Consider the following 45,081-nt stretch of genomic DNA (forward strand, 5'->3'; position numbering starts at 1 on the left):
GCGGTGTTCGACTTCAGCCTGCAGGAAATCACCAACCATCTCGCCGGCTCCGTCGTCAGTTCCGGCATCGACCGGCTGGAGAACGCCGGCGCCCGCGGCATTCCGCAGATCGCGGCGCCCGGAGCCGTCGACATGGTCGATCTGCCGACCTGGCAGGATTTGCCGGCTAAATTTGCCCGACGCCCCTTCCACGCTCACAACAGGCTGATCGGTTCGGTCACCGTCGATGCCGACGATCGCCGCCAGGTCGCCAGGACCATCGCCGCCAAGATCGGCGCGGCGAAAGGGCGCGCCGCCTTCATCCTGCCCTCCGGCGGCATCCAGGAATGGGACATGCCGGGCGAGCCGCTCTACGAACCGGAGGCCCTCGCCGCCTTCGCCGACGAAATGCGCAAGGCCATGCCTGTTGGCGTAGAGTTCCACGAGATCGACGCCCACATCAACAGCGACGACTTTGTCGGCAAGGCGCTCGAGATCTTCGACCGATGGGTCGAGGAAGGCATTGTTCCGCGCGGTGCGCCAGCCAAGGGAGAAGCCGCTTGAGCGTTCCTTTGGCTCAGGCGCTGGTCCTGGATTTCGGCGGTGTCGTCACCCGGACGCTGTTCGAGACCCATGCCTTGACCGAACAGGCGCTCGGGCTAAAGCCAGGCACGCTGCAATGGCGCGGGCCGTTCGATCCGGACAGCGATCCGCTCTGGCGCGCGATGCAGGCCGACGAGATCAGCGAGCGCGATTACTGGCGTAGGCGCACAAGCGAGGTTGGCCGGCTCATAGGCGAGGACTGGCAGGCAATGGAGACCTTCGTCCAGCGTGCGCGCGGGGCGGAGCCGGAAAAGGTGGTGCGGCCGGAGGCCGACAGCGCCATCCGCGCCGTCCATGCCGCGGGGTTTCGCCTGGCGATCCTGTCCAACGAACTCGACCTCTTCTACGGTACCGACTTCCGCCGGCGGCTGCCTCTGCTCGGCCTGTTCGACACCATCGTCGACGCCACCTATACCGGCATCCTCAAGCCCGATCCCCGCGCCTATGCCTTCGTCACCGAGGCGCTCGGCCTGCCTGCCGAGTCTTGCGTCTTCGTCGACGACCAGCAGCGCAATGTCGATGGCGGCCGCACAGCCGGCATGCGCACCGTTCATTTCGACGTTGCGCGGCCGGCACTTTCCTATGCCGAAGCCCTCGGCCATTTCTACCTCGTCCTAGCCGTCTGAGACCATTTGCGGAGCCTGCCATGCGCGACATCAATTTCCTCACCGAAAAGAACGCCAAGCCGATCTGGCATCCGATGGCGCATCCGGCTGAGATGCGGGCCAATCCGCCGAAGATCATCATGAAGGGCGAGGGGGTCACCGTCACCGACATCGATGGCAGAAGCGTGCTCGACGCCGTCGGCGGCCTGTGGAACGTCAATCTCGGCTACAGCTGCGACCCGATCAAAAAGGCAATCGCCGACCAGCTCACTGCGCTGCCTTACTATTCCGGCTTTCGCGGCACCTCGACCGGACCGTCGATCGAACTCGCCTACGAGCTCGGCGAATGGTTCGAGCCGGAAGGCATGGTGCGGACCTTCTTCACCTCGGGCGGCTCCGATTCGGTCGAAACCGCGCTGCGACTGGCCCGGCAATACTGGAAGATCCGTGGCCAGGGCGACCGCACCAAGTTCCTCGCCCTGAAGAAGGGCTACCACGGCACCCATTTCGGCGGCGCGTCGGTCAACGGCAACGCCAATTTCCGCCGCAACTACGAGCCGCTGCTGCCCGGTGTCTTCCACATCCCGGCGCCGTGGACCTTCCGCAACCCGTTCGACGAGACCGACCCGGCGCGGCTGGCGAGACTTTGCGCCAAGGCGCTGGAGGACGAGATCGCCTTCCAGGGCGGCGACACCATCGCCGCTTTCATCATGGAGCCGGTTCTGGGTGCCGGCGGTGTCATCGTCCCGCATGAGAGCTTCATGCCGTTGGTGCGCGACATCTGCGACCGCCACGAGATCCTTTTGGTCGCCGACGAGGTGGTGACAGGCTTCGGCCGCTCGGGCGCATGGTCGGGTTCGCGGCTGTCGGGCGTGAAGCCGGATTTCATGACCATCGCCAAGGCGATCACCTCCGGCTATTTCCCGCTCGGTGCCACTCTGATTGGTGCAAAGGTGGCCGACGTCTTCGAAGCTGACAAGACCAGCTTCGGCTCGATCGGCCACGGCTATACCTATTCCGGCCACCCGGTCGGCTGCGCCGCGGGGCTGGCGGCACTTGCCGAGACCAAACGGCTTCGCCTGGACGAGAACGCGGCGGCGCGCGGCATCGAACTGGCAGCGGTGCTGGAAGGGCTGAAGGCTAGGCACGCGATCGTCGGCGATGTCAGGTACAAGGGCCTGATGGCGGCACTCGAACTGGTCTCAGATCGCACCACCAAGAAGCCGACCGACAAGAAGACCATGGCCGTGGTTTCGGAGGCGGCTTACGAAGCCGGCGTCATGCTGCGCGTCTCCGGCAACAACATCATCCTGTCGCCGCCGCTGATCATCAGCGCCGCCGACGTTGTAAAAATCGGCGAAGCGCTGGACGCAGGCCTGTCTAAGGTCTGACGCGGCTACAACGGAGTTTCGGTACGCAAATGGCTTATTCGCAGGAAAAACTGGCCGAGGAGGCGCTGGTTAGCCGGCGTTCCCGCCTGCTCGGCGCGAAATCGCAATTGTTCTACGATGAGCCCGTGCATGTGGTGCGCGGCGAAGGCGTCTGGCTCTATGATGCCGACGGCCGCAGATATCTCGATGCCTACAACAACGTCGCCCATGTCGGCCACTGCCATCCGCGTGTGGTCGAGGCCCTGTGCCGGCAGGCAAGCCTGCTCAACACCCACACGCGCTATTTGCACACGGCCATTCTCGACTATGTCGAGCGGCTGACCGCGACCTTCGATGCCAGCCTGTCCACCGCCATCCTGACCTGCACTGGCAGCGAAGCCAACGACATCGCGCTGCGCATGGCGCAGGCCGCCACCGGCTGCATGGGCATCATCGCCACCGACGCCACCTATCACGGCAACACTTCCGCCGTTTCGCAGCTCAGCACGCGTATGCCGCCGATCGGCGGCCGTGCCCGCCATGTCAGGCTGGCGCCGGCCCCCGACAGCTATCGCCATCCGGAGGCGATGGCCAACGGCAAGGCCTTTGGCGACGCGGTGCGCGAAGCCATCGCCTCGCTGGAGCAGGACGGCATCGGCCTGTCCGGCATCATCCTGTGTCCGCTGCTGGCTAATGAGGGTTTCCCTGCGCTGCCGTCTGGATTCTTCGACGACGCGCTGCGTGTGGTGCGCGAAGCCGGCGGCCTGATCATCGCCGACGAGGTGCAGCCCGGATTCGGCCGCACCGGCAGCCATTTCTGGGGCCACCAGCGCGCCGGCTTCGTTCCCGACATCGTCACCATGGGCAAGCCGATGGGCAACGGCCATCCGGTCGCCGCCGTGGTCACCACCGGGGACATCCTGGCGACCTTCCGCAACGCGTTCCGCTACTTCAACACCTTTGGTGGCAACCCGGTTTCCTGCGTGGTGGCGAATGCCGTTCTCGATGTTCTGGAGCAGGAAGATCTCGTCGCCAATGCACGCGACGTCGGTGCCTATGCGCAGGGCCTGCTGCGCCCGCTGGCCGATCGCCACGAATGCATCGGCGAGGTCAGGGGCGCTGGGCTGTTTTTCGGCGCCGAGCTGGTTCACGACCGCAAGACGCGCGAGCCGGCATCAGACATTGCCGAGCAAGTCGCCAACCGGATGCGCCATCGGGGTGTGCTGATGGGCAAGACCGGCATCCACGGCAATGTGCTGAAGATCCGCCCGCCCATGCCGTTTTCCCGCGACGATGCCGCCTTCCTGATAGGCACGCTCGACGAGGTGCTTGATGAAGTCGGTGGAGTGCCGGCGTGAACGCTGTTTCCGTGCCGTCCGAACCGGAAGATGCCGTCACTGAACTGGCGCGGCGCGCGCTCGCCTATTGGGGCATCCGCGACGGCGCGCCGGAGCTGCTCAAATACCGCGAGAATGCGGTGTTTCGGGTCCGCCTGCCCGATGGGCAACCGGCGGCCATGCGCATCCACCGGCTTGGCTATCACTCGGATGCCGCGCTGCGCTCGGAACTGCAATGGATGTCCTTCCTGCAGTCGGCCGGTGTCGCGACGCCGTCTCCGGTCGCGACGCTGAACGGCGACCTGTTCGTGCCGGTCGATGCCGGCACATCGGGGCCGCGTCGCCAGGTCGATTGCCTCAGCTGGCTGGAGGGCCGCGCCGTCGGGGCGCGAGGCGTGCCGCTGGACTACACGCCCGAGCAGGCAAGGCAGGTTTTTACGGCGATAGGGCGAACCATCGCCCATATGCACAATGTCACCGCCGCCTGGACGCCGCCCCCCGGCTTTACCCGCCATGCCTGGGATTTCGACGGCTTCTTCGGCCCGTCCCCAACCTGGGGCCGCTTCGAGACCTCGCCCTTCCTCGACGGCTCCCGCCGCGAGCTGGTTGTCCAGGCGCGGGACAAGGCTGTGAAGGCGCTGTCGGAGCACAAACGCAGCGCCCGCAATTTCGGCATCATCCATGCCGATCTCGTGCGCGAGAACGTGCTCGTCCATGACGGCGCGATCCGCATCATCGATTTCGACGATTGCGGCTATGGCTGGCACATGTACGATCTTGCCGTCGCCCTCTACCAGAACCGCGAGGAGGCGATCTATCCGCTGATCGAGGCCGCCCTGCTCGACGGCTATCGGCAGCGGCGGGAACTGACGGCGCAGGACATCGCAGCACTGCCGCTGTTTTCAGCGTTGCGCGCCTTCGCCTTCCTCGGCTGGGTGCAGAGCCGCGTCGAAGGCGACATCACCAGGGATGTCGGCATGCGTATGTCGGCCATCGCAGCCGATGTGGTGATCGCCTATCTGCATGGCGGCTGATCGGGGTTGCCGACCGTCAGGCGAAGTGAATGCTGACCGTGCCAGAACTGCCGAAATCGGCGACGATAGTGTCGCCGGACCGCGCCTCGACCGGCCGCACGAAGGATCCCGACAGCACCACCTCGCCAGCCGAAATCGACATGCCGTAGCGGGCGAGCCTGTCCGCCAGCCAGGCAATGCCCATCGCTGGATGGTTGAGCACGCCGGCGCCAAGCCCGGTCTCCTCGACCTCGGCATTGCGCGAGACGATGGCGCCGATCCAACGCATGTCGGCTTCATCGGGTCGTTGCGGCAGCCCGCCGATGACGATGCCGGCATTGGCGGCATTGTCGGAAATCGTGTCGAAGAAGGTGCGCACCTTTTTCGTCTCCGCATTGACGCGCTCGATGCGCGTGTCGAGGATTTCGAGCGCGGGCGTGATGTAGTCGGTGGCGTTGAGCACGTCGAAGAGGGTCACGCCGGGACCCTTCAACGGTGCCTTCATGACAAAGGCGATCTCGGCCTCGATGCGCGGCTGGATGAAGCGGCCGGCGGGGACCGTCGCGCCATCGCTGAAGAACATGTCGTCGAACAGCACGCCGGAATCCGGCCTGTCGATGGCCAGCGCATATTGCATCGCCTTGGAGGTCAGCCCGATCTTCCAGCCCTTCGGCTTCAGCCCGGCATCGATCTTGAGAGTCACCAGTGCGGCCTGCACGCGATAGGCGTCCTCCATCGTCGCCTCGGGAAAGTCGAGGCTGAGCAAACGGACCTGGCGGCGCGACCGCTCGGCTTCGAACAGCCGCGTGGCGGCGTCTTCCACTTGCTCGGGGGTCATGATGCTGCCTCGTCGACGACGCCGTTCTTGAGCACGCCGATGCCTTCGGCCTCGACTTCGATCACATCGCCCGGCTTCAGCCAGATCGGCGGCTCGAAGCGGGCGCCGGCACCCGTCGGCGTGCCGGTGACGATGATATCGCCGGGCACCAGCGTGGTGAAGGTGGAGATATAGGCGATGATCTTGCGGAACGAGAAGATCATCCTGCTGGTGCGGTCCTGCTGGCGCAGTTCGCCATAGACGCGGGTAGTCAGCGCGATATCGGCGATCTGTGCCTCATCCGTGAACGGCACCAGCCAGGGACCGATCGAGCCGCTGCGGTCGAAATTCTTGCCTTGCGTGACGTTGAACTTGGCATGGCGCACCCAGTCGCGGATGGTGCCCTCATTGCACAGTGAGAGTGCTGCGATGTGATCGAGCGCGTCGACTTGCGCGATCCGCCGGCCGGCCTTGCCGACGACGATGACGACCTCGCCCTCATAGTCGAGCTGCGGTGATTCCGGCGGCCGCACCAGCGGCGCGCCATGGCCGACGAACGAGCGCGGGAAGCGGATGAACAGCGACGGATTCGCAGGTGCTGCCTGGCCGTCCTTGTACTCCTCGTTGCGGTCGGGATAGTTGACGCCGACGCAGATGATCTTTTCCGGTGCCGGGATCGGGATATCGTAGGCGATGGCGTCAAGCGGGAAATCGGCGGCGAAGGCGTCGGCCTCTTCCGCCAGGCGCAGCAAGGCGCCGGCCTCGATCACCTCGCGCAGCGTCGGCCACTGGCCGTGGCGGGCCGACAGGTCGACGACGCCCTTGCCGGTGATCGCGCCATACCGTGCCTTGCCGCCGACAGTGAAGGTAGCGAGCCGCCCATATCCAGTCATCCGGGTCTCCTCATTGGGCCTGCGTCCGCCATCATGGCGCGATGATCGGCGAAGCCGTCAGATCCGGCTGGCGCGCCGCAACCCCGGCAAATGCACTGCCTTCCTCGAACCAGCTCTTCGGCGCCGGCGCGCCCCACAGCGTCTGCCGCTGCGGGTCCTTGAGGTCCCATTTGATCGGCTCGAGGTCCGGGTCGACCGTCTGGTAGTCCGAGCAGTAGATCTCGATGCGATGGTTGTCGGGATCTCTGATATAGAGGAAGAAGGCATTGGAAATGCCGTGCCGGCCGGGGCCGCGTTCGATGTTCGACAGGTAGCCGGTCGTCGCCATCAGATCGAGCAGGTCGATGATGTTGAGCGGCGTCGGCACCCAGAAGGCGACATGGTGAAGGCGCGGCCCGATGCCGTTGGTGAAGGCGATGTCGTGGACGCCGCCCTTGCGGTGCGTCCACGCCGCCCACAGCTTTCCGGTTGCAGCATCCTCGGTGTATTCGGTGACGCGGAAGCCGAGCTCGTTGTAGAAGGCGACGGACTCGTCGACATTGGGCGAGAAACAGTTGAAGTGATCGATGCGCAGCGGCTTGACGCCGTGATAGAGCGCATATTTCTGATGGATCGGCGGCAGTCGCTCCATCTGAGCGTAGAATTCGAGCGGGATGCCGTGCGGATCGCGGGTGCGGAAGGTGCGCGACTGGTAGGGCCGCTCGACCCATTCCACCGGCAGGCTTTTTCCCCCAAAGAAATGCTCGGCCTTGTCGAGGTCTTCCTCGGAGAACAGCTTGAAGCCGAGGTCGCGCGCTTCGGCCGTAGTGGCCTTCTTCAGCACGATGCAATGATGCCCGCGCTCCTCCAATGCCCTGAGGTAGATCGTGTCTGATGTCTCGTCGGTGACCTGCAGGCCGAGCGTGTCGACATAGAAGGCGCGCGACCTGGCGAGGTCGGTGACGGCCAGCTCGACATGGCTGAGGCGCACGATGTTGAAGGAAGGGTAGAGATTGGGCTTGGGCAAGGGCATTTGATTTCCTCCGGTCAGCCGCCGAGTTTCTGGATCGCGTGCGCGGTCGTGGCGAAGGCTATGTTCTTCGTCTCCATGTAGAAGTCGAAGGAATGGTCGCCACCGTCACGGCCGATGCCGGAATTCTTGACGCCGCCGAACGGCGTCGGCAAATGGCGCACATTCTCGGAATTGACCCAGATCATGCCGGCATCCAGCGCATCGGTGAAGCGAAAGGCGCGGGTGACGTCCGACGTCCAGAGATAGCCGGTCAGGCCGTATTGCGTGTCGTTGGCCAGCGCCAGCGCTTCCGCCTCGTCCTTGAAGGAAATGGCAGTCAGCACCGGCCCGAAGATCTCTTCCTGGGCAATGCGCATCCTGTTGGTGGCGCCGATGAACAGCGTCGGGCTGACATAGCAGCCGCCACCCGGACCGGCGAATTTGCCGCCGCCGGCGGCGACCACCGCGCCTTCCGATTTGCCGATCTCGATATAGGAGAGCACCTTTTCCTCGTGCACCGGATGGATCAGCGGGCCGACCACCGTTGCGGGATCCAGGGGATGGCCGATTGTAATGCGCTTTGCCTTCTCCGCCACCAGATCGGTGAATTCGTCGTAGACCGAGGCTTCGACCAGCAGCCGTGACGAGGAGGTGCAGCGTTCACCATTCAGCGAATAGATCATGAACACGGCGGCGTCAGCGGCGCGCTCCAGGTCGGCGTCGGCGAAGACGATCACCGGATTCTTGCCGCCAAGCTCGAAATGCACGCGCTTCAGCGTGTCGGCGCCCTGCTTCATGATCATTGATCCGGTGCGGCTTTCGCCGACGAAGCCGATCGCCTTGATGTCGGGATGCTCGGTCAGCGCCTTGCCGGCGTGCTCGCCGAGCCCATTGACAAGGTTCCACACACCTTTCGGCAAGCCGGCCTCTTCGGCGATCTCGACCAGCAGGCGTGCGGTCAGCGGCGAAAATTCAGCCGGCTTATGAACCGCGGTGCAGCCGGCGGCCAATGCCGGCGCGATCTTCCAGGTCGACAGCATGAACGGCGTGTTCCACGGCGTGATAATGCCAACCGGGCCTATCGGCACCCGTGTGGTCATATTGACCTGGCCGGTGGTCCGCAGCGTCTCGCCGTCGCGCGCTTCGGGCGCACGGTCGGCGAAGAAGCGGAAATTCTCGGCACCCCGCAACGCCGCCTTGGCCATGAACTTCAGCGCCTGGCCGGTGTCCATGCATTCGACGAAGGCGATCTCCTCGGCGCGCGCTTCGATCGCGTCGGCTATTTTGTGCAGCAGCTTCTTGCGCGCTTCGCCCGGCATCGCGGCCCAGGCCGGAAACGCCACCTTCGCCGCCTTGGCGGCGCGGTCGATGTCGGCGGCGCCACCGCGCGCGACTTTGGCCAGCGGCTTGAGGTCGACCGGCGACAGCGTTTCGAACGTCGTGCCGTCGAGCGCCGGCGCCGCTTCGCCGCCGATCTGGTTCAGCACGCCATCGCGCTTGAAACGGGCCAGATAGGCCTCGGCCTTCTTCAGATTGCCTTGCAGGTCGGACATCTCAACTTCCGTCACTTGCCGCGCAGTCGCGGGTGGATTGCATTCTTCTTCCAGCTCAGCACCGGGTCGATTTCCCGGATCTCGAGCGACAGGGCGAAATGCGGCGTTGCGAACAGCGCGGCAAGGTGTTCGCTCACCGCCGCGAAGACGGCTTCGCCGGTCCGCTTCTTCTCCTCCGCGCTGCGCCCGATTCCGATGCGAAACGACATGTCGAGGAAGGCGTTTTCCGGCAGCCTGTCGGCCACTGCGTAGGCTTCGGCGCGAAACGCCCGCACCCGCACGGCGCCGGTTTCGAACAGCCCGGTGTCCAGCACGGTGCGCAACACTAGCGCGCACAACTCGCCCATATCGACCTTGGCATCGAGATTGGCCGAATACTCGATGGAGAAGTGCGGCACGGCGTTTCGCTCCCCAATCACTTGCCTTGTTGTAGTTAACGCGTTAATTACATGGGATACCCGTGAAGTCAAGTCTTGCATCGGGCTTGGCGCAACGATACGGGGATGGCTGGAACGGGCTTTCGGTGGGCGGATTCGGCTGAAGAAGGCCTGTTTTCGATCGCAAGCCAGCGTGGGAGGCTCTTTTTCTTGCTGCCTGAAAACACCCGTCGTTCCCTGCCAATGGCGCTTCTGCACGCCCGCGAAGTGGTGATGGCCCGGTTTCGTCCGATGCTCGCGGCCCACGATGTGACCGAACAGCAATGGCGCGTGCTGCGCGTGCTGAGCGAAGCCGGTCCGGTAGAGGCGACGGAGCTTGCCGATCGCGCATCGGTGTTGCCGCCCAGCCTGACGCGCATCATCAAGGCACTCGAGGGGCGCAGGTTCATCACCCGCAACAAGGCGGAAGGCGACGGCCGCCGCGTCGTGCTGGCAATCGCCCCGGCCGGTTCCGCCCTGATCGATGCCCTCTCGCCCGAGCGACGCGTCATCTATGACGACATCGAACAGCGCTTCGGCCACGACAGGTTGGAGCAGTTGCTCGATCTCCTGGAAAACCTCATCGACGGCGAGAGCTGACCTCCAGTCCGGGCGGTTTCGCGCCGAGTCAGCCACCAAAGCTGCCAAGCCGGGTCGGCTGCGTATAATTGCGGTCGACATAGAGCAGCGCCGAGCCACCGCTGCCATGCCGGACATCGATGACGCGGCCGATCATGACGTTATGCGTGCCGACGACATGCACATCCTCGATCTCGCAATCGAAATTGACGATCGCATCCGACAGCGCCGGCGTGCCTGAAGTCAGCGTCTGCCAACGTGCCGCCGAATAGCGGGCTTCCATGTCCCTGGTCGCGCCGGCGAACTTTCCGGCCAGATGCATGTGGTCATGGGTCAGCACGTTGACGCAGAAGCGCCGGTTGGACAGGAACATGGCGGCCTGCGTCGAGCGGCCGTTCATGCACACCAGCAGCGTCGGCGGCTCGTCGGAGACGCTGCACATGGCGGTGGCGGTGAAGCCGCCGCGTCCTGCCGGGCCGTCGGTGGTGACGATGTTGACGGGCGCGCAGACCCTCGCCATGGCGTCGCGGAAATCGGCTTTCGAAATCTGCGTGGCCATCTGGGTTCACTCGCCCGACGAAGCAAGCGGATTGAACCAGGTATCTCCCGTCCAGCCGTTCTCGTCATAGTCGGCCATGCAGGTGTCGACCAGCTCTTCCATCGCCTTCAGCCGCCCGCCGCGTTCGGCGCCCTTCAGCACCTGCAGCCGCACCTCTTCCGGCGCCCCGGCATAGTTGAGCTCGTAGAGTGCGTGGCGGCCGCCGAACTCGGTGCCGGTCGCGTCCCACAGCAGCTTCATGATCTTGATGCGCTCGATATGGCCCATGTCGTTGGAGCCGCGCACGTACTGCGCCAGATATTTGTCGATCTCGGGATTGTTGAAGTCGCGCACCGACGACGGCAGGTAGATCAGCCCCGAGGCAATCACCCGACGCACGGTGTCGATGACGCGCGGATAGGCTTCCGACATGAAGGTCCGGTATGCGAGAGCCGCTTCCAGATTGGGCAGCACCGCCCCGTTCGCCCACGGGATCGGGTTGTAGGCCATGGCGTTGGAAAAGCTCCAGAACATGTGCCGCAGCGCGATGACCTCGCCCAGCGCTGCCTGGTTGCCGCGGAAGGCATCGCCGCCTGTGGCGCGCAGCGCCTTTGCCAGCAGGCCGGCGAGGAAGTCGAGCTTGACGGCGAAACGCGTGCAGCCCTGGAAGCAATAGCCGTGCATGAAGCCGGAAGCCGGATGGAAGGACAGGATTTTCTGCGCGTCGCGCAGCACCAGCACGTCCTCCCAGGGGATGAAGACGTTGTCGAGTACCAGGATCGCGTCGTTCTCGTCGAAGCGCGACGACAGCGGATAGTCGAAAGGTGCTGCAACGGTATTGGCCGCCTGCTCGTAGGAGACGCGGCAGAACATCTTTATCCCCGGCGCATTCATCGGCACGATGAACATCACTGACAACGACGGATCCTCGGTGACCGTCGCCGAACCCTGCGCAAGGAAATTGTAGTGGGTCAGCGCCGAGGACGTCGCCACCACCTTGGCGCCGGACACGGTGATGCCGGCGTCGGTTTCCCCGGTGATGTGGACGAAGACGTCCTTCACCTGTTCGGCCGGCTTGTGGCGGTCGATCGGCGGATTGACGATAGCGTGGTTCATGAACAGCGCCGCTTCCTGCGCACGTCTATGCCAGGACAGGGCGTTGTCCTTGAACGGCCCATACCAGTCGGCATTGGCGCCAAGCGTGTTCATCAGCGCCGCCTTGTAGTCGGGCGTGCGCCCCATCCAGCCATAGGACATGCGTGACCATTGGGCGATAGCTGCTTGCTGGGCGACAAGCTCGGCGGAGGATTTGGCAACGCGGAAATATTTGTGGGTGTAGCCGCCCGAACCGGTGTCGGTCGGCGAGGTCAGCGCGTCGTGCTGCTTGGCGTCATGCAGGGCATCATAAAGGCGCGCCAGCGACCGCGCCGAATTGCGCATCGCCGGATGCGTGGTGACGTCGGCAATGCGTTCGCCGTTGATATAGACCTCGCGGCCGTCGCGCAGGCTCTCCAGGTATTCGGCCCCGGTGAACGGACGCCCCTTGTCGGCACGGAAGTCTTCTGAGCGCATGATGTTCCTCCACTTGCGGTGACGACTGTAGCGCCTGGGCCGGGGATCGGTTATGGACGGAACCACAAAACCGATTGGACTTTTTCCGGCGCCATGAGCCAGAGCTCCATCCCCGACTTCTTCGTCTATGGCGAGCCGGTGCGGCCGCTCGATGTCGGCTTCCTGCATGTCGAGACAGTGCTTGCCCGCAGCAACATCCATCGTGGCGAGGTCGCCGCGCACAAGCATCCGCAGATGGGCCAGATCACCTACTGGACCAGTGGCTCAGGTACCTACCGCATTGAAGACCGCTCCTGGGACTTTTCGGCGCCCGCCGCCAGCTTCGTTCCGAGCAATGTCGTGCATGGCTTCTCGATCCGCCCCGGCACCGACGCCATCGTCGTCTCGGTCGCTGATGACGCGCTCGCCGCCATTGCCGGCCAGAGCTTGCTGCCGCTGGACAGGCCGGTGTTTGCCGACGGCCTGCCGCACCATGCTGCCTGGAAAAGGTTGGCGGCGGTGCTGGAGATGATCGCGGCCGAATACGCCGAGGCGCAAACCGGCAACGACAAGATGCTGCCGGCGCTGATCGCCGTCGCACTCTCCCACATCGCCCGTCTCAGTCCTGACGGGACCGCCGCCACAACCTCTTCTGAGGCTTCGCTGGCGCTAGGCCTGCGCCGGCTCGTCGATCTGCATTTCCGGGACAACTGGCCGGTCGACCGCTATGTCGAGGCGCTAGCCACGACACCGCATCTACTCGACAAGGCCGCCCGCGCGGTGCTCGGCACTGGCGTCAAGCGGGTGGTCAGCGAGCGGCGATTGCTGGAGGCCAAGCGGCTGCTGCTGTTCACCGTGCGCACGGTCGAGGACATCGCCTACGAGATCGGCTTTGACGACCCCGCCTATTTCTCAAGGGTCTTCCGCGAACGGATCGGCGAAGCGCCGGCCGCCTGGCGCCGCAAGCAGTTGCGGGAGCCTTGACCGGGTGATCTGGATGCGGGCCTTGCGGCCCGCACTCGGCAGCTCGGAGATATCCGTCACGCCCGGGAGGAAGCCGACATCAATCGCCTTGAGGTCCTCGCCCACAGCGGGCATCGACTTCGCGCCGGCGCGTCAGTCCGGAAGACCGGCCTTGCGGAAGCCATCGACGAAGTGCTCAAGCGTCGCTGCGTCGCGGAAGGGCTCTGTCGTGGCCCAGTGGCGGATCGTGAAATGCGGGTTGCCGACGAGGAACAGTTCGACCTCCGCGCGCGCCTCGTCGAGCCGGCCGAGTTGCGCGAGGCTTGCCGCCAGGAAACGGCGTGAGCTTGTCCGATAGGTCTCGTCCCGGCGCAATGTCTCGACAGCGGCTTCGTAGTCACGAGCCGCATATTGCGCCGCGCCGAGCGTCAGATAGTACCAGCTTGCCGGAAACGGGTTCAGGCGGAACGCCTTGCGAATATGCTCGAGGGCTTCCTCGACCCGCCCGGCCAGCGCCGCGATGTCGGACAGAGCCGCCCAGGCGTCGGCCTCGTTCGGGTCGAGCTCGAACGCCTTGGCAAACTCGGCATCCGCCTCGGTGAAGCGGCGCTCATAGGCAAGCAGGTAAGCCAGGACCCAGCGGCAGCCGGCATCGTTGGGATCGATCGCCACGGCCTTGTGCGCCAGTTCCAGAGCAACGCTGCGGGAAGATTCACTTGGTCCGCCGGAATGCACCGATCCCATCCAATGGTTCATGGCAAGCCAGCGATACGCCTCTGCATATTCCGGATCGAGCGCCACCGCGCGCGTCAGCATCAGATGCGCTTCCTGCGCCATCTGCGGCGAATCATCCATCAGCTTGCGCGCCCGCACGCAGAGATCGTAGGCCTCGATATTTCTGGGCCGGTTGCGCGGCGGCGGCGCGCGCAGCCGACCGAGCAGCGCCTCCACGATCTTGGCCGTCACCTCGTCCTGGACGGCAAAGATATCTTCCAGGCTACGATCGAAGCGTTCCGCCCATAGATGATCGCCACTCACGGCGTCGACCAGCTGTGCGTTGATGCGCACGCGCCCCGTGGCGCGTCGGGCGCTGCCCTCCAGCAGATAGTGCACGCCAAGATCGCCAGCGATCTCGCGTACGTCCATCGCCTTTCCCTTGTAGGCAAAGACCGAGTTGCGGGCGATAACGAACAGGCCGGATATCCTCGACAGGTCTGTGATCAGGTCTTCCGTCAACCCATCCGCGAACGAGTCCTGCTCGGGATCGTTGCTGACATTGACGAAGGGCAGCACGGCTATCGATGGTTTGCCGGGTAGCGGCAAAGGCTTTCGCCTCGCGTCACCGAGCTGTTCGACGGCTCCCGTGAAGCGATAGCCGACGCGGGGAACCGTCGCGATCCATTCGCCGCCATCCCCAACCGGGCCCAGCAGCTTGCGCAGCTGCGCGATCTGAACGGTGAGGTTGCCTTCCTCGACCGCAGTGCCCGGCCATGCGGCGTCCATCAATTCGGCTTTGCTCAGTATGTCGCCGGGCCGTCCGACGAGCGCCGCGAGCAACTTGAGCCCGCGGTAGCCGACGGCAACGGGCACATCGTTCCGAAGCAGCGTTCCCGCACCGGAATCAAGCACGAACGGACCAAAGGCGAAGCGTGATCCCTGCATAGGGCGCATCTATAGAGCAATTTCAGGAACTGTGTGAAACGGTTTTCCCTTGAAGAGCGCGTAGCGCTTTTCCTCAGGGAATTGCGTCAAAACAAAGAGTTAGGGCAGGTTGCCGGTTCCGTGAACCGGTGAACGGCTCTACCCATTTGGAACTTTTGAGAACTATTTGGGAAGGCTTAATTACGGCGCTGTCCGTAACCTGCAGAATTCGGCCTCTTTCAGGTCGAGGGCCTCCGGACCCTCAAACCATATGGAGGTTGTTATGACCAACATTCTTGAATTTGCCCCGCACAAGACAGCGCGGTCGGGAACGCCCGTGGCGCCAATGGCGCGTCGGCATCTGACGACCCTGCAGAGCATTATTGCGAGCTGGCACGATCGGTCCTGGCGCGAGCGAATCCGCTTTCGCTGGGAGCTTGCGCAAATGGCGAGGGACAATCCCTATCTGATCGACGATATCGGTCTGACGGACCGGCAGGTCGAGGCAGAGCTCGCCAAGCCGTTCTGGCAACGATAGCGCGAAGAGTGCAAGGGGACCGGATCGCGGCCATGCCATTCGTCATGCTGGCGGCATTGGCTGGGCTGGCAAGCAGTTGTCGGGCGGCGCGGCATGGTGGCGAACTTTGTGTGCGGTTTCTGAAGCCGGCAGCGAATGATTGGCCGGCAGCGAAGGACTGACCGCATTGATCCGGGCGGTTCAGGAATAGCAACCGCGCTCGATGGCCAGCCGCCGCACCAGCGCCAGCACGGCATCAATGGTGGGTGTCGGCTTGTCCGTTAGCCGGCCAAGTTCCTGCACCGCGCTGACCAGCGCGTCGATCTCCATCGGCCGGCCGCGTTCCAGGTCCTGCAGCATCGAGGTCTTGTGCTCGCCGACATCGCCGGCGCCCTTGATGCGCCGGTCGACCGCGATCGGAAAACGCACGCCGAGGCTTTCGCCGATCGCCTGTGCCTCCAGCATCATGGTGCGGGCAAGCGTTCGGGTTGCCTCGTCGGCAACGATCGCCGCCAGCGTGCTGCCGGTCAGCGCCGAGATCGGGTTGAAGGAGAGATTGCCCCACAGCTTGACCCAGATCTCGCTGCGGATGTCGTCGCGGACTGGAACCTGCAGGCCGGCCTTGACCATCTCGTCGGCCAGAAGCGTGGCCCGTTCGCTGCGCTCGCCGGAGGGTTCGCCAAGCGAGAAGCGTTTGCCCTCGACATGGCGGATCAGGCCGGGCGCGTCGACCTCGACGGCGGGATAGACGACCGAGCCGATGACGCGCTGCGGCCCGATCCGCTCCCAGATCTTGCCGCCGGGGTCCACCGCGTTCAACCGCGTGCCTTCCAGCGGCCCGACGTCATGGAAATACCACCACGGCACGCCGTTCTGCATCGTGACGACGGCGGTGTCTTGCCCAAGCAGCGGCGCGATCTGGTCGAGCGCAGGGGTGAGGGAATGGGCCTTCAACGCCAGTACCACATAATCCTGGGCGCCGAGCTCCTCGGCCCTGGCAGCGGCCTGGACGGGGACCGACGTTTCCTGGCCGTCTTCGATCAGGCGCAACCCATTTGCCTTGATCGCGTCGAGATGCGCGCCGCGCGCGACGATCGAGAGCTCGGTCTGGCCGGCCATGGCGAGCTTGGCGGCGAGGTAGCCGCCGATCGCGCCGGCGCCGAAGATGGTGATCTTCATCGTCAAAGTCCGAGTTTGACGGCAAGCCCGATGCGCTGCAGCTTGCCGGTGGCGCCCTTGGGGATTTCGTCGAGGATCAGGATCTTGCGCGGCACCTTGAAGTCGGCGAGCCGCGTCGCCGCATAGCCGCGGATATCGCTCTCGTTGGCGGCCATGCCTTCGCGCAGCACCACCGCCGCCGCCACCTCCTCGCCGAGCTTGTCATGCGGCATGGCGAAGGTGACGACCTGCGCCACCGCCGGATGGTCCATCAGCACGTCGTCGACCTCGAGCGGCGAGATCTTCTCGCCGCCGCGGTTGATGATCTCCTTCAGCCGACCGGTGACGCGCAGATAGAAATCCTCGTCCAGCACGCCTTGGTCGCCGGTGTGGAACCAGCCATGCGCGAAGGCTGTTGCGTTGGCGTCGGGGTTCTTCTCGTAGCCCGCCGTGACATTGGGTCCACGAATGACGATCTCGCCGGTTTCGCCGGCTTTGAGCAGCCGCCCGTCTGGCGCCATCACCGCCACCTCCGGTCCGGCGGAGGCGCCGACGCTACCTGGCTTGCGGAGGCCTGGCGGCAGCCGGTTCGATGCCATCTGGTGCGCCGCCTCGGTCATCCCGTAGGATTCGATCACCGGGCAGCCGAAGGTCGCCTCCAGTTCGGCCATCACTTGCGCCGGCAGCGACGCCGAGGACGAGCGGATGAAGCGCAGACGGGCCGCCGCCAGCGCCTCGGCATTGCGTGCCGCCCGCGGCAGGATCGCCTGGTGCATGGTCGGCACCGCCGTGTACCAGCTCGGCCGTGCATCGCTTAGCCACTGGAAGAAGCGCAGCGCGTTGAAGCCCGGGGTGCAGTAGATGCTGCCGCCGGCAGCCAGAGAGGAGAGCACCGCCGCGATCAGGCCGTGAATGTGGAACAGCGGCATGATGTTGAGACAGCGGTCATTGGCCGTCAGGCCGAGCGTCGCACCGATATGGGCGGCCGAGGCCGCGATGTTGGCATGGCTGAGCGGCACCAGCTTGGGTCGCGACGTGGTGCCGGAGGTGTGCAGCAAAAGCGCGATGTCGCCATCCTGCGCCATCTCAGGCGCGGCTTGCGGCCCGATCGCAGGGCCCTCGATGGTAAAGCTTCCGGCCGGCGCGTCGGGCAAGGCGATAAGCCTGAGCACGCCAATACCGAGCCGTTCGGCCACGGTCACCGCCGGCCCGCTCTCGTCCTGCGCAACGAGGATCGCCTTGGCGCCAATGTCGGTCAGGTAGAAATCGAGTTCGTCCGCGCGGTAGGCCGGATTGAGCGGCGCCGTCGAAGCGGTTGCCGCCACCGCGACAAAGGCTGTGGCCATCTCCGGCCCGTTCGGCAGCACGATGGCCACCCTGTCGCCGCGGCCGATACCGCGCGCATGCAGCGCGGCAGCCGTGTCGGCGATCAATTCGCGCAGTGCGCCATGCGTCAGCGTGGTTCTTTCAGGCGCCGAAATCGCCGGCGCATCATCGGCGCCGGCGGCAAGCGGGCGCGAAAGCCCAGGAGAATTTCCGATACTGGTCATGATTACCGACTATCTCTCCAATCCGACAAAATCCAGCCGCGACACGCCATTGTGACGGCAAACCTGGGACCATCAATACCCCAGCGCCAACCCATCCTTGCGCGGATCGGAGGCGCCGGTCAGCGTTCCCTTCTCCCAGTCGATCAGCACCACTTGCCCGCCGCCCAGCGGGTGATGCGGCTCGGCCACGCGATGGCCGCGCCGGCGCAGGCCCTCGATTGCTTCGGCGGGCACGTTGCGTTCGGCCTCCACGGTATCATCATTGTAGAACACACGTGGCGCATCCAGCGCTTGCTGCGGGTCCATGCCGAAATCGAGCATGTTGGTCAGCAGGTGGACATGTCCGAACGGCTGGTAGCCGCCGCCCATGACGCCGAACGGCATCACCACGCGGCCATTCCTGGTTGCCATGCCGGGCATGATCGTATGCATCGGCCGCTTGCCGGGTGCGATGGCATTCGGGTGCGCTGGGTCGAGGCGGAAGCTTGAGCCGCGGTTCTGCAGCACGACTCCGGTCTTCGGCCCGACAACGCCGCTGCCGAACGAATAATAGGTCGAGTTGATGAAGGAGACGGCGTTGCGGTCGCGGTCGACGATGGAGATGTAAACCGTGTCGCTGCCTGGCAGGTCGAGGCGCGGCAGATGCGTCATGGCACGCTCGCGGTCGATCTCCGCGCGCAGCCGGTCGGCATAGGCGGTGGACAGAAGCTGCTTCACCGGCACCGGGACATGGTCCTGGTCGCCGACGAAGCGGTCGCGGTCGCGGTAGGCCAGCCGCCCCGCTTCGATCTCCAGATGCAGGCGCTCGGCGCCGTTGGGGTCGAGCCCGCCGAGCTTGAAACCCGACAGCACGTTCAACATCAAAAGCGCCGTCAGCCCCTGATTGTTCGGCGGCATCTGGTGAATGTCGTGGCCGCCGTAGGAGGTGCTGACCGGCGCCACATAGTCGCCCCTGGTCGCTGCGAAATCCTCGGTCGAATGCAGTCCGCCCAATTCATTGAGCCGGCGCACCATATCGTCGGCAACAGCGCCTTCGTAGAATCCGGCGCGGCCTTGTTTGGCGATTATCCGCAAGGTGGCGGCGAGCTCCGGTTGCCGGTGGACATCGCCGGCCTTCGGCGCCTTGCCGCCCGGCAGGAAGATGCGCGCGGCATGCTCGTCGGCCGACAGGTCGGTCTCCGGTTCGGCCCAGTCGAAGGCGACGCGGTCATGCACGACATAGCCGTTCTCGGCATAGTGGATGGCCGGCGCCAGCGCCTCGGCAAGGCCCTTGCGGCCATGGTCATCCAGCAACCGGACCCAGGCGTCGACGGCACCCGGCACGGTGACCGCGTGCGGTCCCTGCAGTGGGATGCAGTTGAAGCCTTTTTCCAGATACCAGTCGACCGTCGCCTTGGCCGGGGCGCGGCCGGAGCCATTGAAGGCCAGCACGTCGCCTTGTCCCGCCGGGCAGTACAGCACGAAACAATCACCACCGATGCCGGTCGACTGCGGCTCGACGACCGCCTGCACGGCGGCGGCGCAGACGGCGGCATCCATGGCATTGCCGCCGGAGCGCAGCATCTCGATTGCGGCAAGCGTCGAAAGCGGGTGCGACGTCGCGGCAACCGCTTCCGTGGCACGAACCGGCGAGCGGCCGGGAAACTGGAAATCACGCATTCTGTCTGGACATCCCATGCTCACTTGAAATCAATTCCTGCGCCCGAATATCTGAGCGACAGACAACAGGACGACCGACAGCACGATCAGGCAGGTCGAGATGGCGGCGATCGTCGGGTCGATCTGGTCGCGCAGCGCGTTGAACATGCGGCGCGTCAATGTCGTCGTATCGCCGCCCGATATGAACAGCGAAACCACCACTTCGTCGAAGGAGGTGATGAAGGCGAACAGCGCGCCCGAGACGATCGAGAAGCGGATCTGCGGCATGGTCACCTGCCAGAACGCGGCGACGCGGCCGGCGCCTAGGCTGCGCGCCACGCGCTCCTGGTTCATGTCATAGGAGCGCAAGCCCGACAGCACCGTCAGCACCACCAGCGGCAAGGCCTGCACGGTGTGCGCGATGACCAGGCCGGTCAGCGTGTTGTTGAGCCCGATCCGCGCATAGAGGAAGAAGGTGCCGATACCGATCAGGATCACCGGAACGATCAGCGACGCTGTCAGCAGCGCGTTGATGGTGCCGTTGAGGCGCAGCGTGCCCCGGTTGATCGCATAGGCGGCGGCGGTGCCGAGCGGCGTCGCCACCAATGTCGTCATGATCGCCACCTTGACCGAGACGATCGTCGCGTCGCGCCACTCCAGCGACTGGAAATAGGTCTGGTACCAGCGCAGCGACCATTGCTGCGGCGGGAATTGCAGCAGCGTCGAATCCGAAAACGACATGATGACGATGATGATCGACGGCGCGATCAGGAACAACAGCACGAGGCCGCCGAGGGCGTAGAGCCACAGACGTTGCCGGTGCGAGATCGGCAGGCCGATATCCTCGCTCATCGCGAACTCCATACGCCGGTGGCACGCGCGCCGAGCAGCCATTGGAACAGGCCAAGAAGCGCCAGCGTGACCACCAGCAGCACCACGCCGAGAGCCGCTCCGGCTCCCCAGTTGGAATAGAGGCTGGTGGTCTGCTCCATGCGCATCGCCCACATGATCACCTTGCCGCCGCCCATCAGCGCCGGGGTGACGAAGAACCCCAGGCAAAGCACGAAGACGATGACAACGCCCGAGGCAAGGCCGGGTAGAGACAGCGGAAAGAAGATCTGCCGGAAGGTCGCGACCGGGCCGGCGCCAAGGTTCATCCCGGCGCGCAGGCAATCGCCGTCGATGGTCTTCATCGAGGCGTAGAGCGGCAGCACCAGGAATGGCAGCAAGATGTGCGTCATGCCGATGACAACGCCCGACAGATTGTTGGCGAGCGACAGCGGTTGGCTGATCACGCCGAGGTCGATTAGCCAACTGTTGATCAGGCCCTTGCGCTGCAGGATCACCAGCCAGGCATAGGTGCGCACCAGGACCGAGGTCCAGAACGGCAGGATGACGAAGATCAGGCAGATCGAGGCTGCCCGGCGCGGCAGTTGCGACAGCATGTAGGCCAGCGGATAGCCGAGCAGGACGCAGGCGCCGGTGACGATGAAGGCGACCTTGAAGGTGGTGACGAAGGTCTTGATGTAGGAGGCCTGCTCGAAGAACCGCGCATAATTGGCGACGCTGAGGACGCCGGCCTCGTCGAACAGCGACAACCAGAACAACCAGCCGATCGGCACGACGATGATGGCAAAGACCAGGAACAGGCTTGGCGACAGCAGCGCCAGCAACCGCAGCGACTCGCGCCGCGCGTCGGCGCGCAGCGACTGCGCATTCAGATCGCTGGCAGATGCATGGAAGGCGGATTGCGCGCTCATCAGTCTGATGCCACCAGGACCGTGTCCTGTGCGTCGAGGCCGAGGCTGATCGGCTGGCCGGGAGCCGGCATTCTGCCCAGCACGTCGCTGCGGCAATAGTCGCGCAGCGTCAGCTGGCGGCCGTCGCGCAGCGCCGCGTAGCAGACGAAGCTGTCGCCCTGGTAGATGATGTCACCGACCGTTGCATTGAGCACGTTGACGCCGCTTTGCGGTTCGGCATTTGCCAGCAGCCGCAGCTTTTCCGGCCGCACCACCATCAGGTGCTGGCCCGATGCCGGCGCCGGCGCTGCGGTATGGATTCTCCTGTCCTCGTACCAGACCGAACCATTGCGGCATTCGACGGGAATGAAGTTCGATTCGCCGATGAAGCCGGCTACAAACCGCGTCTGCGGCGTGGCGTAGAGGGTTTCCGGTCTGTCGAGCTGTTCGATGCGCCCGCCATTCATCACCGCGATGCGGTCCGACATGGTGATGGCTTCGCGCTGGTCATGCGTGACATAGACGGTGGTCATGCCAAGCCGGCGATGGAGGCTGCGCAGCTCGATCTGCATATGTTCGCGCAGGCCCTTGTCGAGCGCCGACAAGGGTTCGTCCATCAGCACGATGCGCGGCTCGAAGACGATGGCGCGCGCCAGCGCCACGCGCTGGCGCTGGCCGCCGGAGAGCTGGTTGACGCGGCGCTCGCCGAGGCCCTGCAGCTTGACCAGATCCAGCGCCTTCTCGACGCGCTCGGCCGTCTCGGTGCTGGCGACGCCGCGCTGCTTCAGCGGAAAGGCGATGTTGTGGAAGACGTTCATATGCGGAAACAGCGCGTAGTTCTGGAACACCATGCCGATGTTGCGCTTGTGCGGCGGCGTGGTGATGATCTCCTCGTCGCCGACCTTGATGCTGCCGGCATTGGCTCGGACAAAGCCGGCCAGGATCATCAGCAGCGTCGTCTTGCCGGATCCGGAAGGGCCTAACAGCGTCAGGAACTCGCCGGCTTCGACATCGAGGTTGAGGTCGCGCAGCACCGCTACGTTGCCAAATCGTTTCTCGATCCGGCGCATGCTGATCGGCAGCGCGGATGGCGCAATGGACAAGATCATCGTCTCCTGAACTGAGGCGGCAGAGGCAGGGCGAGCGGTTGCGCCGCCCTGCCGTGGTTTGGGTTCTGGCCAGAGCCTATTGCTGGACCAGATTGTTGAACTTTTCCGTCGCCTCGACCAGCGTGTCGCGCCAGAATTCGGCGTCCTGCAATACCTGCTTCTTGACGTTTTCGGGCGCCGAATTGATGTCCTTGATCCTCTCCGGCGGGATCTTGCCCGTCTCGAAGGCCTTTTCGTTCACCGGCCCGTTGTCGACATAGAGCGGCAGATTGGCCTGCAATTGCGGGCTGACGAACATCGCCAGCGCCTTCATGGCTGCGTCCTTGTTCTTGGCGCCCTTCGGGATGACCATGCAGTCGGCGGTCAGGACACCCTGGTCGAACGAGAAGCTGACCGGCGCGCCTTCCTTCTTCAAGGTCCCGGCGCGGCCGTTCCAGATGCTCGCCATGTCGACTTCGCCGTCCTTGACCAACTGCATGGCCTGGGCACCGGAGGTCCACCAGGCATCGACATGACCACGGATCTTGTCGACGGATTTCAGCGCGCCGTCGATATCGACCGGATAGACCTTGTCGATCGGAATGCCCTCGGCCAGTGCCGCGACGCTCAGCGTCTCCGTCGCCTGGCTGCCGCTCAGCGCGCGCCGTCCCGGAAACTTCTCGACATTCCAGAAGTCGGCCCAGGTCTTCGGGCCCTTGTCGCCGAAGACATCGGTCCGGTAGATGAGCACGACCGAGGTGTAGGAAATGCCGACCCAGTCGTCATGGACCAGCTTCGGGTTGATGCCGCTTTTGTCGATGATGCCGTAGTCGAGTTTTTCGAACAGGCCTTCCTTCGAGCCGCGTGCGCATTCGTCGGCGCCAAGCTCGGTGATGTCCCATTTGACGGCATTGCCGGACACCTGCAGCCGCACGTCGTCGAGGCCGTTGGTGGTGTCTTCCTTGATGGTGATGCCGAGCGCATCGGCGGTCGGCTTGAAGAACGCCTTGGTCTGCGCCTCCTGGTAGGTGCCGCCCCATGAGGCGACGGTGATGGTATCGCCCGCCACGGCGGGGGCTGCGAGCGACGCCATGAGGGCGGCAACCGCGACAACGCTAACATTTCTGGTCATGTTCATTTTCGGCTCTCCAACCGGTGTTCCCATTGTTTTTGATTTCGCATGCTATCTTGTATACAATTTTGAGTGTAGCTTAGCGATCGGTGATGTCAACACCGTCCGGCGCGATCGAATTCTGGCGTGTCGAGCAGGGCAAAGATGGAAAGAGACGGCCTCGCTGGGGCGTGGCAAATTACGCCGACTGCGACTACAGCTGTGCGTGTCCCGGCTGAAAGACCGGAGAACTGGGGACGAAACCTTGGCCAAGGAAACCAAAAATACGCTGCGCGACTCGGTCTATTCCTCGCTCAAGGCGATGATCGTGACCGGCCAGATTCCACCGGGCTCGCGCGTCACCGAAAGCGACATCGCCGCAAAGCTGAATGTCAGCCGCACGCCGGTGCGCGAGGCCTTCAACCGCCTTGAGCGCGATGGCCTAGTCACCGGCAGGCCGCGCCAGGGCTATGTCGTCACCGAGTTCGACATCAGCATGTTCCGCGAGGCCTTCGAGATCCGCGAATTGCTCGACGGACATGCGACCGAGCTGGCCGCGGCCGTGGCGACGGAGCAGGACAAGGCGCGGTTGCGCGCCATTCTGACTGAGTGCGAGCGGCTGGCCGCCATACCGGATCGCACCACCAGGGAGAAATTCCAGGAGCTCGAGGCCGGCATCGACCTGCATCGCGTCATCGCGCAGATCAGCGGCAATGTCATGCTGCACGGCATGCTGTGCGGCATCCTCGACAAGTGCCAGCACTATGTCTGGACGGAGCTCTTGTGGCTGGACGAATGGAAGATCGCCCGCGACGAGCATGCCGAAATCGTCGACGCCATCTGCGCCGGCGATGCCAGCCGCGCCGGCACGCTGGCGCGCGCCCATGTGCGGGGATCCCGCGACAATGTGCTGCGCCTGCTGCAGGCCAAATCGGACTACCAGAGTTTCCTCGCCAAGGCGTCTTGAACACGCCGGCTAACGGGATGAAGCGCCTGGCAGGCCTTCATTGGCACGCCCGAAGAAGTTCGAACGCCTTAGCAGCCAGCGCCTATCATGGGCTGAGTTCTATGCGCTGCGGCCGAACCTGCGGCCGGCCAACGATAACGGGCGGAGGGGTACAGCCGGCGAGGCCGGCTGCATTCGGCCGCTGGAATGCCATGACAGCCAGTCGCGTCCTGGTTTTCCAAATAGGCACGAGATGCCAGTGGCTCCTGCTTAGCGACGAATATGGATCCGGCTGGCGTCCCCGCCGATCGAAGTGGACCGCCAGGCCTTCGTTGACTGCTGCCAATACAGCGCACCGCTCAAGCTGATCGTCCGACAGCTCGCAATCACGGACTTTATCTCGCACTGTCTGAACTGCCGAAAAGGTCGAGATGATGCGTCCGGGAGCAGAGGAGTCGATATATCCGGCGATAGCGTCAGTGACGTCATCGGGAACAAGAAAGTTGAATTGGCGCGACGTGGTGGAAGCTACGATCCGATTTAGCATTTCGCCTGCTGAAAGCCCCAACGGATATTATCCGCTGCGGACGGTATATCAGCAAGAACTAATGGGCATCGATCGGTGTTATGCACCGAATTCTAACCTGTCGGAAGGACATGCTGCCTCGTTCCGTCCCGGCGAAGCGCCTTCAGCCCTTGCGCTCTTGAAGGCTGTTGCCGCCATCGACCACCAGCAGCGCGCCGTTGACGTAGCTGGCGCCTTCCGATGCCAGGAACACGACCGCTGCGGCCACTTCATCCGGCCGGCCGGCCCGCGCCGGCGGCGTATGCAGGGCCGCGGTCCGCTCCATCTCGCTCGACGATCCCGTTTCGATCCAACCGGGGGCCACGGCGTTGGCGGTGATGCCGCTTTTCGCCACTTCGAGCGCCAGCGTGCGCGTCAGGCCGACCATGCCGGCCTTGGCGGCGGAATAGGCGGCGGTGCCTTCGAAGGACACCAGCGGCCCGGTGACCGACGCCACATTGACGATGCGCCCATAGCCCGCTTCGACCATCGCCGGCAGAAATGCACGGGTGACCAGAAACGCTGTCTTCAGGCTGACGTCGATCCCTTGGTCCCAGTCGGCCTCGGTCATGGAAAGGAACGCCTTGTCGACCGAGGGCGATGCCAGCGAGCCCATGCCGGCATTGTTGACCAGTATATCGATGGTGCCGGCGCTTGCCCGCAGCCGCTCGACATCGGCGGCGACAGTGAGATCGGCGACCACGGCAGTGGCATCGATGCCGTCGGCACGAAGCTCGGCGGCGCGATCGAGCACACGCGCGCTGGCGCCAGTGAGGACAACGGCATGGCCGGCATGGCTGAGCTGCCGGGCAATGGCAAAGCCGATGCCGTCGGACGCACCGGCCCCGGTGATCAGCGCACGCTTGATGCTGGCAGGGGACTTGGTCAAATCAGGCTCCGATGGTCGAAATCAAAGCACCATAGTCGATGAATTGATTTGGCGCGCCGGAGGAGATGAAACTGGTACTGCTGTGTTATTTGGCGCCTATCAGTTCTAATAGGCTCGGCCATTGCACAGAATGTTGGCGCACCAGTCGCCGGCCGCTACGCGAACGGCAGATTCGAACCGGAGGCTCAAATGTCAGTTGTCGAGGAAGAAGCTTCGCCCGCGGTCCCCTCACATCCCGAGGAAATCAAGTCGGTTTTCGACCTGCGCTTGGGCAAGCATGTTACTTTGCAGGGCAGTGCCAGGATAACGCCGGCAGGCGTGATCAGCGCGGGCATCGCGGTCGCCGTGATGACGCTGGCGATGGGTTATCTTGCCTCGTCGACCAGGCGTCGCAGGCAATAGGCGAGACCCAGCTGACGCGCCGGCCGAAAGGAAATTGGGCGCCGTTATATCATTGCTGCGCCTGTTGGTTTCTGAGATCGCCGCTCGGAGTGTTGGGTCCGCTTGGCGCCTTGAGCCGACGCTTGGCACCGAGGCGATGGACATCTCAATGGGGGTCGGAAGCGACTGTCAGCTTTCAGGCTGGGCAAAACAGCAGCCCCTTGCGTCCAGCGTAGTGCGGACCGCTTTGCGCCGATTCTGTTGAAAGAGTCCGACGCACCGCAAAGTCGGCGCCGCGGGGCGGGCCTCTCGTCAGGACGCAGCATTAGGTGTACCATTTTGGCCCTGTTGCGTCCGGGGCCGGATGATGATCGTCCCTCCATTGAACCGGAAACTGCTGGCGATCCTGGCAGCGGACATGGTCGGCTATTCAAAGGCGATCGAGATCGACGAAGCTGGCACCATCGGACGCCTGAGGGCTATCCGGGCCGATCTGACCGATAAGGCGATCGCTCTGCACCAGGGTCGAATTGTCAAGCTGTTAGGAGATGGCGCACTTGTCGTCTTCGACAGCGTGGTCGATGCGGTGATCTGCGCAGCCGAAATTCAGAAAGCAGTGGCCGTTCGCAATGGTGGATTGCCGGAGCATGAGCGGATTGTGTTCCGCATCGGGATAAATCTTGGCGATGTGGCACTGGTGGATGGCGATGTGTATGGCGACGGCGTCAATATCGCCGCTCGCCTAGAGCAGCTTGCCGAGCCGGGCGGAGTAATGGTGTCAGGTACGGCCTACGACCATTTGCAGGGCAAGCTTGATTGGCCACTCGATTTCGTTGGCGAGCAACAGGTCAAGAACATCAATCGCCCCGTGCGGATGTACCGGGTGAGGCTCGATGGCAAGCGGGTGCGTTGGACCTTACGCAAGGCGATGCCGCGCTGGACCAGGACGGCTGCGGCGGCCGTCGTGGTGCTGGCTCTGGCGGGTGGAGCGACCTGGTGGTTCTTTTACCCCGCGCCACTGGGGGCCAAGCCTTCGGTCGCGGTGCTGCCCTTCAATAATTATGGCGACGACGAGATCACCGGTCGTTTGGCGGATGGGTTGACTGAGGATATCATCACCGACCTCGCACGGTTTCCCGAACTTGAGGTCGTGGCCCGGAATTCGACGGAAGTTTACAAAGACAAGCCGGTGGATGCCCGGCAGGTCGCAAGTGCGCTCCATGTCGGCTTCGTGCTGGAAGGCTCTATCCAGCGGCAAAATGGGCGGGTGCGGGTTACCGCGCAGTTGATCGATGCACAAACCGGCAACCATCTTTGGTCGGATCGTTGGGACCGGCCCGCTGAGGACGTGTTCGCCGTCCAGACCGAGATTGCAGAGCAAGTCACCAACCGTCTCGGCAACGGCGTGGGGCTGATTCAGGGAGCGGGGCGGGCTGCAGCGAAGCGTAAACGGCCGGACAACTTGACTGTCTATGATTACTATCTGCTCGGAACCGAAAGGATTGAAAAGATTACCGTAGCGGATGAGGAGGAGGCTATCAGGCTGCTCAACCTCGCTGTCGCGCTGGACCCCGGGTTCGCCCGCGCCTGGGTGGAACTTTATCATGCTCATAACATATTGGCTGGCTTCGGTATCAATCCCGAGAGCGAGATCAAGGCGGCTGCCGATGTAGCCGAACGCGCGGTGCGGCTCGATCCGAGCGACGCCGAGGCGCACGCCGTTTTTGGCATGAGCCTCAAAGAAAAGGGCGACAACGCCCGCGCTAAGGTCGAGATGGACACGGCCCTCCGCCTCGCTCCGGGTTCGGCCGAAATCCTGACATTCTATTCCGGCTATGCGGCAGGCTTCGACGAACCCGAACGCGGCGCTCAGTTGGTCGACCAAGTTATACGGCTCGACCCGAATTACCCGATGTGGGCAACTAGTTTCTACTCCACGGCCTATTTTATGGCTGGCCGCTATGAGGACGCCGTGAAGATGCTGGAGCGTAAGACGCCCGATAACCACGGCAAAGGGGATTGGGTGGTGCGCAGCAGCTCCCTCGCGGCACTGGGTCGAACCGATGAGGCGAATACTTCGGTCAGGGAAACCCTCAAACGGTATCCGGACCTGACCGTCGAGGGCCTGGTCAATGAATTCAGCTCAAGCAAGAGGGAACGCGCTCGTTTCATCGAGACAATGCCGCTCGCCGGCTTCCCGCTTTGCGCCAAGCCCGAGGGGCTGGCAAAGCTCGCCAAACCAGTGCGACTACTGGAATGCGAGACGGGGGAGGCGCAGCCTCTCGGGCAGCCATAGAACAGCTCGGCTTGAGCGCTGACCGCCCGGTGAAATGAGCATCTCTACAGTGAAAGCCGGCTCGCCAAGTGAAGTCTGGCCAGTGGCGGCTATGTCCGGAATTGAGCCGCAAGCAGATCGGCAGCTTTCGAGCATCCAGTTAGCAAAAGCAGCCATTCAGCTCACGACCCCAAGCGGACGATTTTCGCCTTTGGTCGAATTCGCGCCTCTGATTTATTCCAGACATTCGTCGGATCCTAGACCGAACATCTAGCTTGGAACTCAAGGAGTACGGCCGAGCCGAAACGACCAGACTAGGAAGCTATTTGACCACAATGCTTGCCTGATTCCTGCCCCAGTTGCCCGCTCCAGAACGGTCACTCGTCGAGCCAGTATTGGCGGGGACAGGCGAACTGGCGCGAGGCGACAGATTGGCGCTTGGCGACAAATGCCAGTGCGAAGAGACTCCGGGGCGAGCGGTTCGCTTTCACACCAGGCAGGATCGTGTAACCCTGATCGACCAGTTGCAATTTCAGCTCGCTGAGATGCCGTTTGAAGCCGTTCTCGATTTGGCTCCGAGGGTAGCGCCATCCGTTCCTGCACGCTCGGATCAGAATGTCGGAATACAATTCGGCACTAACGGCTCTCACAGCATCTTCGGAAATCAGCTTGCCGTCAGATTGCGTGCCTTCGGACAAGCACGGTCCAACCGACAGAGGCAGCACCAGCATTGCGGCAAAGATAGATGACTTTGTCATGGACACCTCCTGCTTCCTGAATGGATCGGGATTCTGCGACCCGACCAAACCCCGTCGACAGGAAAGCCTAGAATTGGTGGCGGTCGGATGGCATCGTGCAAATGCAGTGTTTTCCAGATCGCATCTGTAGTATTTTGCCGTGCCGGGTCGGCCACAACTCGTAGCGGATCGGAGACTTGAAGCGATGCTTCGCGCCGTGAGCAATCCTCTGACCAGTCTGTCGGACCGGGAGCGGGTGGTCGCTGCAAAATTCGCCGAGGGGATGACCTACCGTGAAATCGGCGAGACGCTCTTCATAGCGCCGACTACCGTTCGGACCCATCTGTCGGCCATATACCGGAAACTCGATATTCGCAGCAAAGTAGCGCTTGCAACCTTGCTTGCCGACCAACGCGGGCAAGACACGGGCCAGGCATCATCCGGTGGCCTTTCGGTAGAGGGCTCTGGGCCAACAGTCGTTGCGGTTCTCCCTTTCGACAATCTGAGCGCGGACGAGCGATGGAACCGCTTGGCCGATGGCTTGTCGGCGGACATCATGGTCGACCTCGCTCGCTACCCCGACCTTGCGGTCATCGCCCGCCAGACCATGCTCTCGTACAAGGGACGGCGCGATGACGTGCTATCCATCGGGCGGGAACTGAATGCGGATTATCTACTTGAGGGGACCTTGCAGGCGGCAGCGCAGCAGCTGCGGATCTGCGTCCAACTCGTCGACGCGCGCACTGGAGTCGATTTGTGGACGGCCCGCTATGATCGATCAGCGGAAGACCTGTTTGCGATGCAGGACATGGTCACCGAAAACGTCGTCAACGTCCTTGCTAGCTGCTGCGGCAAGCTCGCAAAACTTCGACGCGATGTTGTCCGCCGAAAACACCCCGCCAGCCTACGTGCCTATGACTACTATCTGCTCGGCGTCGAGCAGCACAATTTGTACACGCACGCTTCGAATGCGGAAGCGGTGCGGCTTCTGACGCGTGCCATCGAGCTCGACCCTGGACTTGCCAGAGCCTGGACAGTACTGGGGCTGGCGCATGCCGTCGCCGCCATCAATGCGTTTACCAACGACCCTTCCGCCGCAAAGGAGCAATGGAAACTGTGCCTCGAACGAGCTTTGGCGCTCGACGCGGGTGATACCCACGCACGCATATGTCTAGCCGAGCTTCGAGCCTTGCAGGGCGATCTCGATGCCACAGCAAGAGAACATGATCTTGCCTTGACGGCCGCCCCGCACGATGCCGATACCCTCGCCTTGCTTGCCGGAGGAAAGGCGTTCGTAACAGGCGACCCGCGGGAAGGATATGAACTGGCGAAGCGTGCGATCCGTCTCAATCCGTATGTTTCCTGGTACTATAGCATGCTTGGCCGATCGAGCTTCGTTGTAGGTCTCCACAGGGAGTGCCTGACCGCGTTCAGCCAAGCACCGCCGGACTCGCCTGCAACGCTGCTGTTCCAGGCCATGGCGCACGCCATGCTCGGTGAAACACCTCAGGCAATAAAGATTGCCAACCGGTTGGCGAGAGAGTTTCCAAACTCTTCGGCCGAAGGGTTTATCGGCTCCTATCCAGTCACCAATCCTCCCGCTATTGCCGCGATCCGGGAGGGTGCCCGCCGCGCGGGGCTGGCAAGCTTCAATTGAGATACCATTGCGGAGACCTCGGCGAGACCAGGCGAATCCTAGCCACAATGTTGATTGCCTATGGTGCCGTAGAGGCTGTCGGCTACGCGCAGGCGCAAAATCCGCTCACAATCATCGCACCAGTCTCCGGTCAGACTGCCGATGGGACGCTCACCTTTTCCGGGACGGCTTTCGTCAACAGCATTACACGGCGCGGAACTATTAGCGGACAGACCAATACCGGGGTCGAATGCCGAGGGACGGCTATCGTCAATCTTACGTTCTCGCATGGAGAAGGGACGATCGTTTGCGGGCAACTCTCATCCCGGTTCGTATTCTCGCTGACCAGCCGACAACCCGTAGCTGGCACAGGAGCGGGAACCCTTTCCGACGGGCGCAAGGTGATGTTGAGAATAGGACAATGACCACAAATCGACCGCCCTTTTGTCAAGAAGTGGCGAGCTGAACATTGATGTAAGTGGGCTGACTATTACTCTTGCCAAGGCCGACGGAATCCGAGCCGATCGATGACCTCGCACGCGGAAACGGAAGCCCCCAAGCCCGGTTGTAGCGGATCACGGGTGGGCAACGCTTTCTCACGGCGCACGTGGCCTTCAGGCGTTCGACCCAGTGGCCGAACAGCGTGGTCGCGTTGACTGCGGACCATCGCACATATGGATTGGAAAGACTGGAACTGAGCCGCAAGCAGACTGTCCACTCCCAAATGGCAACCTCTCGAAAGCAGTCGTCGCGCCTGTGATCGAGCCAAAACTCGACGACAGTTCGAACCTCTCCGGGCGCACCTACGCCATGTGCGACAGGGTATCCGGCGGGTTCCCGGAGCCGCCGATTGTACGCCGCGAACGGCTGGTTTCTGGTCTGGCACCAACTTCTGAAACCGACCCATAGCGGAAGTTGAACATCAACCGCGAATAGCCCTACGTCTTTTCGAGCGGATGGCTTAGGCTCGTCGCATGGGACTATTGACCTTCAGTATAAACGTCACCCTGGACGGCTGCGTCGATCATGAGGAGGGAATCGCTGACGACGAGACGCACGCGTTCTTCACCCGCCTTATGGATGAGGGCGGGGCGATGCTGTGGGGCCGCATCACCTACGAGATGATGGAGAGCTACTGGCCGGCGGTGGCTCGCGGCGACGTGGAGGCGTCGCCGGCGATACGCGAGTGGGCGGTCAAGCTGGACGCCAAACCGAAGTACGTGGTGTCGTCGACGCGAACGGACTTCCCGTGGGCCAACAGCCACCACATCGCCGACGACCTGCGAACAGGTGTACAGAGGCTCAAAGACGCGACTCCGGCCGGCGTGCTCCTCGGTAGCGGCAAACTCGCAACCGAGCTGGACCGGCTGGATCTGATCGACGAATATCAGTTCCTCGTCCATCCCAGGATCGCCGGCCACGGCCCGACCCTGTACCAGGGCGGGCTGCCCGGTGCGCGACGGCTCGAGCTGGTCTCGGCGAAGCCGCTCCGCAACGGCGCGGTCGCTATGCACTATCGGCGCGAGCGCTGACTCGGAGCAGCCTCAACGCGCCCAGCTCGGGGGGCTTGCGTGTCGCAGGAGCGCCGCCGATTAACAGTCGGCTTTGGTCGCCTGGCGTCCGCTTTCCACCCCTAGTAGCCTGGCAAAAAGGTCCGCTGTTGGGCTGGCTACGCGAAGGCGTAATTTAGAGGGGCAATGGCGTAGGCGTAGTGATCCCAGCCTACCGATTCTGCGCGCCATTTGTGAATAAAACTGGACACTCCTGCCGGAGCCGCCCCGCCGCCCTTTGCCAGACCTTCCAGTAGCCAGCTTGGTCGAGGTCAATCGGCGCTTCTGCTTCCAGGACGTCCCCTTGCCTTCGGCCACCGTCAGACCGGCGAGCTGCTCGATAACGGCCAGGCGATAGGCCATGATGTCGATGGAACAGCTTCGAAAACGCAGCCGGGGTCTCGTAGCCGACACGGGTCGCAATCCTTGCAATCCCCTCGTCGCTTGTTTCGAGCAGAAACGCAGCCTCCGACATCCGGCGTGCGATCAGATAACGGTACATGGACTGGCCGACGAGGTTGGTGAAGCGAGCTGAAAACGCCGAGCGACCGAGCCCCACGCGCTGCCCTAGGTCGCCAAGGGTCCATGGTTGATCCGGTCGTTCGTGAATCAACTGAAGCGCCGGTCCTATGTGCGGGTCCGCCATCGCCCCCAGCCACCCGCCTTCTCCGGAATCGAGAGACTTGATCCAGCTTCGCAACACCTCAACGAAGAGCACTTCTGTCAGTCGTGAGAGTGCGACGCCTTGGCCGGGACGCGCGAGCGCCGACTCGCTCACCATGCGTTGCAGAATCGCCTCGAGCCATCCGCCGTCTTCCGTCGGCTTCAGGAGAAGCAGGGGCGGAAGTAATTCCAACACGCTGCCGCGCGAGGGCCGCTCCACAGTGAAATTGCCACAGATCATCGTCGAGAGAGGCTGCCCGTTGCCTCCATGACGAACGACGCCAAGACGTCCGGGCAGTCGACCGAGATCCGGAATCGGTAACGGCTTCGTCCGGCGGTCCGAATAAATCACGTGAGGCTCGCCGCGTGTGACGACGACAAAGTCGCCCGCGGTCATGTGGAGTTCTCGTCCCTCATCAAGCTCGAGGGTAGCTGAGCCACGACTGAGATAATGGAACAGGGCGTAGGGGCGCGCTGGCAATGCCAGATTCCATGGATGGCCGAGCTCGAAGTGGAAGAGCAGAGTCCCACCGAGGCGAATGCGATCCAGCACTTGGGCGAGGATGTCCATCTTCCCAATGTTAATTCGACGGACGGTCAGACACAATATTCGGACGATTGATGCCTAACGTCCGAATGCTCCACGTAGTACCTGATCTCAAGTCGAGCCAACAGGTCGCGCGGCAAACCATTACGCAAACGGCAGATGGGAGAACCGCGACTTTTGCCGACACGCCTGCCCCGGACCCGCGTCGTCCGTCATCTCAACAGGAGCAATCAATGCGAAATCTTCTACTCTCAGTCGCCACGGTCCTCATGGCCGGAGCAACACTTGCTGTCCCCGCCCAATCAGCTCAACTGCCCAAGGGCGCGGCTCACAATATCGTGCTCGTCCATGGCGCTTTCGTCGACCAGACGAGCTGGAAGCCGGTTGCCGATATCCTGACGAAGAAGGGCTACAACGTAACGCTCGTCGAAAACCCGCTCACATCCCTCGCAGCGGACGTCGATGCCACCAAACAGGCGCTCGCGAAACAGAACGGCAAGACCGTTCTCGTTGGCCACTCTTGGGGCGGTGTGGTCATCACCCAAGCAGGTGACGATCCAAACGTCTCGGCGCTCGTCTACGTCTCCGCATTCGCGCCCGACGTGGGGGAATCTCTGGCGAGCTTATCCAAGAGCGGTCCGGCAACCGAAGGCGCCGCGGCGATCCATCCCGACGAAAAGGGCAACCTCTACATCGATCCCAAAGTGTTTCCTTCGGCAGTCGCGGCTGACCTTCCTCCGGAGATCGCCGAATCCTTGGCAAACCATCAGCTCCCGTTGAACCACACGGCGTTCGAGGCTCCCGTCGATAAGGCAGCTTGGCGCGACAAGCCGACGTTCTATGTGATCAGCACGAAGGACAAGGTCATCGCACCCGAGGTCCAGAAGATTTTCGCCAACAGGATGAAGGCCCAGACGACGGAGGTCGCCGGCAGCCATGCCTCCCTCGTCGTTCACGCGAAGGAAGTCGCCGCGGTGATTGAAAAGGCCGCACTCGTGAAGTGACGATACCGCTCCCGGCACTTTCGTGCCGGGAGCACGCGTGCTCGGCGGACTACGGAATGCCTTGGACGGCGAGCGGCTCAAACCTAGCCAAAACCGCACCAGCTACCCCCACTCGATTATCTTATGCCAAGCATCCGGAGGATGACATGACTGAGTTCGACTCTGCGAGCCAGGACGCCGCCACGCTGGAAACGGCGCCCACCCGTTACATCGAAGGCAGCGGAATCCGCTTCGCCTATCGCCACCTCGGCCCATCGACCGGAACGGCGCTGGTTCTCCTGCAGCATTTCTCGGGCAACATCGACGCGTGGGACCCCGCCGTCGTGAATGTCCTGGCCGCCGATCGACCGGTGATCGTTTTCGATAACGCCGGGGTCGGCCGCTCGACAGGCCAAACGCCCGACAATATCGCGGCGATGGCCCGAGACGCTGTCGCTTTTATCAAACTGCTCGGCCTCTCCGAAGTAGACCTTCTGGGCTTTTCCCTCGGCGGCTTCGTCGCCCAGCAGATCGCTGCCGAGCACGGACGGCCGGTCCGCAAGCTGATCCTGGTCGGCACCGCGCCGAAAGGCGGAGAGGAACACCTGTTGGCGGTTCTCCAGGACGCGTTTTCCCAAACCGAGGCGCCGGACGTCCGCCTGCCGCTATTCTTCACGAAGTCGTCCACCAGCCAATCGGCCGGCCTGGCGTTCCTGAAGCGGGCGAAGGTGCGTAGGGAAGATCGGGACACCGATAACGGCGGCGCGGTGACGGATGCGCAGGCCAAGGCGCTTATTACTTGGTGCGCCACACCGGATCCCGAGCACGCCATTCTGCGCGCCATCCGCCAGCCCGTCCTTGTGGTCAGCGGCAGCCACGACACCATGCTGCCGGCGGACAACGCCTACGCAATGTTCAAGGCTCTGAGCAACGCCCAGCTGGTCCTCTATCCCGATTCCGGCCATGGCGCGCTGTTTCAGTACCCCGAATTGTTCGTCAGCCACGTCCGGACCTTCCTGGAAGCGTAATCGGCGGTTGCATAATCCCGGCGCGATCGGTCGCACCTTTATTCTTGAGAGCTGTTGCGGAGAAAGAAATGACAATCGCAAAGGTCGAGGTTGAGCGTTTCAGCCTGACGTGTTCCAAACCATTCGACGCCGTTGCGGCCGCGCTCAAGTCTGCGGTCGGGCAACCTGACATGGTCGAATTTTTCAAGGCGACGAGGGCTGCAAATTCCTTCTCGGATTTGGAGCGCGTTGTGCAAAACGGCCAAGGCCGCACCGGTCTCATGCTCTTCGCGGAATTCGACTTGGGCGCGATTCTGCGCCGCGAAACTGGACGCGACACTCCTAAGAGCATGCGGTTTTTGCTGGGCAATCCACTCATCATGAAAGAAATGGTCAAGCACGTTCCCGATGCTGGATCTTACGCCCCAGTCACAGTCCTTCTTGATCAACGTCCCGATGGCGTGCATGTCTCCTATGACAAAATGGAGAGTTATCTGCTCTCCTATGGTAATTTGGAGGCTCTTGCTGTCGCCCGCGATCTTGATACGAAAATCACAAGCTTGTTACGCGAATGCACGAGCTAAACTCTCCTGATGACGCTTCAGACGGATGGAAGTGAGAGTCCGTCCCGAACACGCATGACCTCTCGCGATGCGGCGGATGGGAACCATGCCGGCGACGGCGTTGAGGAATGCGGTCGCCGAAGCGATGGTGGCTCGGCATCCGTCCGGGTCGTGCGGAGCGGCTCGGTACAGTATCGCTTCGAGAGACCGTGACAGCCGCGCGAGCAAGCGTGTTCCGTCTCGGCCGCACCACTTGCGTCACGACGCGACCTGCGTTTTTCCCTAGAGCAATTCCAGGAAAAGTGTGAAACGGTTTTCCTTCCGGAATTGCCTCGAAACAAAGAGTTCGAGTAGTTCGCCGTTTCCGTGAACAGTGAACTGCTCTAGCTCGCGAGCTCGATCGAACTCACCCGCAGGCGCGGCGGCAGCATTCTTTGGCGCATTGAATGAACGGCTGCTTTTGGGCGCGGTGACCACCACTTCGAACGGCGATATGCGGCGCAAAGCAGTCATGAGCGCCTTCACCTGTCAGAGTCTGCTGAGGGTCGATCGCGGACCCCGAGTGCGCAGTGTGCTCTGGAGTGGTGGTATAATGGCGCGCCCGAAGAGATTCGAACTCCTGACCCCCAGATTCGTAGTCTGGTGCTCTATCCAGCTGAGCTACGGGCGCGCAACAGGCCATGCTTTCCATGACCCCGCTAGCCGATCGTGAACGACCGGCCGCGACGAGACGTGTTCCCTAGCGACTGAATTTCCGAAAAGCAAGCCGATCCGGCAAAAGTTTTGTCGCAAGTATGTCATCCGGCGACGGCGGTCAGGATTCCGCCATGTTCAAAAGGCCCGAAGTCGGGCCCAAACGCGATCCCTGGAAGGAAGAACACCGACCCCGGAGAAAATGGGCACCGGGCTTGCAGGGAATGAGCATCGGGCCAAACAGCGCCCGAACCATCACGCCGGGCGGCGCAGGCCGTTGCGGGCCTGGTCGAGCCGGACCGGCTGGTCGGGGATGGTGACCGCGAATGTGGTCCGCCCGCCAATGCTTTCCACCAGCTCCACCGTGCCGCCGTGCGCCCGGATCAGTTCGTGCGCGATCGCCAGGCCAAGGCCGGTGCCGCCGCTGCGGGCCGAGCCGCGAAAGGCCGCGAACAGGTTTTCCCGTGCCTTGGGTGGCAGGCCGGGGCCGGTGTCGGTGACGACGATGCGGCTGACGCTGCCCAGGCGCACGGCCGACACCGCCAGGCGCCGGACCAGCGCGCTTTCATTGTCTGCGGCCATGGCCTGCACGGAATTGCGGCACAGATTGGTGAGCACGCGGAACAGCTGCTCGGAATCGGCATCCACCTCGAAGGCCGGCTCGATCGCATTGACGAACTCGATGCCCTGCTCGATGTCGAGCAGGCCGTGCACGTCCTCGACCAGCTGGCGCAGCCTGAGCCTGCGGCGCGACGGCGGTGGCTCCTGGGTGCGGCCGTAGTGAAGCACGCCTTCGGAGTAGGAGACGGCACGGTCGAGCGCGCGCAGCAGTTTCGGCGCGAAGGCCTGCACCGTCGGGTCCTTGACCTGGCGCAGGCGGTCCGACATCAGCTGCGCCGAGGCCAGGATGTTGCGCATGTCATGGTTGATCTTCGACACGGCCAGGCCGAGGTCGGCAAGGTGCTTCTGCTCGGAGAGCATCTTCTGCAGCCGCTCCTGCATTTGCGACAGCTCGCGCTCGGCGACGCCGATCTCGTCGGCGCGGGCGGCGGGATGGATGATGCGTCCGGGGTCGTCGGGCGCTTCGGAGAACGACAGCATCGAGCGCGTCATCGTCCGGATCGGCCCGATCATGATCAGGTCGATCGCGGCATAGACCAGCATTGCGGTGAACAGCGAGATCAGCAGCGAGACGAAGGCGACGTTGCGCGAATATCGCAGCATGGCATTGCGCAGACTGTTGTCCGGCATGATCAGCTCGAACTCCTTATCGCTGTCGCCGACCGGGCCGAAGACGCGCAGCATCCGGTGGCCGCCGAAAAACAGCGTGTCGAGCGCGCCGGTCATGCCCTTGATCATGCCGATCGAGGCGATATCGATGTGTTCGTCGACCTGCGGCGGCATCTCGGCCACCACCAGCAGCCGCGACACGCCGCCGTCGCGCACCGCGATCGCCTTGGCGCCGATCGCCATCAGCACGTCGTTTTGGGCCGCACGCGACAGCGAGGTGGATTCACCTTGCACCAGCACGATCGACACCGCCGCAGCCGTGCTCAGCCGCTCCTTCAGCCAGTTCAGCCGGTAGCTGGCGATCCACGGCAGGAAGATCAGCACTTCGGCCAGAAGCACGAAAACGATGGTGAGCAGCAGCAGCTTGGTCGACAGGCCGCGCGACAGCGGCACGGTGCGCCCGGCGGTTGGCGCCGCCGTGTCGATCCGTTCCTCCGCCTGTATGGTTTCGCTCATGCGGCTATGTCTTCACGATCACTTGATCAACGCAGATTAGGCGATTACGGCTTTTTTACCAATTTCATCCTTGGCCGGAAACAAAAACCGGCCTGGACGACGACCGGCTTCGGCCTGGCGACTCCGGATTGACTTCCAAAACCCTTCTTTCTATAAGCCCGCTCACGCTCGGGCCATTCGTCCCGGCGCGGTTTCGATCGCGCCAAAACCGGCCCGGCAAAGCTCCTGTTACACAGTGACAGAATCAAGAAGGGCCGCACCCCGCGGTATTAAAACAAATGAAGCGTACCTACCAACCGTCTAAACTCGTCCGCAAACGTCGGCACGGCTTTCGTGCCCGCATGGCCACCAAGGGTGGTCGCGGCGTCGTCGCAGCTCGCCGCAACCGCGGTCGCAAGCGGCTCAGCGCCTGAACGGAAGACGAGATCGTTGCCCGCATCCGGCAAGCCAGTGGGACCAAATCCCAAGCGGCTTCTGAAGCGCGCCGAATTCCTGGCCGTCCGTCGTGGTGAAAAGCGACGCGGGCGGCTTTTTCTCGTTGAAGTTCTCGACCGCGGCGACGGCCTGTCGCCGCGCGTCGGCTATACCGTCACCAAGAAGGTCGGCAATGCGGTTGTCCGCAATCGCGTTCGGCGACGGCTGCGAGAAGCGGTCCGTACGCATGCCGCAAGTGACATGGCGTCTGGCAATGACTATGTCATCGTCGGGCGCGAAGATGTGCTGACCATTCCGTTCGGCCAGTTGAAGGCCGAACTCTCCCGCCGATTGCGCGGAACACGATAGGCCAAGGGCTTTCGATGGAAAACAACCGGAACTTCTTCATCACCATCGCGCTGTCGGTGCTGATCCTGGCGGTATGGCAATATTTTTATGTCTTGCCGCGCAGCGAAGCCCAGCGCGAGGCGGCCCGCATCGAACAGCAGCGCGTCGAAGAGCAGAAGAAGGCCGCCGACGCCGCCAATCCAGGCGCCGGTACCGCAACGCCCGCCGCACCTGGCGCCATTCCGAACGCACCCGGCGGCAACGCGATTGCGGCGGTCGACCGCAACCAGGCGCTGGCGGCAAGCAAGCGCGTCAAGATCGATACGCCGAGCCTCGAGGGCTCGATCAACCTGACCGGCGCGCGGCTCGACGACCTCAAGCTCAAGCATTACACCGAAACCGTCGACAAGAATTCACCCGAGATCGAGCTGCTCAACCCGCAAGCGCTGGCGACGGGATATTTTGCCGAGATCGGTTTCGTCGGCAACGACAAGACCGGTGCGGTGCCGGGTTCGGACACGGTGTGGAGTGTGGACGGCAATCCAACGCTGAGCCCGTCGACGCCGGTCACGCTCACCTACACCAATGACAAGGGCCTGACCTTCAAGCGCACATTCTCCGTCGATAACGACTATATGTTCACGGTTTCGGACACGGTGCAGAATTCCGGCAGCAGCGCCGTTTCGCTGTTCAACTATGGCCGCGTCACGCGCTATGACAAGCCGGCCGTCGCCAGTACCTACGTGCTGCATGAAGGTTTGATCGGCGTTACTGGCACCGAGGGCTTGGCCGAATACAAATACGCCAAGATCGAATCCGAAAAGCAGGTCACTCCGGGCAAGTCGACCGATGGCTGGCTCGGCATCACCGACAAATACTGGGCCGTCACGCTGGTGCCGACCGAGAAGCAACCGTTCCAGCCGCGCTATGCCTTTTTCGACGATGGTCGTCACCGCTACCAGTCCGACTTCCTCACCGATGCAATCAATGTCGATGCCGGCCAGTCCGCGACAGTCGAGACAGAGATCTTCGCCGGCGCCAAGGAAGTCGCCAAGATCAACGCCTATGAGACTGACCGTCACATTCGCCAGTTCAATTTGGTGATCGACTGGGGGTATTTCTATTTCATCACCAAGCCGATGTTCTGGCTGATCGACACGCTCTACAAATTCTTCGGCAATTTCGGCCTGGCGATCCTCGCCACCACCGTCATCGTCAAGGCCATCTTCTTCCCGCTCGCCAACAAGTCCTACGCGTCGATGGCGAACATGAAGAAGGTACAGCCCAAGATGCTCGAGATCCGCGAGAAATACGCGGACGACAAGATGAAGCAGCAGCAGGCGATGATGGAGCTGTACAAGACCGAGAAGATCAACCCGCTGGCCGGCTGCTGGCCGGTGGCGCTGCAGATCCCGGTCTTCTTCTCGCTCTACAAGGTGCTCTACATCACCATCGAGATGCGGCACGCGCCGTTCTTCGGCTGGATCCAGGATCTGGCGGCACCCGATCCGACCTCGATCTTCAATCTGTTCGGCCTCGTGCCTGTCACTTTGCCGCACATGCTGATGATCGGCGTCTGGCCGCTGATCATGGGCGTCACCATGTTCCTGCAGATGCGCATGAACCCGACGCCGCCGGACCCGACGCAAGCCGCGATCTTCACCTGGATGCCGGTCATCTTCACCTTCATGATGGCGGGTTTCCCGGCCGGTCTCGTCATCTACTGGGCCTGGAACAACACGCTGTCGATCCTGCAGCAGGGCGTGATTATGAAGCGTCAGGGCGCCAAGATCGAACTGTGGGACAATCTCGTGGCATTGTTCCGAAAGAAACCGTCGCCAGCGGAATAGCAGACGTCTCCTTCCATCAAAGCCCCGGCTGGTCCGGGGCTTTTTTATTGGCCACAGGTCGGGTCACGTTCCCGTGATCGGCGAAACTGAAAGCGGTCGCGGGGCGTGACTGCGTGTGCATTTCCAAAGGCTATCAATCCCGATCAGCCCTCACCCGGAGGAAGACCACATGCGCTTGCCGTCATTCAGGACCATTGCCCTTTCCGCACTCGTCGCCGGCGCGACGATCGTCGCTCCAGCCTATGCCAAGAACCCCAATGTTGGTGGCGCGCCCATGTACACCACCAAGACCATCGTCGAGAACGCCGTCAACTCGAAGGACCACACGACGCTGGTCGCTGCCGTCAAGGCCGCCGGCCTCGTCGACACGCTGCAGGGCGCCGGTCCGTTCACCGTCTTTGCGCCGACCAACGAAGCGTTTGCCGCGCTGCCCAAGGGCACCGTCGACACGCTGCTCAAGCCCGAGAACAAGGACCAGCTCACCAAGGTGCTGACCGCGCATGTCGTGGCCGGCAAGATCTCCGGCAAGGACATGATGGCCAAGGCCAAGGCAATGGGCGGCAAGTATGAGATGAAGACCGTTTCAGGCGATACGCTGACCGCCGAGGTCAAGAAGGGCAAGCTCTACATCATGGATGAGTCCGGCGGCGAGGCCAAGGTGACGATCGCCGACGTCAACCAGTCGAACGGCGTCATCCATGTCGTCAACAAGGTGCTGCTGCCGAAGTAACGGCTTCCGGCGCAGGGGATCAAGGCAAGTCCGTCGTGCTTTCTCGGGCCTGCCGCCCCACCTCATGATGAGGTGCCATGTTTCTTGGGAAGCTATATCGGCATCGGCCGGGGTCCCGTAGTCCCCCACAGGGCCCCGGTTTCTTTTTGCATCGGCATATCCACAGGGTAGCCCCTCGCGTCGTCACTCCACGACGGCGCTGTGGTCGACCTTGGCCGGCGTCGCCGGCTTGCGCAGGAGCAGGAGCAGCGGAACGGCGGCAAGCGACAGGATCATCATCAGCTTGAAGTCGTCCATGTAGCTGATGATCGTCGCCTGCAGCGTGACCACACCGTCGAGCACGGCACGGCCGGCGGCACTGTAAGGGTTCATCGCCTGCAAGATCGCCGGATTGCTGAATGCCTGGTTGTAGGGCGTCACATAGGTGGCGATGTTGGCGTGGTTGATCTGCACGTTCTGCGTCAACAGCGCGGTGACCACCGATATGCCGACACTGGAACCGATGTTTCGCGACAGATTGTACAGTCCGGTGCCTTCCGCGCGCCGCTCCGGCGCCAGCGTGGCGAAGGTGATGGTGGTCAGCGGAACGAACAGGAAGCCGAGCCCCGCGCCCTGGATGAAGCCTGTGCTGATGATCGTCCATTGCGAGACATCAGGCGTCCAGCCGGTCATGTCATACATTGCCCAGGCGGTGATGAGCAGACCGGTCAAGAGCAGCCAGCGCGTATCCACCTTGCCGACCAGCCTGCCGACCAGAAACATGCAGGCCATCGTACCAAGTCCACGCGGCCCCATGACGATGCCGGCCGTCACCACCGGATAGCCCATCAGCGTCTGCAGATAGGGCGTCATCAAGGCCAGCGAGGCGAGGTAGGTGATGCCGACGATGAAGATGAAGACCATGCCGACGGTGAAATTCCGGTCGAGGAAGAGCCGTGGGTTCACGAACGAGTTGCGGGCGGTGAAGGTGTGGACGAGGAAGATGTAGAAGGCCGACGCGCAGATCAGCGCCTCGACGATGATCTCGGATGACGAGAACCAGTTGAGCTGCTCGCCGCGATCGAGAAACATCTGCAGCGAAGCGATGGTGAGGCTGAGCATGCCAAATCCCAGCCAGTCCAGCCTTGCCTTGAGGTCGGTCTTGGTTTCCTGGACGAACATCGACACGCCGACGAAAGCCAGCATGCCGATCGGAACGTTGATGTAGAAGACCCAGCGCCAGCTGACATTTTCGGTCAGCCAGCCGCCGATGACCGGCCCGAGCACCGGCCCGACCATGATGGAAACGCCGAACAGCGCCATGGCCGAGCCACGCTCTTCGACGCTGTAGATGTCGAGCAGGATGCTCTGCGAAAGCGGCACCAGGGCGGCACCGAACAGGCCCTGCAGCAGCCGGAAGCCGACGATCTGCGGCAGCGATTGCGCGAAGCCGCAAAGAACCGAAGCGACGACGAAGCCGGTGATGGCGGTCAAAAGGACGCGCTTGCGGCCGAAACGATTGGCAAGGTAGCCCGAGGGCGGCGTCATGACGGCCGCCGCGACGATGTAGGAGGTCAGCACCCAGTTGATCTGGTCGGCGCTCGCCGAAACGCTGCCCTGGATATAGGGAAGCGCCACGTTGGCGATGGTCGTATCCAGCGCCTGCATGATGGTGGCCAGGATCACGCAAGCGGTGATGGCACCGCGATTGGCGATCACCGATGTGCCACCTGTCGCGGACGCGCTGGTCATGACTTCTGCTCGAACCGGTTGACGAGATCCGTGACGAAGTCCGGCAGGCCGCGCGCATGGCCGGTATCGATGCCGACCTCGACGCTCATCCCGCCGCGCAGGGGCGGCTTGCCCTGAGGATCGTCGACCGTCACGCGCATCGGGATGCGCTGCACGACCTTGACCCAGTTGCCGGTGGTGTTCTGCGCCGGAAGCAGCGAGAAGCTCGACGACGAGGCCGGGCTGATGGAGGCGACCGTGCCGTGCCAGACGCTGCCCGGGTAGCTGTCGACGCTGATCGTCGCCGCCTGCCCCGGCCGCACATAGGTCAGTTCGGTTTCCTTCGGCTCGGCCGCGATCCACAAATCGGTCGACGACACCAGGCTGAAGGCCGGCTGCGAGGCGGGCAGGTACTTGCCGACCTGAAGCATATCCACATTGGTGACGACACCGTCGAACGGCGCCTTGACGATGGCGTCGCCGAGGTTGCGCTGGGCGTCGTCCACCGCCGACTGGGCCTGCAGGTAGAAGGGGTTCTTCTCGACCGGCTGGCTGGCGTCGCCACCCAGCTGGGCAAGCATCGCCTGAGCCTGCGCCTTGGCGACGGACACTTTCTGGCGGGCGGCATCGAGGTCGTGCTGGGCGCTGTCAAAGGTGGCCTTCGAAGAGGTGGACGTCTTGAGAAGATCCTGCTGGCGCTTGAAAGCGGCCTCGTAATAGGGAATGTCGGCCTGCGCCTGCTCGATCTGCGCCAGCGACTGCTGGTAACTTGCCTGCAGGGTCAGCACCTGGTTGCGCACCGTCCCGAGTTGGGCCTGGGCCGCGGCAAGGGCCGTTTCGAAGGAGGCCGGCCTCAAGCGAAAAAGCACGTCGCCCTTCTTCACTGCCTCGTTTTCGTGCACGTCGATCTCGGAGACGGTGCCGGAGACGTCGGTGGAAACGCCGAGCGACTGCGCCTGGATGTAGGCATTGTCTGATGTCATGACCTGGCCGCCGACAACGTAGTAATAGCCGCCGACAGCCAGCGCGACCGGAAGCAGGGCGAAAAGGATCGGCCGTGTCAGGCTGCGCCTGGGCTTGACCGGCGCCGCAGGCGCAACCGCCACCATGACTTGCGGCTGCGGCTCTTTGGAGGGAGCCTCAAGTGTCGCGGGCTCGAGGGCAACCGGTGCTTCGTGCTCGTCGTCGGCGATGACGG

At 63.1% G+C, this 45,081-nt stretch carries 43 protein-coding genes and 1 tRNA gene (1 of these 44 cut by a window edge); 21 read left to right on the forward strand and 23 right to left on the reverse strand.

The features are described 5' to 3' along the window. The 5 genes in view from AC0ZT5_RS26150 to AC0ZT5_RS26170 are tightly spaced (at most 29 nt apart) and all read left to right on the forward strand, a layout consistent with a single transcriptional unit that may run on beyond the window. On the forward strand, window positions 1–543 hold the end of the coding sequence (locus AC0ZT5_RS26150; RefSeq protein ID WP_488498787.1) for a Tm-1-like ATP-binding domain-containing protein. It extends 744 nt beyond the left edge of the window; 543 of the gene's 1,287 nt are visible here — the last part of the coding sequence; its start codon lies beyond the left edge, outside the window; its stop codon occupies window positions 541–543. A gap of 8 nt (window positions 544–551) precedes the next feature. Continuing rightward, window positions 552–1,208 (forward strand): HAD family hydrolase, encoded by a 657-nt coding sequence (locus AC0ZT5_RS26155; protein ID WP_488498819.1) that lies wholly within the window; start codon window positions 552–554, stop codon window positions 1,206–1,208. A gap of 20 nt (window positions 1,209–1,228) precedes the next feature. Continuing rightward, entirely contained in the window at window positions 1,229–2,578 is a 1,350-nt protein-coding gene (locus tag AC0ZT5_RS26160) for an aminotransferase class III-fold pyridoxal phosphate-dependent enzyme (RefSeq protein WP_488498788.1), read from the forward strand. A gap of 29 nt (window positions 2,579–2,607) precedes the next feature. Beyond that, on the forward strand, window positions 2,608–3,915 hold the full coding sequence (locus AC0ZT5_RS26165; protein WP_488498789.1) for an aminotransferase class III-fold pyridoxal phosphate-dependent enzyme: 1,308 nt from the start codon (window positions 2,608–2,610) through the stop codon (window positions 3,913–3,915). Continuing rightward, window positions 3,912–4,928: a phosphotransferase enzyme family protein gene (locus tag AC0ZT5_RS26170; RefSeq protein ID WP_488498790.1), complete on the forward strand. Its 1,017-nt coding sequence runs from the start codon at window positions 3,912–3,914 to the stop codon at window positions 4,926–4,928. The genes AC0ZT5_RS26165 and AC0ZT5_RS26170 overlap by 4 nt, the downstream gene beginning before the upstream one ends. Window positions 4,929–4,944: 16 nt before the next feature. Here AC0ZT5_RS26170 and hpaH read toward each other — a convergent pair whose 3' ends face one another. The 5 genes from hpaH to AC0ZT5_RS26195 are packed head-to-tail and all read right to left on the reverse strand — an operon-like array spanning window position 4,945 to window position 9,559. After that, a complete protein-coding gene (gene hpaH, locus AC0ZT5_RS26175) occupies window positions 4,945–5,748 on the reverse strand; it encodes a 2-oxo-hept-4-ene-1,7-dioate hydratase (protein ID WP_488498820.1) in 804 nt (267 codons plus the stop codon). Continuing rightward, on the reverse strand, window positions 5,742–6,617 hold the full coding sequence (locus tag AC0ZT5_RS26180; RefSeq protein WP_488498791.1) for a fumarylacetoacetate hydrolase family protein: 876 nt from the start codon (window positions 6,615–6,617) through the stop codon (window positions 5,742–5,744). The genes hpaH and AC0ZT5_RS26180 overlap by 7 nt, the downstream gene beginning before the upstream one ends. A gap of 31 nt (window positions 6,618–6,648) precedes the next feature. Then, entirely contained in the window at window positions 6,649–7,629 is a 981-nt protein-coding gene (gene hpaD, locus AC0ZT5_RS26185; RefSeq protein WP_488498792.1) for a 3,4-dihydroxyphenylacetate 2,3-dioxygenase, read from the reverse strand. Window positions 7,630–7,643: 14 nt separating this feature from the next. Then, window positions 7,644–9,161 (reverse strand): 5-carboxymethyl-2-hydroxymuconate semialdehyde dehydrogenase, encoded by a 1,518-nt coding sequence (gene hpaE / locus AC0ZT5_RS26190; RefSeq protein ID WP_488498793.1) that lies wholly within the window; start codon window positions 9,159–9,161, stop codon window positions 7,644–7,646. An 11-nt stretch (window positions 9,162–9,172) separates the two neighbouring features. After that, on the reverse strand, window positions 9,173–9,559 hold the full coding sequence (locus tag AC0ZT5_RS26195; RefSeq protein WP_477280968.1) for a 5-carboxymethyl-2-hydroxymuconate Delta-isomerase: 387 nt from the start codon (window positions 9,557–9,559) through the stop codon (window positions 9,173–9,175). A gap of 222 nt (window positions 9,560–9,781) precedes the next feature. Between AC0ZT5_RS26195 and hpaR the strand changes: the two genes are divergently transcribed. After that, window positions 9,782–10,177, forward strand: coding sequence for a homoprotocatechuate degradation operon regulator HpaR (gene hpaR, locus AC0ZT5_RS26200; RefSeq protein ID WP_245445969.1), 396 nt, complete (start codon window positions 9,782–9,784; stop codon window positions 10,175–10,177). 28 nt (window positions 10,178–10,205) lie between these two features. Here the strand turns inward: hpaR and AC0ZT5_RS26205 are convergent, their stop codons facing one another. Both AC0ZT5_RS26205 and AC0ZT5_RS26210 read right to left on the reverse strand, forming a co-directional pair. Continuing rightward, window positions 10,206–10,715, reverse strand: coding sequence for a flavin reductase (locus AC0ZT5_RS26205; protein ID WP_111545276.1), 510 nt, complete (start codon window positions 10,713–10,715; stop codon window positions 10,206–10,208). A gap of 6 nt (window positions 10,716–10,721) precedes the next feature. Continuing rightward, window positions 10,722–12,266 carry a 4-hydroxyphenylacetate 3-hydroxylase N-terminal domain-containing protein gene (locus AC0ZT5_RS26210; protein WP_488498794.1) on the reverse strand — a complete coding sequence of 515 codons (1,545 nt, stop codon included), beginning with the start codon at window positions 12,264–12,266 and terminating at the stop codon, window positions 10,722–10,724. Window positions 12,267–12,359: 93 nt separating this feature from the next. Between AC0ZT5_RS26210 and AC0ZT5_RS26215 the strand changes: the two genes are divergently transcribed. Then, the gene (locus AC0ZT5_RS26215; protein WP_488498795.1) at window positions 12,360–13,229 is read left to right on the forward strand and encodes a helix-turn-helix domain-containing protein; all 870 of its coding nucleotides are present in this window, start codon (window positions 12,360–12,362) and stop codon (window positions 13,227–13,229) included. A 132-nt stretch (window positions 13,230–13,361) separates the two neighbouring features. Here AC0ZT5_RS26215 and AC0ZT5_RS26220 read toward each other — a convergent pair whose 3' ends face one another. Continuing rightward, entirely contained in the window at window positions 13,362–14,879 is a 1,518-nt protein-coding gene (locus AC0ZT5_RS26220; RefSeq protein ID WP_488498796.1) for a winged helix-turn-helix domain-containing tetratricopeptide repeat protein, read from the reverse strand. 253 nt (window positions 14,880–15,132) lie between these two features. Between AC0ZT5_RS26220 and AC0ZT5_RS26225 the strand changes: the two genes are divergently transcribed. Continuing rightward, window positions 15,133–15,387, forward strand: a complete 255-nt coding sequence (locus tag AC0ZT5_RS26225; RefSeq protein ID WP_477280986.1) for a DUF1127 domain-containing protein — start codon at window positions 15,133–15,135, stop codon at window positions 15,385–15,387. A 180-nt stretch (window positions 15,388–15,567) separates the two neighbouring features. On the opposite strand, the gene AC0ZT5_RS26230 is transcribed toward AC0ZT5_RS26225, so the two are convergent. From AC0ZT5_RS26230 to AC0ZT5_RS26260, 7 genes are all read right to left on the reverse strand, one after another. Next, window positions 15,568–16,545: a 2-dehydropantoate 2-reductase gene (locus tag AC0ZT5_RS26230; RefSeq protein WP_488498797.1), complete on the reverse strand. Its 978-nt coding sequence runs from the start codon at window positions 16,543–16,545 to the stop codon at window positions 15,568–15,570. A gap of 2 nt (window positions 16,546–16,547) precedes the next feature. Next, window positions 16,548–18,074: an acyl--CoA ligase gene (locus AC0ZT5_RS26235; protein WP_488498798.1), complete on the reverse strand. Its 1,527-nt coding sequence runs from the start codon at window positions 18,072–18,074 to the stop codon at window positions 16,548–16,550. 72 nt (window positions 18,075–18,146) lie between these two features. Further along, window positions 18,147–19,733 (reverse strand): gamma-glutamyltransferase, encoded by a 1,587-nt coding sequence (ggt, locus tag AC0ZT5_RS26240; protein ID WP_488498799.1) that lies wholly within the window; start codon window positions 19,731–19,733, stop codon window positions 18,147–18,149. A 30-nt stretch (window positions 19,734–19,763) separates the two neighbouring features. Further along, a complete protein-coding gene (locus AC0ZT5_RS26245) occupies window positions 19,764–20,564 on the reverse strand; it encodes an ABC transporter permease (protein ID WP_477280994.1) in 801 nt (266 codons plus the stop codon). After that, window positions 20,561–21,472: an ABC transporter permease gene (locus tag AC0ZT5_RS26250; RefSeq protein WP_488498800.1), complete on the reverse strand. Its 912-nt coding sequence runs from the start codon at window positions 21,470–21,472 to the stop codon at window positions 20,561–20,563. Before AC0ZT5_RS26250 ends, AC0ZT5_RS26245 begins: the two co-directional genes overlap by 4 nt. Beyond that, window positions 21,472–22,554, reverse strand: a complete 1,083-nt coding sequence (locus AC0ZT5_RS26255) for an ABC transporter ATP-binding protein (protein WP_488498821.1) — start codon at window positions 22,552–22,554, stop codon at window positions 21,472–21,474. The genes AC0ZT5_RS26250 and AC0ZT5_RS26255 overlap by 1 nt, the downstream gene beginning before the upstream one ends. A gap of 82 nt (window positions 22,555–22,636) precedes the next feature. After that, window positions 22,637–23,677, reverse strand: a complete 1,041-nt coding sequence (locus AC0ZT5_RS26260; protein WP_477280998.1) for an ABC transporter substrate-binding protein — start codon at window positions 23,675–23,677, stop codon at window positions 22,637–22,639. A 238-nt stretch (window positions 23,678–23,915) separates the two neighbouring features. Here AC0ZT5_RS26260 and AC0ZT5_RS26265 point away from each other — a divergent pair, with 238 nt between their 5' ends. Then, a complete protein-coding gene (locus AC0ZT5_RS26265) occupies window positions 23,916–24,617 on the forward strand; it encodes a GntR family transcriptional regulator (RefSeq protein WP_095083584.1) in 702 nt (233 codons plus the stop codon). A gap of 668 nt (window positions 24,618–25,285) precedes the next feature. Here AC0ZT5_RS26265 and AC0ZT5_RS26270 read toward each other — a convergent pair. Continuing rightward, complete coding sequence (locus AC0ZT5_RS26270) at window positions 25,286–26,050, reverse strand: SDR family NAD(P)-dependent oxidoreductase (RefSeq protein WP_488498801.1); 765 nt, start codon at window positions 26,048–26,050, stop codon at window positions 25,286–25,288. Window positions 26,051–26,239: 189 nt separating this feature from the next. Between AC0ZT5_RS26270 and AC0ZT5_RS26275 the strand changes: the two genes are divergently transcribed. Together AC0ZT5_RS26275 and AC0ZT5_RS26280 are read left to right on the forward strand one after the other, a co-directional pair. Then, on the forward strand, window positions 26,240–26,452 hold the full coding sequence (locus tag AC0ZT5_RS26275) for a hypothetical protein (protein ID WP_095084346.1): 213 nt from the start codon (window positions 26,240–26,242) through the stop codon (window positions 26,450–26,452). A 346-nt stretch (window positions 26,453–26,798) separates the two neighbouring features. Next, window positions 26,799–28,727, forward strand: coding sequence for an adenylate/guanylate cyclase domain-containing protein (locus AC0ZT5_RS26280; RefSeq protein WP_488498822.1), 1,929 nt, complete (start codon window positions 26,799–26,801; stop codon window positions 28,725–28,727). Between the two features lie 356 nt (window positions 28,728–29,083). Here the strand turns inward: AC0ZT5_RS26280 and AC0ZT5_RS26285 are convergent, their stop codons facing one another. Continuing rightward, window positions 29,084–29,470: a hypothetical protein gene (locus tag AC0ZT5_RS26285; RefSeq protein WP_488498802.1), complete on the reverse strand. Its 387-nt coding sequence runs from the start codon at window positions 29,468–29,470 to the stop codon at window positions 29,084–29,086. Between the two features lie 178 nt (window positions 29,471–29,648). Here AC0ZT5_RS26285 and AC0ZT5_RS26290 point away from each other — a divergent pair, with 178 nt between their 5' ends. The 3 genes from AC0ZT5_RS26290 to AC0ZT5_RS26300 all read left to right on the forward strand — a co-directional run bounded on the left by AC0ZT5_RS26290 (window position 29,649) and on the right by AC0ZT5_RS26300 (window position 32,611). Continuing rightward, window positions 29,649–31,100 (forward strand): LuxR C-terminal-related transcriptional regulator, encoded by a 1,452-nt coding sequence (locus AC0ZT5_RS26290; protein WP_488498803.1) that lies wholly within the window; start codon window positions 29,649–29,651, stop codon window positions 31,098–31,100. A 47-nt stretch (window positions 31,101–31,147) separates the two neighbouring features. Continuing rightward, window positions 31,148–31,504: a hypothetical protein gene (locus AC0ZT5_RS26295; protein ID WP_477281009.1), complete on the forward strand. Its 357-nt coding sequence runs from the start codon at window positions 31,148–31,150 to the stop codon at window positions 31,502–31,504. A gap of 549 nt (window positions 31,505–32,053) precedes the next feature. Further along, complete coding sequence (locus tag AC0ZT5_RS26300; RefSeq protein WP_488498804.1) at window positions 32,054–32,611, forward strand: dihydrofolate reductase family protein; 558 nt, start codon at window positions 32,054–32,056, stop codon at window positions 32,609–32,611. 190 nt (window positions 32,612–32,801) lie between these two features. Here the strand turns inward: AC0ZT5_RS26300 and AC0ZT5_RS26305 are convergent, their stop codons facing one another. Then, entirely contained in the window at window positions 32,802–33,863 is a 1,062-nt protein-coding gene (locus AC0ZT5_RS26305; RefSeq protein WP_488498805.1) for a cupin domain-containing protein, read from the reverse strand. A gap of 209 nt (window positions 33,864–34,072) precedes the next feature. Between AC0ZT5_RS26305 and AC0ZT5_RS26310 the strand changes: the two genes are divergently transcribed. From AC0ZT5_RS26310 to AC0ZT5_RS26320, 3 genes are all read left to right on the forward strand, one after another. Continuing rightward, window positions 34,073–34,843 carry an alpha/beta hydrolase gene (locus AC0ZT5_RS26310; protein WP_477281015.1) on the forward strand — a complete coding sequence of 257 codons (771 nt, stop codon included), beginning with the start codon at window positions 34,073–34,075 and terminating at the stop codon, window positions 34,841–34,843. A 146-nt stretch (window positions 34,844–34,989) separates the two neighbouring features. Beyond that, a complete protein-coding gene (locus AC0ZT5_RS26315; protein ID WP_488498806.1) occupies window positions 34,990–35,850 on the forward strand; it encodes an alpha/beta fold hydrolase in 861 nt (286 codons plus the stop codon). Between the two features lie 68 nt (window positions 35,851–35,918). After that, the gene (locus AC0ZT5_RS26320) at window positions 35,919–36,413 is read left to right on the forward strand and encodes a DUF302 domain-containing protein (protein ID WP_488498807.1); all 495 of its coding nucleotides are present in this window, start codon (window positions 35,919–35,921) and stop codon (window positions 36,411–36,413) included. Window positions 36,414–36,674: 261 nt separating this feature from the next. Here AC0ZT5_RS26320 and AC0ZT5_RS26325 read toward each other — a convergent pair whose 3' ends face one another. The 3 genes from AC0ZT5_RS26325 to AC0ZT5_RS26335 form a co-directional block, all read right to left on the reverse strand. After that, complete coding sequence (locus tag AC0ZT5_RS26325) at window positions 36,675–36,905, reverse strand: hypothetical protein (protein ID WP_488498808.1); 231 nt, start codon at window positions 36,903–36,905, stop codon at window positions 36,675–36,677. 80 nt (window positions 36,906–36,985) lie between these two features. Continuing rightward, window positions 36,986–37,062: transfer RNA gene (locus AC0ZT5_RS26330), tRNA-Arg, on the reverse strand. A gap of 278 nt (window positions 37,063–37,340) precedes the next feature. Next, window positions 37,341–38,831, reverse strand: a complete 1,491-nt coding sequence (locus tag AC0ZT5_RS26335; RefSeq protein ID WP_095083532.1) for a sensor histidine kinase — start codon at window positions 38,829–38,831, stop codon at window positions 37,341–37,343. Between the two features lie 278 nt (window positions 38,832–39,109). On the opposite strand from AC0ZT5_RS26335, the gene rpmH reads away from it, so the two are divergent. From rpmH to AC0ZT5_RS26355, 4 genes are all read left to right on the forward strand, one after another. Further along, window positions 39,110–39,244, forward strand: a complete 135-nt coding sequence (gene rpmH, locus AC0ZT5_RS26340; protein ID WP_008833937.1) for a 50S ribosomal protein L34 — start codon at window positions 39,110–39,112, stop codon at window positions 39,242–39,244. Window positions 39,245–39,260: 16 nt separating this feature from the next. After that, window positions 39,261–39,614 (forward strand): ribonuclease P protein component, encoded by a 354-nt coding sequence (gene rnpA, locus AC0ZT5_RS26345; RefSeq protein WP_488498809.1) that lies wholly within the window; start codon window positions 39,261–39,263, stop codon window positions 39,612–39,614. Between the two features lie 14 nt (window positions 39,615–39,628). After that, entirely contained in the window at window positions 39,629–41,443 is a 1,815-nt protein-coding gene (gene yidC / locus AC0ZT5_RS26350) for a membrane protein insertase YidC (RefSeq protein ID WP_488498810.1), read from the forward strand. A 169-nt stretch (window positions 41,444–41,612) separates the two neighbouring features. Next, a complete protein-coding gene (locus tag AC0ZT5_RS26355; protein WP_457151957.1) occupies window positions 41,613–42,173 on the forward strand; it encodes a fasciclin domain-containing protein in 561 nt (186 codons plus the stop codon). A 183-nt stretch (window positions 42,174–42,356) separates the two neighbouring features. Here AC0ZT5_RS26355 and AC0ZT5_RS26360 read toward each other — a convergent pair whose 3' ends face one another. Both AC0ZT5_RS26360 and AC0ZT5_RS26365 read right to left on the reverse strand, forming a co-directional pair. Further along, the gene (locus AC0ZT5_RS26360; protein ID WP_488498811.1) at window positions 42,357–43,904 is read right to left on the reverse strand and encodes a DHA2 family efflux MFS transporter permease subunit; all 1,548 of its coding nucleotides are present in this window, start codon (window positions 43,902–43,904) and stop codon (window positions 42,357–42,359) included. After that, window positions 43,901–45,081, reverse strand: a 1,181-nt coding sequence (locus tag AC0ZT5_RS26365) for an HlyD family secretion protein (RefSeq protein WP_488498812.1), incomplete at its 5' end; no start/stop codon positions are given. The genes AC0ZT5_RS26365 and AC0ZT5_RS26360, both read right to left, overlap by 4 nt.

It is taken from the genome of Mesorhizobium sp. CNPSo 4670 (assembly GCF_057784235.1).

Coding starts and splice junctions, on each gene's coding strand:
- AC0ZT5_RS26160 (WP_488498788.1), top strand. CDS start 1,229: ATGCGCGACATCAATTTCCTCACCGAAAAGAACGCCAAGCCGATCTGG.
- AC0ZT5_RS26165 (WP_488498789.1), top strand. CDS start 2,608: ATGGCTTATTCGCAGGAAAAACTGGCCGAGGAGGCGCTGGTTAGCCGG.
- AC0ZT5_RS26180 (WP_488498791.1), bottom strand. CDS start 6,617: ATGACTGGATATGGGCGGCTCGCTACCTTCACTGTCGGCGGCAAGGCA.
- hpaD (WP_488498792.1), bottom strand. CDS start 7,629: ATGCCCTTGCCCAAGCCCAATCTCTACCCTTCCTTCAACATCGTGCGC.
- hpaE (WP_488498793.1), bottom strand. CDS start 9,161: ATGTCCGACCTGCAAGGCAATCTGAAGAAGGCCGAGGCCTATCTGGCC.
- hpaR (WP_245445969.1), top strand. CDS start 9,782: ATGGCGCTTCTGCACGCCCGCGAAGTGGTGATGGCCCGGTTTCGTCCG.
- AC0ZT5_RS26205 (WP_111545276.1), bottom strand. CDS start 10,715: ATGGCCACGCAGATTTCGAAAGCCGATTTCCGCGACGCCATGGCGAGG.
- AC0ZT5_RS26210 (WP_488498794.1), bottom strand. CDS start 12,266: ATGCGCTCAGAAGACTTCCGTGCCGACAAGGGGCGTCCGTTCACCGGG.
- AC0ZT5_RS26215 (WP_488498795.1), top strand. CDS start 12,360: ATGAGCCAGAGCTCCATCCCCGACTTCTTCGTCTATGGCGAGCCGGTG.
- AC0ZT5_RS26220 (WP_488498796.1), bottom strand. CDS start 14,879: ATGCGCCCTATGCAGGGATCACGCTTCGCCTTTGGTCCGTTCGTGCTT.
- AC0ZT5_RS26225 (WP_477280986.1), top strand. CDS start 15,133: ATGACCAACATTCTTGAATTTGCCCCGCACAAGACAGCGCGGTCGGGA.
- AC0ZT5_RS26230 (WP_488498797.1), bottom strand. CDS start 16,545: ATGAAGATCACCATCTTCGGCGCCGGCGCGATCGGCGGCTACCTCGCC.
- AC0ZT5_RS26235 (WP_488498798.1), bottom strand. CDS start 18,074: ATGACCAGTATCGGAAATTCTCCTGGGCTTTCGCGCCCGCTTGCCGCC.
- ggt (WP_488498799.1), bottom strand. CDS start 19,733: ATGCGTGATTTCCAGTTTCCCGGCCGCTCGCCGGTTCGTGCCACGGAA.
- AC0ZT5_RS26245 (WP_477280994.1), bottom strand. CDS start 20,564: ATGAGCGAGGATATCGGCCTGCCGATCTCGCACCGGCAACGTCTGTGG.
- AC0ZT5_RS26250 (WP_488498800.1), bottom strand. CDS start 21,472: ATGAGCGCGCAATCCGCCTTCCATGCATCTGCCAGCGATCTGAATGCG.
- AC0ZT5_RS26260 (WP_477280998.1), bottom strand. CDS start 23,677: ATGAACATGACCAGAAATGTTAGCGTTGTCGCGGTTGCCGCCCTCATG.
- AC0ZT5_RS26275 (WP_095084346.1), top strand. CDS start 26,240: ATGTCAGTTGTCGAGGAAGAAGCTTCGCCCGCGGTCCCCTCACATCCC.
- AC0ZT5_RS26280 (WP_488498822.1), top strand. CDS start 26,799: ATGATCGTCCCTCCATTGAACCGGAAACTGCTGGCGATCCTGGCAGCG.
- AC0ZT5_RS26290 (WP_488498803.1), top strand. CDS start 29,649: ATGCTTCGCGCCGTGAGCAATCCTCTGACCAGTCTGTCGGACCGGGAG.
- AC0ZT5_RS26295 (WP_477281009.1), top strand. CDS start 31,148: ATGTTGATTGCCTATGGTGCCGTAGAGGCTGTCGGCTACGCGCAGGCG.
- AC0ZT5_RS26300 (WP_488498804.1), top strand. CDS start 32,054: ATGGGACTATTGACCTTCAGTATAAACGTCACCCTGGACGGCTGCGTC.
- AC0ZT5_RS26305 (WP_488498805.1), bottom strand. CDS start 33,863: ATGGACATCCTCGCCCAAGTGCTGGATCGCATTCGCCTCGGTGGGACT.
- AC0ZT5_RS26310 (WP_477281015.1), top strand. CDS start 34,073: ATGCGAAATCTTCTACTCTCAGTCGCCACGGTCCTCATGGCCGGAGCA.
- AC0ZT5_RS26315 (WP_488498806.1), top strand. CDS start 34,990: ATGACTGAGTTCGACTCTGCGAGCCAGGACGCCGCCACGCTGGAAACG.
- AC0ZT5_RS26320 (WP_488498807.1), top strand. CDS start 35,919: ATGACAATCGCAAAGGTCGAGGTTGAGCGTTTCAGCCTGACGTGTTCC.
- AC0ZT5_RS26325 (WP_488498808.1), bottom strand. CDS start 36,905: ATGACTGCTTTGCGCCGCATATCGCCGTTCGAAGTGGTGGTCACCGCG.
- AC0ZT5_RS26335 (WP_095083532.1), bottom strand. CDS start 38,831: ATGAGCGAAACCATACAGGCGGAGGAACGGATCGACACGGCGGCGCCA.
- rpmH (WP_008833937.1), top strand. CDS start 39,110: ATGAAGCGTACCTACCAACCGTCTAAACTCGTCCGCAAACGTCGGCAC.
- yidC (WP_488498810.1), top strand. CDS start 39,629: ATGGAAAACAACCGGAACTTCTTCATCACCATCGCGCTGTCGGTGCTG.
- AC0ZT5_RS26355 (WP_457151957.1), top strand. CDS start 41,613: ATGCGCTTGCCGTCATTCAGGACCATTGCCCTTTCCGCACTCGTCGCC.
- AC0ZT5_RS26360 (WP_488498811.1), bottom strand. CDS start 43,904: ATGACCAGCGCGTCCGCGACAGGTGGCACATCGGTGATCGCCAATCGC.